This is a genomic window from Streptomyces sp. NPDC059649, assembly GCF_042734445.1.
Taxonomy (GTDB): domain Bacteria; phylum Actinomycetota; class Actinomycetes; order Streptomycetales; family Streptomycetaceae; genus Streptomyces.
On the sequence record NZ_JBHWDV010000008.1, the window covers coordinates 1 to 57,671 of the forward strand.

A 57,671-nucleotide genomic window follows, 5' to 3' on the forward strand; every position below is an offset into this window, starting at 1 on the left:
GCGGGTCCCACAGCGCTGCGCGCTGTGCAAGCGAACCACCTCGCTTCGCTCGGTGGCCCGACCCGCTTCGCGGGTCGGGCTGGGGTGCTGCGCACCCCAGTTGCCCGCGGCTTCGCCGCGGGCCGGCCCTTCGGGCCGTCAGATCCCGCGCTTCGCTTGGGATCTGAGTGCGCTTCGCGCAACGGGTCGCTTCGCTCCCCTTGGCCTTCCGGCTTCGCCTCCAGGTCGGCCCGCTGACGCGGGCGCTAGCTACGGGGGCGTGGGCTGTTGAGGTCGTTGCGCATGGCGGTGCGGAGTTCAGCGAAGTGCCTCTTCCCAACGGTCCCTCAGTTCGGGGTAGCGGGGCTCGGTGTGGAGTGCGCCTTCCTCGATCAGGTGCCGATCACTGCGCCTGCTGCTGTGCTTATCAGTGATCCCTATTGCATCCGGCGGGGCTGGCCCGTGCCGGGGGGGATGCCGTGTTGTCGTGGGGTGTGGCTTTCCTTTGCATCATTTTTCTTAGCGGATAGGCTATGGAATGAGGGTCGGCCACCTCTGCAGCGGTCGGATGCCGTCGAGTGGGCGAGATGGTTTGGGATGAAGGGGGTGTGTATGGCGAAGGTGGTTTTGCGGGCTCATCAGCGGGAGGCCGTGGACGCGGTGCGCCGTGCGCTCGAACCGCCCGTGGGCTCGCGGGTGTCCGTGCGTGGGCTCCGTACGCAGGTGGTCATGGCGACCGGCTCGGGCAAAAGCCTCGTCGCTGTGCGCAGCGCGGAGGAACTCCGGGCGGGGCGTGTGCTGGTGCTGGTGCCCTCGCTGGACCTGCTCGCCCAGACCGAGACCGCGTGGCGCGAGGGCGGCCGTAGAGGCCCCATGATCGGGGTCTCGTCCCTGCGCGGGGAAGAGGTGGCTTTCCCCAACACCACGGACGTGGAAGAGCTGGTCGACTGGGTGCGCCCGTTCGACAGGGTGACCGTGTTCGCCACGTACGCGTCCCTTGGGCTGGGCACGCTGGAGCGGGCCCACACCGCCGGCCTCCCGGGTTGGGACCTGATTGTGGTCGATGAGGCTCATCGGACCTCGGGGCGGATCGGCAAGCCGTGGGCGGTCGTCCACGACAACAGCCGCATCCCGTCGCTTCGGCGGCTGTATATGACGGCCACGCCCCGGCTGTGGCAGTTGGACGAGGATTTTGAGCAGGGCGCGCCGGGTGGGCTGGTGGCGAGCATGGAGGACGATCCGGATGGGCCGTTCGGGGCTCGCTGCTACACCCTCACCCTCTCCGAGGCCATCGACCGGGGGATCTGCGCGCCGTACCAGGTGGTGTGCGTGGACATCACCGATATCCAGCTTCAAGCCGCGCAGCTCCTGGGCGCTGAAGGGCGCTCGGACCAGGTGCGCGGGGCCCGGCTCGCGGCTTTGCAGACGGCTCTGGTGAAGGCGTCGGTCGAGGAGAACTTCCGGCGCACGCTCGTCTTCCATCATGTGGTGAAGGAAGCCGAGGCGTTCGCGGCCGGGTTGCCGGGTGTCGCCGCGCGGCTGCACGCCGCCGACCCCGAGCTGTACCCCAAGACGGTCTGGGCGAGTTGGTTGTGCGGGGATCACATGCCCCTGCACCGTCGCCGCGTGCTGGAAGAGTTCGCCGGCGGTATCGACACCGACGGTACCGTCGTCGAGAAGAGCTACCTGGGGTCGGTGAAGGTACTCGGGGAGGGCGTCGACACCCGGCACTGTGATTCCGTGTACTTCGCGGACGTCCGCGGCTCCATGCCCGACCTCGTCCAGGCCGTGGGCCGGGCACTGCGGATGCAGCCCGGTGAGGGCAAGGTCGCCTCCCTCGTGGTGCCCGTTCTGCTCGGGCCCGGGGAGAGCGCGGACAACATGCTCACCTCCCGGGCGTTCGGCGGGTTGGCGAAGCTGCTGGAAGCCCTCAGGGCGCACGATGCCCGGGTGGTGGAGGCATTGGCCCAGCCGCAGGCGCAAAGCCGCTCCAGGGGCGTCCAGAGCCGCTCGGGAGGCTATGGCGGGGAAGAGGAGGGCAGCGAGCACGGACTGTCGGTGCCGGCCCGGGCACTGCTGAAATTCAGCACCCCCCGCGACCCGGCGCAGCTGGCTGCGTTCATCAGCCTGCGTGTGGTGAACCCCGAACATCAGCACTGGCGCCGCGGGGTGGAGGCCGCCGCCCTCTACGCCCGCGAGCACGGCGATCTGCGGGTGCCGTTCACGTACCGGGTGCCCGTCGGCAACGGCCAGGAGGAGGTGGGGGACGAGGGGTGGCCAGCCTCGCTCGCCGGGTTTCCACTGGGGCAATGGACCGCCGACGCCAGGCGCTTCCACGCCCGCGGCGACATGGACGCCGATCGCATCGCGCAGTTGGAGAGGCTGGGCATGATCTGGTCCCACTACGACGTGGCGTGGGAAGAGGGCCTGGCCGCCGCACGCGGGTGGGCCGCCGAACACGGGCACCTGCTCGCCCCGCTGGACGCCACCTTCCAAGGCTACCGGGTGGGGATCTGGCTGAAAAACGCCCGCGCCGCCGCCCGACGGGCGCAGCACAACGAGCAACGGCGTGCCCAAGGCCTGCCGGTTCAGTCGTCGGCCGGGACGCTGCCGGACGAGCGGCGTGAGCAGCTGGAGGACATCGACGCGTCGTGGTGCCCGGCCTGGCCCGTGGCATGGCAGCGCGCCTTCCACCTCCTCCGGCAGCACCTGGAAACCGGCGGCACGCTGCCCACCTCGCCCGGCAGCGTGGTGCGCCAGAGCGAGGACCTCGGGTGCTGGGTGCGCTCGGTCCGGCTCGGCTGGGACAACCTCACCACCGCACAGCAGTGGATGTGCCGGCACATCCTCGACATCCAACCCGCCACCAAGACCGAAAAACCCACACCACGAACCAGCCAAGCCGACAAATGGGCGATGAACTACCAAGCCGCCAAGCAGTTCTACGAACGTGAAGGGCACCTCCGGGTGCCACGCAAACACATCGAGACTGTCGTCGAAGCCGGCGGCAGCGACGAGCACCGAGAGGAACGGCAGTTGCGCCTCGGGGTATGGATCAACAACCAACGCACCCGAGCCACAACCCTGACACCAAAACGAGCGGCTCAGCTGTCCGCCATCGACATGCAATGGACATAGTGCAGCGCGGTTGGGAGGGGGAGGTGGTGTGCGTGGCTGGTCGGGGGCTGAGCAGGTTTTGTGTCTGGGTCGCTGTGGTTTTGGCATGTGTGGTGCTTCGTTGGGTGTGGGTGCGGGCGTTGGATGTGGGTGCGGTGGTTCTGGAGGCGATGGGCAGCTGTGCTTGCTGGTCCGTGGCGTGACGTGATCGGATGGCGGCAGCATCGCGTGTCGGTGACGGACTGCGTCAGGCATGGAGGCGTGGAATCGAAGGGGCCGCTCTCCGTGGCTTCCCGTGATGGCGATCGTGTGGTCGCCTTGAGCCGGCAGCTCGCGCAAGCGCATCAAGAATTGCGTCGCCAGATCAGTGGGATCAGGGAGTCTCGGTCACCGCCGGTTGAGCGACGAGGGGCTTCTTACTCATTGCCTGGCCTTTTGTGCCGCGGGGACCTCGCACCACCAGGGTGAGGACGGCGGGATGTTTTCCCAACTGCTACGGGAGCGCCCGGACCTTGGTGCGACGGTCGCGAAGCTTGTTGAGGACCATGGTCTGATGGCCTCGATCCTGTCTCGGGTGAGTGAACTCGCTGACAGGGCCGGCGAAACGCGTGGGCCAGCCCTGGAGACGATCGGGCGTGAGCTCGACGGGTTGGCGACGATCATGGAATCGCACTTCAGGTACGAAGAGCGGGCGCTCAGTGAGGCGCTCGACGAGGGAATAGCTGATACGGGCTGGTCTGGGGCGGTGTTCGGGTTCGGGTTCGGGTTCGGCATGGCATGACGTGTCTGGTCATGCGTTGTAGTGGTATCGCTGCTGGTCGGTGGTGGGGTGTAGTGCAGGCGGTTGTGTTCGCGGCGGCTCGATGGATGTTCGCGCGTGGTGTGGGCTTTGGGTGATGTCGTTGCCGTGCGTGCGAGCGTCTCGTTGAGGGTCTGGTCGTCCAGGTCGGGTTTGCGGCGCCGGCTGGTGGGTGTGAGGGCTGTGGGCTGGGGTGGTGGGCGGGCGGTGTGTCTTGGGGGCCGGTGGCAGGCGAGGTGCGTGCCTTGGTGAGGGGTGGTTCGGGCTGTGGGCTGGTTCCCGTATTGCCTGCGGGCACGGCGGTTTGCCTGAGGGCATCTGGGTTCTGGCTGGTCGGGCTCTTGGGGACGGGTCGTTGAGGCGGGGCGTGTGAGGGTGGTGGGTCCGGATCTTCTCGTGGGAGTTCGGGCGCCTTGGGTCTGCGGCCAGCTGGCTCGAAGATCGATTGTCAGTGGTGGGTGGGACGATCGGTGCATCGAGCTGAAAGAGGGGGAGCGGTTATGTCTGGGACCCAGAACTACATCAATCACGTTGCTCTGGTGTTGGATGCCAGTTCGTCCATGTCGCACCTGAGCCGCAAGGTCGTTGAGGTCGCCGACCAGCAGATTGCCTATCTGGCCCGCCGATCGGAGGAGCTGGACCAGGAAACCCGCGTGACGGTGTATGTCTTCGCGGACAAGGTGGAGTGCGTCATCTACGACAAGGACGTGCTGCGGATGCCGTCCCTGAAGCAGCTGTACCGGGTGGGTGGCATGACGGCTCTGCTGGCAGCCACGCTGAAGTCGCAGAGGGAGTTGGCGCAGACAGCTCAACTTTACGGTGACCACAGCTTCCTGACGTTCGTACTGACCGACGGACAGGAGAACGCAAGTCACCGCTGTGTGGATGCTCCTGCCAGGGACCCGCGGGAACTGGTGCAGGCCGTGGCGGAGATGACCCAGACGCAGGAGGACAACTGGACGCTGGCGGTCCTTGTGCCGGACCAGATGGGCAAGCGCGAGGCGATGCAGTGCGGCTTCCCGAAGGACAACATCGCCATCTGGGATGCCACGAGCACACAGGGGCTGGAGGAGGCCGGGCAGGTCATCCAGCAGGCGACCGAGAAGTTCATGGTGGGTCGCACCCAGGGCATCCGGGGGTCGCGGGCGGTGTTCTCCATAGGTGCCGAGGCTGTCAACAAGGACACCATCCAGGCAGCCGGTCTCACCCCGGTGGATCCCTGCGAGTACCAGCTGATTCCGGTGGATCGCGAAGCGACGATCCGCAACTGGGTCATCGAAAGCGGACACACCTTCCGTACCGGTTGTGCGTTCTACCAGCTGAGTAAGTCGGAGAAGATCCAGGCACGGAAGCAGATCGCGGTCCTGGAGAAGAAGACCGACCGGGTGTATACGGGGCCGCAGGCCCGAGCCCTGCTCGGTCTGCCTCAGGTGGAAGTTCGCGTCAAGCCGGACCACAACGACGACTTCACGATCTTTGTGCAGAGCACCAGCGTGAACCGGAAACTCGTACCGCACACGCGGCTCCTGGTCATGACCTGAGGCCTCGAAGGCCCGGCCGGTGAAGAGCCCCGCCGACTGGCGGGGTTTTCACCGCAGGCCGGGGAACGCAGCCAGGCGAAGCGGTCGCTGGGCGACTTGCGGCAGCCTCGCCGAGAGAAGGGCCAAGGGTCTAGGTGGTGGTGTGGGTGGTGTCAGCCCTTGAGCTGGGTGGTCGCTCGGACATCTGCCAACAATCGCTGAAGAATCGCTGAGGACGGAGCGTGCGTGATTCTGGTGCCGCAACTTGTCCACGTACCAGTTGACTGCAAACGTGCAGGTCAGATTCTCGGCAGGCTCGTTTGCACTGATGCTGTGGCCGTTGAAGGTCAGCACTGCCTGACCATGTGCGCCTACCGGTCTGATCGCCGTAGGCCCGGCCACCAGTCGCTGATCAGGGAAGCCCGCCTGGAGGAGGCCGCGCAGCGTCCCGAGTCCGGGCGGGGCGGGCGGAGCGGGGCGGGGACGCGCAAGCGCGCCTGGAGACGGGAGGGAGGACGGCAGCCGGAGACCAAGCGCCCGCAGTGCGCGTGAGGCGGAAACGGAAGCCATAGACGGGCGCCAGGGCGGCTGACAGAGGCCCCGGGGAGGAAGGGGAAAGGGCGCGGGCCGGGGAGGGAAAGCGCGGGTGCCCCAGAGCCCGACGAGGGCCCCATGGGCCCGCAAGCCCCACCCGCGATGCGCAGCCGGGCTGCAGGGCCGGCCCCGGCGCTGACGGCTGACGGCTGACGGCTGACGGCTGACGGCTGACGGCTGACAGGACGATGCCGTAGCCGGACCACCGGACACCCCCACACGCCAGCCCACAGCCACCGCAAGCGCGCCCAGGCAAAGCAGGGCGAAGAAGCCCAGCCGGGCCCACGCACCCAGGCAAAGCGCCCGTTGCGCCTCGCTGACTCCCCAGATGGGCCGGCCATCCCACCGCCTGCCCCAGCTCGGCGCCGCTACCGAACCACGACAAGCCCACCAGCCGAGCCTGATGAACCAGCCCTGCTCCCCAGCCACAAGAGGCCCAGGCCGCCTACGTGAAAAGGCTGTGCGAGCAGCTGCCGGCCGCCTCGGACATGCCGGGAGTCCTGGAGCGATTCGCTGCAGCCCGCCTGCCGCTTCGCTCAGCGCCCCCACCAGCCCCCGCCAGCCCCTCGCAGACCCGGAATCGTGCGGGCGGATACGACCGGGCGGAGGCCCGCGCAAGCGCGTGGGGCCTCCACAGTCGAAACCTTAGGCGCAGGGGTAGTCCACTCCCCACGGCCGGCCAAGAGGTCGACGTCGCCCGCCGTCGAACCGCCGCTGCGACGCCCCTGGTCGCGGCTGGGCCGCGGCTGCGTCCCGGCTGGATCGCGTTGGCTGACGTGGCAAAGATCGCGCATCTGACCGTTGTCGAGCCCGCCACAGGCGTCTGGGAGTTGGTGGCCGCTGGCCGCCCGGGCCGCCACGGTGCAAGAAGGCCGGCGGTGAGCACCCTGCGGACACTGGGCGCCTACCGGCTCCAGGAAGTGGCGGGCCACTGCCATCGGCTGCGGCCGCCCCCGGTACCACGTGGGTGGATACCGCCCCAACCACCTGGGCAGCCGCGCCCAGGATGCTCGCTGCCGTCCTCGCCGACCCTCCTGGACTCCTGGACTCCTGGCATCGACGAGAGTCGGTTTCCCCAGCCTGGCGTAGCCGCAGCGCTGGCCGTTGGTGCCTGACCACCGAGGCCGTAGAGCGCGGGCGCAGCCTCTCGGCCAGGTAGGTGCGCTGGCAGGCAGAGCGCAGCGGGGCCTTTGTGGGCCAGGCTTGTCTTGACGCCGTCTTGGTGATCGTTTCGAAATGCGGTGCGTAGTGGTCTCAGGCAGATGAGGCTGCAGGCGGGTTCGAGGAGTCGTGGGTGGAGGTCGGCGCGTGTCTTGTAGCGGATTCGGAGCTTGCTGGTGAAGTAGGCGGGGTGCGCTCTACGGTCCAACGGTCTGGCCGGGCCGGAGTCGTGCGCAGCGCCGCGGCGGGGGGCTTCGGTGGGAGGCCGGGCACGAGCGCTGCGGCGGGCTGTTCGCTGCCGGGGGCATGGTGGGGGCCTCGGGCGGGCGGCGGGACGGGTGGCCGTTGGTTGGCGTGGCGCTGAGGACGCCCGGAACAGGAGGCGAGTGGGCGGGGGCGGGAGTCGAGCGGGAAGGGCGGGAAGGGCGGGAACTAGGATCGTCTCTCATGCCGATTGCGCGGATCGCGTGGATCGCGCTGGTGGTGGTGGGAGCGATTGTCGCGCCCTTCGTCGGGTTCGTTCTGGGTGCGATGGCCGCCGCTGGTCCTCGCAAGGATGCTGACCGGCGACCCGGCCAGCGTGGACGCGGTGATCCCGCTGGCGGGCGTCGGCGGGGCTGCTGCCGCCGTCATCGGCTGGAGCAGGCTGCTGCGCCTCGTGCACTATCGGCACCTGCGACGGCTGCGCCGCTCCGGCCCGCCCGTACCGGGGAGAGTCGTCGCGGTGCGCACCTCGTTTGCCAAGAACCCACGGGGTCCGGGCCGTTGGACGGTGCGGCTCGAGGTGATCTGGACGGATCCCCGCACCGGGCGCACACACGAGGCGAGCAAGGCTTTTCGCTTCCTTGAGCACAGTGGTGAAGGCGCCCGCGACTTCCAGCGTCGCCACCGCGCCGAGTCGGCGATCGGTGTGCTGCCCGGTCGGCGGCGTGGGTTCTTGCTCGATGTCCCGGAGCTGCCCGCCTGGTGGGATCGTCGGTAACCCCTCCTTCCAGGGGGCGGTAGCCCCTCCTTGCAGGGGAGGTCGCGCCCAGTGCCGTGTGCAGAACGGCAGGCGCCGGGAGACCGGCAGCGGGCCGGCGGTGTGCTTGCCGACACCGGCCCGGGCCTCGGGCCGGTGTCGGCAGGGCCGCGGCGGTCTCGATGCTGAGTTCGGGGAATCCAGCCGCTTCTTCCGCGCTGATGAAGGACCGTGCCAAGGCACGTCCCCGCGACCGGTGCAGTCCTCATGACTGGTCCGGCACCGCCGCTCACCCAGGTCCATGGCGGGGCGCCGGGCGGGCTTGTGCAGCCCCACTCCCCCGACGGCGAAGCCAGGTGCTGCGCGACGGCCCAAGGGTTGTCCCGTAACTGACCTTGGCATGGATCTCGGTATGAGGGTGGCTGGGCGCGAGGGGATCCAGGGTCCAGGGTCCAGGGTCCAGGGTCCAGGGTCCACCGGTGGGCTACGTCGCCGGGATGCGTCGTTCTCCCGTGCCGTCCCGGTTTGATCAGCTGTGTCCGAGGTGGCCAAGGGGCTGGCGGTTGCGCCGCGTGCACGGCTCGGGGGGGTGCGGTGGTTGCGGTCTCACGCGGGAGGCGTCCTCTGTGGAGGTGCGGCCCCGGGTCGGGGTTGGCAGGCTGCCTCGGCACACGCGGCAAGGGCCGTGGCCGGCGGCCTGGTCCACGCCACGGGCAGCCCTTGGAAGGCATCGACGCCGGATCGATCCCTTTCGACGCACGACGCAGCAGCGGCTCCAACGGCCATCCTCGCGTCAACATGCAGGTTGCTAGCGGGAGATGAGCCATACACGGAAGCGGCAGCGCGCGAGGCCCTGAACCTGCGCCGCCGGGTGAGCGCCAGGTTCTTGATGGCTTTCGCGTTCGAAATCCTTTCCTGGGTGAGCGAACGGCAGGCGCGCCATGTCCGAGCAGCGACCCTGAGCGGTGCCGCCGCCGCCATGTGGCGCACGGTCGGCACCTCACCGGACTATTTCCACCCGGTGGGGGTGGTGCACCAGCAGGACATCAGCATGGTTCGCGCGGCCATGGGCGACGACCGCTACAACACCGCGTTCCAACGCGGCCATGACCTGTCCGAAGAGGCAGCGGTCGACTACGTGCTCGAGACGGCGACCTCGACCAGCCAGCAACGGCAAGCCAACGGTGAAGATTCAGACCTGACGCCGAGAGAGCGGCAGATCGCCAAGCTGGTATCTGAAGGCTTGACCAACAAGGAGATCGCCGCGCGCCTGGTCATAGCGCCGCGCACCGCCGAGGACACGTCCAACGCATCCTGGCCAAGCTCGGGTTCAGCTCACGTGCGCAAATTGCCGCCTGGTACGTCAGCGGACAGAACGTTCGGGAATTGCCCATCCCCTCGAACTGACTGCGGCGTCCTTCCTGCGCGGCCACTGCCACAGTGAGGTGGGGCGGGGGACAGCGACCGAGAACCAGGCTCGTATGGAAGCCGGTGAAGAGCTGGCTCCGCTGATTGCCGGTTTCCAGGCGCTCGTGGCCCGCCAGATCGTGCCGGAATGGCGGGCGGCCCTGGACGCTGTCCAGCAACTCGATCACGTCGGTGCCGGTCCGGTGGGTCTCGTTGAAGCGGAAACGCGCCGCGGTCTCCACGATGCGCCTGCACATCATCGACCGCGCAGGCAACCCCGCCCCGATGAGCTCCAACACCGGATACGAGGCCCGCTCCGTCGCGGTCCCGTTCGGCAACTGCATCGAGCCGTCGAACGTCAAGGCCGGCGGAACCGCCTGCCCGATCCGCTTCCAGTGTTCCGGCTGCGGCTTCTCTCGCCCGGGCCCGTCCCACCTCCCCGCGATCGAGGAACACATCAACTCCCTTCGCGCCGACCGCGAGACCGCCCAGGCGATGGATGTCGACGGCTTCGTCATCCGCAACCTCACCGAGCAGATCGCCGCATTCCAGCAGGTCATCGCCACAATGCAGAACGAGCTGGCCAGCTTGCCCGACGACGAACGGTCCGAGATCGAGGAAGCCAGTGCGGTCCTGCGGAAAGCCCGTGCAACCCACGGCCGCACGACGTTGCCGCTGACCGTCGTCAACCGCAGGCCAGCGTAAACCCTCACCCCACGGCTTCGTCCGCCAGCGGTTCGGCCAGCCGAACACCGGCCCGGGTCCTGCGTGAGGCCCGCCGTCGCGACAGCCGCACGAAACGCGCTCGCGTCCTGGAAACCGTCCAAGAGATGACGCGTAACGGTGACCGCATCACCTTCGACGCCGTCGCTCGCGCCGCCAAAGTCTCAACGTGGCTCACCTACGCCGACGGAGTGCGCGAACACATCGAGTCCGCCATCCAACAGCAGCGCTCCACCCGACCGCAGCTGGCCACGACGGCTCAGGCCAGCCCGGCGGGCCTTCGCGCCGACCTTGCACTCGCCCGCGAGGAGATCCGCCGGCTCCGCGGCGAGCGCGACCAGTTGCAGCAAACCGTCCGCCGGCACCTCGGCCAACAACTCGACCAACTCGGGTTCCGGGACCTTGCCGCGCGTCCAGGAGCTCACCGAGGCCAACACCCGCCTCGAAGCGAACCTGCACGAAGCGACTGCCGCGAAGTCCCGCCTTGAGCGCCACGTCACCGATCTGGAAGACCAGCTCGGCGCCATACGGAACAGCCTCCGCCGAATGATCAAGGACCAGAGCAATCGAGAAACGTCACCAAGATGACTCACAAATCCGTGGCCCATGAGCGGCGCTTACGAGCGAGACCTCCAGATGATCCGCTGGCGGTGAAGCTGCCGCGCGTCCCAGCGTGTTGATTCACCGAGCAGCCGACAACGTAATCCCGGTCACTCCGGTTCGAAGGCTCGCAGGGCGTCGTCGCCGTCGGTCCACAAGACCCCGAGCCGCTGCCGGGCCAAGAGCCAGCCGTCCCCGTTCCGGCGGAACTCCCAGTCGTAGCGGCCGCCCATGGAGTAGGGGTCGGAGGTTCTCCCGGGACTGGTGACGGCAACGAACCACATGTATCCGATGCCGGTTGCCCGATCGCCCGCCACGTCTACGTGCATGTTGAGGATGTGGTGCTGGATGCTCGTGTAAGGCGACTCGGCCTCCTCCACCTTCGCGCGGATAGCCTCCCTTCCCTGGATTCGCTGCCAGGGCCCGAACTCCAGCACGGCGTCTTCGGCCCAGCACGCGGACCAGGTCCGCCAGTCCTTGTGGTCCAGTGCCCGCCAGCCGCGGATCATGAGGGCGTGCAGGGCGTCCCGGTCCTCCAGGTCCCGCACTCTGCGCGCCAGGTCGTCGAAGGCAGGGGTGTGCAGCATTCCGGCTCCTTCCGTCACTGGGCGCTCGCTGCAGGTCGTACGACGATCTCGTTGACGTCGACGTGCGGCGGCTGGGAGATCGCGTAGGCGACGGCGTCCGCGATTGCGGAGGCCGGCAGGGCCACGGCGCGGTAGGTCCGCATGGCCGCCCGGGCGGCCGGGTCCGCGATGCTGTCAGCGAGTTCGGACTCCGTGACGCCCGGCGAGACCAGCGTGACCCGGACGTCACCGGCGGACTCCTGACGCAGGCCCTCGGAGATCGCACGGACCGCGAACTTGGTGGCGCAGTAGACGGCGGCGGTGGGAGAGACCTCGTGTGCGCCGACGGAGGCGATGTTCACGATGTGCCCGCCGCCTTGCACGCGCATCACGGGCAAGGCGGCGGAGATGCCGTGCAGGACACCCCGCATGTTCACGTCGATCATGCGGTTCCACTCCTCCGCCCTGAGCGCCTCCAGCGGCGACAGCGGCATCACCCCGGCGTTGTTGACCATCACGTCCACGCGGCCGTAGCGCTCTGTGGCCGCTGCCACGAAGTCCTGGACGTCGGCGGCCTCGGTGACATCCAGGCGCTGGGTCGCCGCCGTGCCGCCCGTAGCGGTGATCTCCGTGACGAGTTGGTCCAGGCGATCGGTGCGCCGTGCTCCCAGGAACAGGCGGTGGCCGTCGGCGGCGAGCCGGCGGGCGGTCGCCTCGCCGATCCCACTGCTGGCACCGGTGATCGCTACGACCTTGACTGTCTGGTCCGGCATGACTGCCCCTTGTCTCTTGGTAGGGCACCGAGTCTGGTCGAGGTGTTCGAGGCGGCCCAGGCCGTATGCTGCCTGGGTGCGGTACACCCAGGCAGCACACCGGGCCCGCGGCCTACCCTGGGCACATGACCGACAACCAGCTGGGTGAGTTCCTGCGGGCGCGCCGTGCGGCCGTGCGGCCAGACGAGGTCGGGATGCCGAGCCATGGCGTGCGGAGGGTGGCCGGGCTGCGCCGCGAAGAGGTCGCCGTACTGGCAGGGGTGAACGCGGACTACTACACCCGGCTGGAACAGGGCCGCGAACGTCACCCGTCCGTGCAGGTGGTGGATGCGCTCAGCCGCGCACTGCTGCTGGATACAGACGCCCAGGCGCACCTGCACCAACTGTCCGGATCCGCACGGTCCCAGCGGCCCGTCGCCGCCACCGACCAGGTCGCCCCCGCTCTGCGCGCCCTCATGGACGGCTACCCCAGCACTCCGGCGTTCGTCATCAACCCGATCCTGGACATCCTGGCCGCCAACACCCTGGCCGAGGCGCTGTACTCCCCCTTTGAACTGACGGACAACCTGGCCCGCATGGTCTTCCTCGACCCGGCAGGTCGGCCGTTCCACCCCCGATGGGACCAGACAGCCGAGACGGTGGTGGGGCACCTGCGCCAGGCGTCCGGCCTCGATCCGGGCAGTCCACGCCTACGAGTTCTCGTAGGCGAACTCAGCACGCGCAGCACAGACTTCGCCCGGCTGTGGAACACCCACACCGTGCGCGGCAAGACCCGGGAAGACAAGCACTTCCACCACCCGGACGTCGGCGGCCTGACCCTCACCCACCACGCATTCGACGTTCGGGACGCCCCCGGCCAGCAGTTGATCATCTACCATGCCGATCACGGCAGCCCCAGCGCCGAGGCACTCAGCCTGCTCGGGTCCGTGCACGCCACAGCGAACCGCGCCCATCGGTCCGCCGGGTGACAGCCTGTGCGTGGCACGGTGACGCCGACGTACACTCCCGAGCCGCCGCCTGATCAGGGCTGGACGTGCCTTACGTGCCTAACTGGCTTGCGTGCCTTTCACCTGCAAGTTTGCGCGATAGCCCTAGATAAGCAGGGATAGTCGGCAGGAAAGGACTGCAAACGCCCCGCTTCCTGCGCCGTGATATGGACCGACTCCCGCACTGGCGCCGGGCCGCCTACCTCCTCAAGCACGACGCTGCCCCCTGGACCGCCCGCTACCGCGCGCTGCCCTCTCCTGAGCAGTGGCACGAGAGCGTCCTGGAACTCTGCAACCTCGGCCGCGCCCCCAAGGCCGAGCCGTATCGCACCGCACCCGTCGCCCGCTTCAACGGAGTCCTGCAGACCCTCGCCCCCGATCTGATCGCACGAGGCCGCCCCCGCGACCCGCACCAGCTGGCCGAGGACTTCTGGCTCTACGCCCCGTACGACGTCCCCCACCCACTTCCTGGTGACACCCTTGACCGGCTCAATGGCGCCTGGCTCCAGGACCTCCGCCCCGAACCCGACCACCACCGCGCAGTCCTGGACACGTACACGGAGCTCCGCGCCTGCCCGCCGCAGTGGCAGGACGTCACCATTGACCTCCTCGGCTGCCCCACCACCGACGGCGGAACCGCTTCCGGGTCGAACCGGGCGAGATCGAGAGCGCGTTGACCGACGAGCCCGGGGACGACCTTCCGATTCCGGCCGGCGTGACCGCGTTCTGGCGCGTGCCACCGACTACGTCCTCGCGGAGGGGCTGCCCGGATTGAGTCTTCGTCCGCTGGCCGTGGCACTGGATACCAGTCCGCGGATGCTGCTTTACGACTTCGGCAGCAAGCAGGAGTTGGTGGCTGCAGTTCTCGCCGAGGCGCGCCGGCGCGGCGCTGAGCGCCTGATGCACGGCCTGCCGCCGAGCGGCGCCACCGTCCAGGAGCGGCTGCGCGGGATCTGGACGTGGCTGAGTGCGCTCGAACGCGCCCCGTTCGTTCGACTGTTCTTCGAAGTCCACGCCGACCTGCTGGCCCACCCCGAGCGCTACCCGGACCAGGCAGGGGCCGTCACTGACTGGTTCAGCCCACTGCGCACCGTCTTCGCCGACATCGCCACCGGCCACGGCGACACCGCCACCCCCACCCTCGTCATGGCCGTCATGCGAGGCCTGCTGTTCGACCTCACCACCAGCGGCGAACGCGAGCGCACCGATCTGCCCCGGAGCAGTTCGCCGCCCTCCTGCAGGCGCCCACACCCTGACGTCTCGGCCCGCCCCTCCGAAGGGCCGCTGCCGCGCTGAACTTTCCGCGGGTCTCCGGTAGTTCACGGATGGCAGGCAGATCACCGCAGTACCCCTCGCCACCACTCGAAAAACGTCAACGCGCGTCACGCCCGGGCGCACCCGCCCCTTGGTTGAGCCGACAATCAACTGGAGGGGGCTTCGACAGCGACCCTTGTTCTTCACCGAGGAGATGGGCCGCATTCCGCAGTGATCAGCCACTTCCGATAGCTCGGTGCAGTAAATACTCTCGTGCTACCCCGGTGGAGCTGTCTCGACGGATCGGCCGGACACGGGGGTGAGGCGCTGGTGCTCGCGAAGGGGTGTCGGCTGATGGTGGAGAGATTCGGACGCCGAGGAAGCCCTCGTGTGTGGTGGTGGCGCTTCAGGCGTAGTCCTCTGCGGCGCACGAGCGATCTCGTCGAAGCGTGGCTCCTGCTCGTCGCGTGGGTCCTGGGAGTGGTGGGCGGCGCGGCCGGGGGCCTGGTGACCGCGGTCATGGCGGAGCGGAGCTTCGAGGAGGAGCGGTCCGGGCGCCGTCAGGTGGTGGCGGTGCTGATGGGGAACGCCATGGACACAGTGACCACACGGACCGGGGACGGTAACCGAGCCAAGGCCGAGGTCCGCTGGAAGGCGCCCGACGGTCGGACACGCACCGGCTGGACCAGCGTGATCCCTCATGCTTCGGCAGGTACGCGGATGCCGCTCTGGACGAATCACCAGGGTGATCTGGTCTCCCAGCCTCCGGATGGATCGGATGCGATGCTGTGGGCCGGTGTGGCGGGCGCGGGAGCAACGGCGGCGGCCGGTGGTGTGGTGTGGGCCGGTACCCGGGCTCTGCGGGCCCTGCTGCAGCGACACCGTCTGAAGCAATGGGCCGTGGAGTGGGCGCGTGCCGACACACGATGGGGTGGAAGGACCGGCTGACTCCGCCTTCGTAGCGCCTCCTGGCCGTGGGCTCGACGACCCCACGGCCAGGAGATCATTCTTCGCCGGCGGTCAGGCCGCCTCTGCCTGGGCCTCGACATCCTCGATGCCGGTGGGTCGTCCGGCGCGGTGCCAGCGGAGGTACAACCCGGCGGCGATGAGAAGGGACGCCACCATGGACAGCACGGGCCAGCCGCGCAGCAGGTTGACCACGAGGGTGAAGGCCACGGCGCCCGCGGCGGTCCCGTTGATCCAGGCCAGTGCGGGCTTGCCTTCGCGGCGGGCGAAGCTGGTCATCGCGAGCAGGCCGACCAGGAAGCTGACGAATACGGCGACTGCGTAGAAGAGGACCAGCTCCTGTTCCTGGCCGGCCGCCGCGACGATGATGAGCGCGGCCGCGGCCAGGTACACGACGACCGACCAGTACGGGGTGTGGTGACGGTTGGTACGGCCGAGCACCGGCGGCAGTACGCCCGGCTTCTCTGCGGTGCCGGCCAGGGCCTTCAGCAGGCCGGGGCCGGCCTGGAAGGAGGAACTGGCGGCAGCAAGCAGCAACAGCGAGCTGGCGAGCTGGAAGGCGCCGTACAGCCAACCCGGCCCGGCCGCAGCGTGCGCGATGTCCGCGACCTGGGTGGAGTCGGCGCCGGGGACGCCTATGTGCAGTCGGACCGCGAGCGCGGTGAGCGCCAGGGTGAGACCGCCGACGATCACCACCAGCAAGGCGAGGGTGCCGCGGCCGAAGCGGCGGCGGTGGGTGTCGTCGAGCTGGCCGAGCTGGGCGATCGCGGTCGACGGCGCCTCGACACCGGTGGCCAGGGCCATCGCCACGGGGAAGGCCAGGACCACCGCGAGCATGGCAGAGTGCCCCGGGTTGGCCGTCGACACCGCGTGCCCCGAGGCGTGAGGCGCGGCGAACCCCAGCACCAGGACCGCTACGGAGATCACCACGAACGCCACGGTCATGACGGCGAACAGCAGCCTGCCGCCGTGCCCGAACCAGGTCAGCCCGGCCACCACGAGCAGCAGGACCAGTGCCAGCGGGATGCGCAGGGGGGCCAACCCCGGGAAGAGGGCGATCACCGCGCTGGCTGCGGCGGCGATGGAGATGCCGATGGTCAGCACGAAGTCGACCACCAGCGCGCCGATGGGAAGGAACGTCCACCGTGACCCGAAGGCCCGGGCCGCGGCCGCGGCCGCGCCCCCGCCCTTGGGGAAACGGCGCACCAGCTGCCAGTAGTTCGCGGTGACCACGACGACGAGCCCGGTCACCAGACTCATGGTGGGCAGCAGCAGCGCCAGGTCCCCGTGCAGAGCCCGCAGCGCCGCCTCGATCGCATAGGCGACGGAGGACACCGGATCGGCGATCACCGCGAAGGCAAACGCGAAGAAGAGGACGGAACGACGCGGTGTGCGTCCGTTCAGGGCGATGGGGGCCGCTGATGTGACGGCGGCCTGGTTGGTGGTCGGCACGCGAAGACCTCTCGGACCTCTCGGAGGAAAACGATGAAGGAATTCGCCGACCAGACTTCCCGGCACACCGATGACAACGCTACGTCAGGATTTCGCCAGCAGACCATCAGAATCCCGTCAAGGACGCGTCAAATTTGTCGTACGTGCTTGTCCTGGGGGGCGGCGTTACGGGGCTGTTCCTTGACGACGTGGCATGCGGGGGCGCACTCGTGGCGGAAGGATCCGGCGGGCCGCTTCGAGCAGTGCGGTGGCTGCAGAGGGAACCGTGGTGGCGAGAAGCGGACCGGCGGCATGCTGTCGACTTCTGTTGCTGCGAGGTGGAGTGCGGCCTGGTAGGCGATGGCGAGTTTGTCGCATCGTGTGGCCAGGCCGCGCCACTGCTTGAGGCGGTTGATGCAGCGTTCGACGGTGTTCCGCTGCTTGTAGATCTCAGCGTCGAAGCCAGGTGGGCGGCCGCCGCGAGGGCCTCGCCGCAGGCGATCGCCGACCCGGTCGGCTGGTTGCGGAATGACGGCGCGGATCCCGCGTCGCCGCATGTGGGAACGGATGGCACGAGAAGAGTAGGCCCGGTCCGCGAGCACGGCCAACGGTCGTGTCCTCGGTCTGCCGGGGCCGCCTCGCGGCACGCGGATACGGTCCATGATCGCTTCGAAGGCCGGTGCGTCGCCGGCCTGTCCTGCGGTATCGGTCAGAGCCAGAGGTCGTGCACGGCCGTCGGCGGCAAAGTGGACCTTGGTGCTTAGCCCTCCGCGTGAGCGTCCGAGAACATGATCGGCGGGCTCGTCGCGGCCTTCGGCCCCTTTTTGCGTGCTCCGGCGGAATGCAGATGGGCACGGACGACGGTGGAGTCGACCGAGACGGTCCAGCCGATGTCGTCATCGGCGTCCGCAGCCGCCAGGACCGCGGTCAGGATCTTCTGCCAGGTCCCATCGACGGCCCATTTGATCAGCCGTTTGTGGGCGGTCTGGAACGGGCCGAGCTCATCGGGCAGATCCCGCCAAGGCGAGTTGGTGCGGTACATCCACGCGATGGCCTCGAGGGTACGGCGGTGATCGGCCCACCGCCTGCCGCGGACCGGATCGGCCGGCGTCAGCGGCTCGATCCGGTCCCACATCGCATCAGTGATCACTAATCGGACGGACACATCCAATCAACTGACCAACCCATCAAAGAGACATGCGCTAGTTGTGCTGTCCGGACGGGTTGGTGACGCGGCTGGCTGGGGTGTGGCCGCTGATTCCGGTGTGGGGTCGGTGGTAGTTGTACCAGTCCAGCCAGTCGGGGAACGCTTCTTGTCGTTCGGCCTTTGAGGTGTAGGGCTGGTGGTAGGCCCATTCGTCGAGCAGGGTGCGGTGGGAGCGTTCGACCTCGCCGTTGGCCTGGGGGCGCCAGGGTCGTGTCCAGCGCGGTTGTACGCCCAGGTCTCGGCAGGTCTGGCGCCAGGTGTTCTTGCTGTAGGCCCAGGCATTGTTGGTCAGAACACGTTCGACGGTGACCCCGCATTGCGCGAACCAGGCGGTGGCGCGGGTGAGGAAGTCCGCGCAGGTGGCGGCCTTCTCGTCGGGGAGGTTTTCGGTGTAGGCGAGTCGGGTGTGGTCGTCCAGAGCGGTGTGCAGGTAGGCATATCCGGTGCTGTTGCGGTTCTTGCGGCCGGCTGCCCGGCCGAGGGCATTGTGGCCTCTGCCGTCGGGGATGCGGCCGAGTTTCTTGACGTCGATGTGGACCAGTTCGCCGGGCCGGGCGCGTTCGTAGCGGCGGACGGGCTCGCCGGTGGCCCGGTCGGTGGCGGCCAGCGGCGGCAGGCCGTGGCGCTGGAGGATCCGGTGGGCGGTGGAAGCTGCGACACCGGCACGGGCGGCCAGCCGCAGCGGGCCGATCCGGTGCTCGTGTCGCAGGCGTACGACCTCGTCCTCCACCGCTGCGGACGTGCGGCGAGGCTGGTGGTGAGGCCTGCTGGAGCGGTCTTCCATCCCCGCATGACCGTGGCGTCGGTAGCGGCTGGGTCCCGGGACAACACACCTAGAGCCGGCGAGAACGGAACGTGCGAGGCGAACTCGCTGCCGAGAACAGGCTTGCACGTCCGCCTCACCACATAGGACACGGTCTCAGCCGGCCCGCATGACCTCTGTGTGCGCCGTTCATGTGTATGTGCCGGCGTCGGGGACAGTGAGCCGGAAGCCGATGCCGTGAACGGTGGCGATCCACGCCGGGTCACCGAGCTTGCGGCGCAGCGCCGATACATGAACGTCGAGTGTGCGGGTGGGGCCGAAGTGGTTCGGGTCCCACACCGCGTCGAGGATCTGCTGGCGGGAGTGCACAGCGCCGGGATCGCTGGCCAGTTGAACCAGGAGATCGAACTCCTTCGGAGTGAGGGTGAGCGGACGGCTGTCGGTGGTGACGCCCCTGGTGCGCCGGTTGATGGTCAGCGGGCCGATGCGCTGGATGCCACGTTCCTCAGGGAGTTGCGCATGTGGGGAGCCTTGGACGGGCATTCCGGTCGTCGTGCTCTTGTGGGCGCGCCTCTCGGGATGAGTGCGGCGGGTGACAGCTCGGATCCGGGCCACCAACTCGCTTAAGCCGAAAGGCTTGAGAGATAGTCGTCGGCTCCGACTTCCAGGCCGACAACGCGGTCTGTCTCCTCGCCTCGTGCGGTGATCATGATGATGGGGACGGCAGAGCGGGTGCGTAGCGCCGGCAGACGTCGATGCCGTCCATGTCGGGCAGTCCGAGGTTCGGAAGCACGAGGCCGGCGGCAGAGGCCGACAAAGCCGAAGCCCCGGATCGCACGTGGTCAACGGCGAAGCCGTAGCGGTCCAGCCCTTCCATGAGGGGGCCGGCGATCCGGTCGTCGTCCTCGACAAGGAGGAGTCGCATGGTCCCCGGTGTGGTTTCGGCCGGGACGACCGGCTCACCCGCTGCGGTACACGAGGGCTCGGTGTTCGTCGTCATGGGTGTGTCCGTGATCGTTCGTGGTGTGTGGGGGAAGGTGGCACCCCGTCCTGTCGTCCCGCATCACCGACCGCGGGCGTCGCGGATGGACGGTGCGGTGTGCGCCGGCGGTCCTTAGGCGGACCACGGCATCGAGCCCACCGCCGGAGGCGGCCTGCAGGGCCACCTCGCCGTCCGAGGCACGGGCGAGCTGCTGCACGATGGGCAGGCCGAGCCCGGTGCCTTCGTGGTCGGCGTCGTGTGCCCGCCAGAAGCGGTCGAAGGCGCGTCGCCGTTGTTCCTCGGTCATGCCCGGGCCCTGGTCGATCACGTGCAGTTCGACGGTTGCGGGCGCACCGTCCGCCCAGGCGCTGGCCAAGGTGATCGTGGTGTCGGGCGACGAGACCCGCAGCGCGTTGGAGAGCAGGTTGTCGATGATCTGCTCCAGTGCGTCGGGGATGGCCCACACCCGGCCGATCCTCGGCCCGGTCACGACGATGTCCACGTAGCGCTCGCCGGCGAAGGCGGCCCAGACGGCCGCGCGGTCGGCGATGACGGAGTCCAGGTCGGTGGCCTCTTGTGTGGTGGCCGCGTTCTCCAGCCGGGCCAGGGCGAGCAGACCGTGCACCATGCGACTGAGGCGCTCCACCTCGCCCACCGCCTCGTCGAGGCTGGGTTGTGCCCGTGGGTCGAGATAGGGCTCGAAGTTCTCCAGTCGCAGCCGCAGTGCGGTCAGCGGGGTCTTCAGCTGGTGGGACGCCTCCGAGGCGAAGGCGTGCTGGGCCTTGAGCAGATGTTGCAGCCGGGTCGCGGTGCGGACGAAGATGGCGGCCAGGCGCCGCAGTTCGGGCGGTCCGAGATCGGTGGCAGGCAGGTCCTTCAGGGTGCCGTCGGCGAGCTGTGTCGTGGCGTGCTCCACCGCGACGAGCTCACCTCCCGGCGCTCTCGGCGAGCAGGCCGCCGAAGCCGGCCTTGCCCTGCGAACCCTCGTGCACGATCACCTTGCGGCCACCCGCGCCGCTTGGCCACCCTCCCCCTCCGCAACGGACAGCGTGCTCGCCGCCGTGCAGCAGGCCATCGACGCCTTCGCTGAGGGCTACGAGCGGGCCCAACAGCTGGCGGTGCGCCAAGAGGAAGCCGCCCGGCGGGAGTTCATCGACGACCTCCTCTACGGCCGGAGCGATCTGGGCCGCCTCGCCGGGCGCGCCGAACGCTTCGGACTACGTCTCTCATACGCCCATGCCGTCGCCGTCGCACAAGGACCGGCCACCTACGAAGAAGGCGACGCCGTGGCACGCCGGGTCGAGCAGTCCCTCATCGCCCGCTTCGGCGACCACAGCCCCCTGCTCACCACCAAGGACGGCCGCATGCTGTGCATCACGCCGGGTGATAAGACGAGATCCTCCTGCACTTCGCCAAGCAGGCGTACGCCGCCACGGACGGAGGCCGGGTCGCCATCGGCCGCCCCCAACCGGGCCCTGGAGGCGTGGTGCAGTCATACGAGGAAGCACTCAACAATGCTCGACTGGCCGGCCAAGGCACTGTGAAGCCGGGCCGGAGGGGATGGGCCGGACCGGTGCCAGCCGGCACTGCCCGACCGCTGGCGATGCTCCGGGTTTTCGTAGTCCCAGCGGCATCCGGCGTCCCAGGCGGTGCGCTGGTTGCCGTATGCGGGAACGCCACCGAGATTCGTACGGGTTGACCCGCGATTGATTTTTGCACGCAGGTCGCGACAGCAGTTGACATCTCGTCGAGCAGCACTCTGGTCGGCGCAGGGTCGATGTACACGAGCACGGACAGTACCCAAGTCAGGGCGGAGGATGCGATGGTGTGATGATGTCGGTCATGGCTATCGAATCAGTGGTCGTGCGGCAGCGCGTCGAGAACCTGGACGCGGCTGTGCCTTTCTACGAGAAACTGACCGGAAGCACCGCATCCCGTTTCGCCTTCGCCGGGGTCACTCTGGCAAGCGTCGGCCCCTTCCTGCTGTTCAGCGGTCCGGACGAGGCCGCGCAGCGAGTTGCCGGCGTGGCGGCCACCCTGGCGGTCGCAGACCTGGATGCAGCGGTGAAGGAAGCGGTGGCGGCAGGCGCCGAGGTGATGGCTGCTACGTCCCCGACACCGAATGGCCACCGCGCCGTGCTGCGGCACCCCTACGGCGGGGTCTTCGAGTACGTCGGTCCCTAAGGATGCGACATGGCCGTGCCGCGGGCCCCGGCCCCGACCTTCTTGGCCGCCTAGTCGGGGTCGCGTGAGCTCTTCCAGGTCTTCACACGTTGAAATGAGACGCCTTCCTCGCGGAGCAGTGCCCGCAGGCCCTCGTGGCTGAGGTCGTCGACCACCCCCTCGGCGACCAGGAAGTCAGCCAGCTTGGCCAGGCTCCAGGTCAAGAACGGCAGGCCATGCTCGGCCGGCTTGAACTTGGCGATCTTCTTGATCTCGCAGCGTTCGGGGAGGCTGAAGGTCTTGGGCCGGCCGCCCTTGTACTTCGGATAGAGCGAGTCGAACCCGTCCGCGCTGAAGTTGGGTGCCGGCCAGGCGCGATCGCGAAGTCGTCAGGCTGAAGGGGGGCGACCAAGGAGGTGCTGGCGAGGTTTGCTCACGCCGGGGCCGCGCCGCGGCCGCCCCGGCAGGACGTAACCCACACCGCTAACAACGGCTAATACTCCAGCAGCGGTTCGTCCCTTGAGCTGGGTTGTGTCGTTGTGCTGGTTGTGGTGGGGAGTGTTGACGCCCAGGGCTGGGCTGTGGAGTTGGAATCGGGTTTCGCGCGGGTTGCGGGCCGGTTCCGGGGGGGGCGGATCTGCGGTGGAGGATGCGGGACTACCTGCGAGGACTGTTGGCGCCGGTGGCCCGCAAGAACGGCTGGCAGTTGGCCGAGTATGCCGGTCACCGGACCCCGGACGGATTCCAACGGTTGTTGAACTCCAGTGTCTAGGACGATGCGACCCGCGACGATGTACGGGACTACGTCGCGGACAAGCTTGGTCCGGACGGTGTACTGATCATCGATGACACGGGGTTCATCAAGAAAGGCACCACCTCGGCCGGGGTGGGCCGGCAGTACACCGGCACCTCCGTTGGCGTGTGTCTGAATAACTGTCAGAGTTGATCTGTGCAGGTGTCGTCGCGTGGCGGTAGGCGGGCTTGTAGTTGGGCGAAGGTGCGGGCTGGGGTTCCGGGTAGCGGGGTGACCGCGATGCGGTGCAGGTCCAGGAGGCGGTGGCCGTCTTGGAACTGGTTGGACAGGTTGGTGCGGCCGACATTCTGGAGCTGGGCCAGAAGTGTGCTGGTGACGGCTCTGCGGCGGCGTAACAGGGCGGTCAGTAGGCGGTGGTAGTGGTCGAGGCTGCTGGTCCGCGGGTGGAGGTAGCTGCGCGGGCGGTGGAAGCGTCGTTGGAATGCCGCCTCGGCCAAGGCGTCCCAGTACGGTTCCGAGATGGCGACCAGGTGGTCGAAGGCGGAGCGTGACATGCCGGTCAGGGCCGGGTCGGTGAGCATCGCGGTCAGGGCGGGATCGATCCGTGGTCGGCTCGGTGCCGGCTCGGGGAGCCGGGGGCGAGCGGTGCCAGGGTGTAGTTCCAGTCGCCGTGGAAGGCGTGGGGTGTGATTGGAAGGGCATGGAACTCGGCGGGTGGGACTGTGGTGCCCAGGGCATATCGGCCGGTGTCGAGTTCGGCTCCGACTCTGAGGCCGGTGCGAGTGGTCGTGGCGGCGATGGTCTCGATGACGACCTGGTAGCTGGTCAGGGGCCTGCCGCGCCAGTTCGCGGTGATGTGGCAGAACATCCGGTGTTCGATCTTGTTCCACTTCGACGTTCCAGGTGGGAAGTGGCAGACCGTGATCTCGAGTCCGCTTTCCAGGGCGAAGGCGGCGAGGTGCTTCTTCCATGTCCAGCGGCGGGGGTCGTTGGAACCACCGCAGTCGGCGGTGATCAGCAGCCGGCCGGCATCCGGGTGGTCGTCCCCGCGCTGCTGCCACCAGCGGCGGATGGATTCCACCGCGAACTGGCCCGTGTCGTGGTCGGTCCCGACGTTGACCCAGCCGGTGTTGCGAGCGATGTCGTAGATCCCGTAGGGGATGACCACAGGCTGGTCACTGGTGATGAACGTGTGGCAGTCCACACGGATGGGGTTCTTGCCCGGCCGCCAGACGAGTCCGGGTCGGTCGCGGTTGCCAAGCCACTCCTTGGCCTTGGTATCCACGCTGATCACCGGCTGGTTGCCTTCGAGAAAGGCCTCGGCGGTGGCATTGATGTGGGTGAACTGAGCATCCCGGTCCGGATGACTGGCGCCTTCCGTGGTCTTCGCGGTGCCCTGCAGGCTGTATCCCAGGGCATGCAGCAGGCGCCCAAAGGCCTCGCTGGCCAGGTAGATCCGACGGCGCCGCTCGTCGAGATGGGGAAGAAACTGATCGAACTTCGTCCTCGAAGCCACAACTGAAGCCTGAGCGGCCGTACGCGCAGTCACACCTCATTGTCCCGCCAACACCCGTGCACCGAGCAGTAATTGAAATACAAGCCCCGGCGGTGCCGGTGTACTGCCGGCCGACCCCGGCCGAGGTGGTGCCCTTCTTGATGAACCCGGTGTCATCGATGATCAGCACCCCGTCGGGCCCCAGCCGCTCCGCCACGTAATCACGGACCTCGTCACGCACGGCGTCCGCGTCCCAGACGCTGCTGTTCAGCAGCCGCTGGAAGCCATCCGGAGTTCGGTGACCCGCCCATTTCCGCGAGCTGCCAGCCGTTTTTCCTCTACATCCGGTGGGTCCGCGCCGGACGCCCCAGCGGCATCGAGGATGTCGAGGCCCAAGCCGAGGCTCAGCCCGCGGCAACCGGCTGAATCGACGCGACCAGTCCGGCGCCCGCCTGAACTCTGCAACGGCCGTCGACTGGACGAAGCGTCGACTTACGTAGACCGTGGCGGCGCCTGGCGGGGGTGGAGGCGGTTTCGGCGCAGCCGACTTCACCCCGCGGGCCTATTCCTTTGCGCAGCAATCCTCGTACCGTTGGCGGACGCGCCCGAAGCACGCAGCAGCCGATTGCTGCGGGAAGACTCCCGTTCCGGGACTAAAAGCCCGCTACAAGCATCAGCTCATCAGGGCAAGAGCGGAGTGGAAGGTACAGCTGTCCTGGTGGTGGGCCGCCGGCCCCGTCGCGACGGCGACGGGGCCGGGTAACAGCCGCCTTGAGGCGTCAGTCCTGGGACAGCTGCACGACCGACTTCAGGCTTTCCGGTGTCTCCCCCGAGCGCAGGGCGTCCTCGGCGGCCTGGAGGGGGAAGCGTCCGGTGACCAGGGAGTCCAGGTCGACCTTGCCGGAGGCGACGAGGTGGACGGCAGTGGGCCAGGTGTCGCGGTAGCGGTACACGCCGGTGACGTTGAGTTCGCGGTTCTGGAGGACGGGCAGCGGCAGGGTGATCTCGTCGACGCCGGTGCCGACGAGGACGAGGGTGCCTCCGGGGCGTATTGCCTCGATGCCACTGCGGATGGCGGGGGCTGCGCCCGAGGCGTCGATGCATGCGTCCACGTCGAGTCCGGCCAGGCTCTCCCGGGCCGGGTCCACCGTCGTGGCACCGAAGCGCCGGGCCCATTCCCGGCGTTCCGGCGCCGGGTCCGACACGATGACCTCGGCGGCGCCGAAGGCGAGTGCGGTCTGAACGGTGACGACACCGATGGGGCCGGAGCCGGTGATCAGAACCCGGGAGCCCGGTTCGATGCCCGCCTTGCGCGCGGCCCAGATCGCCACGGACAGCGGCTCCATCAGAGCGGCGGCCTCGTCGGAGACCGAGTCGGGGACCGGGTGGGCGAAGTCCGCCGGGATGGTGACGTAGTCGCAGAACGCGCCGTCGACGGGCGGGGTACCGTAGAACTCCATGTGCGGGCAGAGGTTGTAGCTGCCCGATTTGCACTGCGGGCAGACGCGGCAGGGCCGCTGGGGTTCGACGGCCACCCGCTCACCGACGCGGGCGTCCGGGACCTCCTCACCGACCGCGACGATCCGGCCGGAGAGTTCGTGGCCCAGGACGAGGGGCTGGTCGACGATGTGCAGGCCGATCCGGCCTTCCTGGTAGTAGTGGACATCGGATCCGCAGACGCCGACGGCGGCGACGCGTACGAGCACCTCGTCCGGCCGGACCGTCGGCACGGGGCGCTCCTTCAGCTCGATCGTCCGCACTGCGGTGAGCACACCGGCGCGCATGGTGTCAGGGATTGCCGTCATGGTGGTCCGTCTCCTGCGTGACTGGGGAGGGGGTGGTGTTCGTGGTGGTCTTCATGGCGGTGCGGATGCGGTCGAGCAGCCCGAGCCAGGCGGTCCGGAACTTCTCCACGGCCTGTTCTTCAAGGACTTGGGCGACATCACCGAGGTCCACGCCGGCGCGGGTGAGTTCCTCAAGGACGTGGCGTGCCGCCGCGTAGCTGCCGGTCACCGTGTCGCCGCGGATGACGCCGTGGTCGGCGACTGCCCGCAGAGTGGCCCCGGGCATGGTGTTGACCGTGCCGGGCGTGACGAGTTCGGTCACGTAGCGGGTGTCGTCGTAGGCGGGGTCCTTCACTCCGGTTGAGGCCCACAGCAGGCGCTGCGGCCGGGCGCCGCTCGCGGCGAGCGCTGCCCAGCGCGGACTGTCGGTGACCTCCCGGAATGCCTCGTGGGCGAGCCTGGCGTTGGCGATGCCCGCGCCCCCGCGCGGTGCCTCGGCGGCGGCCTGGCCGAGCCGTGCCAGCCGGGCGTCGACCTCGGTGTCGACCCGGCTGATGAAGAAGGAGGCGACGGAGTGGATGCCGGAGAGGTCGCGCCCGATCGCACGGGCGCGTTCCAGACCGCTCAGGTGGGCGTCCAGCACCTGGCGGTAACGCTGTACGGAGAAGAGGAGGGTGACGTTGACGCTGATGCCCTCGGCCAGGCACTGCACGACGGCGGGCAGCGCGGCCTCGGTCGCCGGGATCTTGATGAGGAGGTTGGGCCGGTTGATGCCTCGCCACAAGGCGCGGGCCGCCGCGACGGTCTGGTCCGCTTGATGGGCGAGGTGCGGGTCGACCTCGATCGACACGCGCCCGTCGACGCCACCGGTCGCGTCGTGGACGGGCCGCAGGACATCGCAGGCCCACCGCACGTCGTACGCCGTCAGCGCGCGCACCGCATCCTCGGCATCGGCGCCGCGCCGGGCGAGTTCGGCGAGTTGGTCGGCGTAGGCGGCGCTCTGGGCCAGAGCCTGGGCGAAGATCGCCGGATTGGTGGTGACCCCCGAGACGCCGTGGTCGCGGACGAGGGCCCCGAGGGCGCCGGTGGTCAGGAGCGGGCGGCTGAGGTCGTCCAGCCATACAGACACCCCTTGCGCCGTGAGGGCGGCGAGCGGGGCGGGAGGTGCGGTCACGGCGAATCTCCTCGGTCGGGGGTGGTCACAAGGGGAAGCTGCGGGACGGGCTCCAGCGGAGGCGGGGGTATGACCAGGTCGGCCCGGCTCCGGGTGGCGGCGATGAGGTCGGCGTTGCGCTGGTCGCTGCCCAGGGACCAGGAGCGGGCCGCCTCGGGTGCCTTGCCGTAGGTGATGTGGCGCTCGACCAGCCAGTCGAGCCGGGTTTCCTCGTCGGGCGCGAGGTACCACGCCTCGTCGAGCAGGCCGCGGACCTGGGCCCAGTCACCGTCCTCCAGCAGCAGGTAGTTGCCTTCGGTGATCACCAGCGGTACCTCGGCGGGGACCGGGATGGCACCGGCGACCGGCTCCTCGATCTCGCGGCTGAACTCCGGGGCGTACACCCGACCTCCGGAGGGCTCGCGCAGCCGCCGTAGCAGTGCCACATAGCCCGCCGCGTCGAAGGTGTCCGGCGCGCCCTTGCGGTCACGCCGGCCGAGCCGCCTCAGCTCGGCGTCGGCCAGGTGGAATCCGTCCATCGGCACGGCGACGGCCGCGCCGGGTCCCAGTGCGGCGGCGAGGCGGGGCGCGAGGGTGGATTTCCCCGAGCCCGGCGGCCCCGCGATCCCCAGGATCCTGCGCTGCCCCGGGGCCGCGAGCCGGCGGGCCCGCGCCAGCAGGGCGGAGAAGGTCCAAGGGCCCTGGACTCCGGAGGCTGCGGTCACTTGACGGCTCCCAGGGACATGCCGCGCACCAGCTTGTCCTGTGCGGCGAACCCGGCGATGAGTACGGGCAGGGAGACGAGGATCGCGGCGGCGCACAGCCGGGCCAGGAAGAGCCCTTCGTTGGTGATGAAGCCCACCAGGAAGACGGGGGCGGTCGTGGCGCGCACCGCCGTGAGGTTCACGGCGAACATGAACTCGTTCCAGCTGAAGATGAAGCAGATGAGGGAGGTCGCAGCGATCCCCGGTATGGCCACCGGGCCAATGACGCGGAAGAGGATGGTGGGCAGGCCAGCCCCGTCCATCTGCGCCGCCTCGACGATCTCGTGGGGGATCTCGGCGAGGAAGGACCGCATCATCCAGATGGCGATCGGCAGGTTCATCGACGTGTACAGGACGGCGAGCGTCCAGACGTTGTCGAGCATGCCGATGTCCTTGATGATCAGGTAGAGCGGCAGCAGGGCGGCGACGGGCGGCAGCATCTTCGTCGACAGGAAGAAGAACAGTGCGTCCGTCCACTTCTCCACCGGGCGGATGGACAGCGCGTAGGCAGCGGGCAGTGCGAGCAGCAGGACAAGCAGCGTCGACAGAAGGGATGCGGTCGCCGAGTTGAGCAGCGGGGCAGCCAGGCCGCGGGCGAACAGCAGCCGGTACTGGTCGAGGGTGAGCGGGGCGAGCAGGCTCGGCGGGTTGGTCGCCGCGTCGGCCTCGCTGTGCAGTGACGTCAGCAGCATCCAGCCGATCGGCGCGACGAACAGCAGCGCAAACGCCCAGGCGAGCAGGCCGAGCCAGGTACTGCGGCCCGGACGTCTCGGGAAGCGCGGTCGCCGCAGGGAAGTTGCCGTCACTTCGACGTCTCCTCTCGGAACAGCGAGGAGATCACCCGCAGCGCGAAGGTCGCCACGATGATCGATGCGATCACCACGACGACGCCCGCCGCGGACGCCTCGCCGTATTCGAACTTGCGGAACGTGGTCAGGTAGATCTCGTACGGCAGATTCGTGGTGGCCGTGCCCGGTCCGCCCTGGGTGATGGTGAACACCGCGTCGAAGGTCTGCACGACGTAGATGGAGCCGAGCAGGATCCCCAACTCCAGGTACTGACGCAGATGCGGCAGCGTGATGTAGCGGAAGGTCTGCCAGGACGAGGCACCGTCGACGCGCGCGGCCTCCAGCGCCTCTGCGGGCTGGCTCTGCAGTCCCGCCAGCAGGATCAGCATCATGAACGGCGTCCACTGCCACACCAGAGAGGCCACCACCGCCGGCATCGGCAGGTCCGACACCCAGTCCACGGTGGGCGGGGAGTCCATGCCGAACAGTCGGCCAACTGCCCCCAGAACGCCGTTGATCAGGCCGTAGGTCGGGTTGTAGAGCGCGTGCTTCCACAGCAGCGCGCCGGCCACCGGCATGATCAGGAACGGGGCGATCAGCAGCGTACGGACGAGCCCGCGGCCGCGGAACCTACGGTCGAGCAGCAGTGCCAGGACGAGCCCCAGCAACAGCGAGACGAGCACGACCGAGGCGGTGAGCAGCACCGTGTTGAACACGGCGTTGCGCAGCCTGCTGTCGGTGAAGACCGTCACGTAGTTCCGTACACCGACGAAGGAGTGCTCACCGGGGTGCAGCACGTTCCAGCCGAAGGTGGAGGTGACCAGGGTGACGACGAAGGGCAGTTGCGTGACGACGATGGTGAAGACCAGGGCCGGAAGCAGGGGGATGCGCCTGAATCGGCGTTCCCGCCGCTGTCTGCTGCGGGCGTCGCGCCCGGCGGAGGTCAGTGCGGCCGAGGGCCGCTCGGCGAGGGTGGTCATATCGGCTCCGGGAGGGGAGAGGATCGGTGTGTTGAGTGGGGAGGTGCGGGCCGCTCCGGTCGCGGCCATGGGCCGCTCAGTTGCGGTTCTCGGCCGCGGTCTTCTCGGCCAGCCGCTGGCCGTCCCTGAGCGCCTGCTCGACCGTGCCGCGGCCGGCGATCGCCGCGCCGACCTCCTGCGAGACCTTGGTGCCCAGATCGGCGAACTCGGGGATCGGTACGTACTGGATGCCGACCGTGGGCCGTGGCTGCACCCCCGGGTTCTTGGGGTCGGCTTCCTCGATCGCCTGCTGGGTGCGCGTCCCGAACGCCTTCGACGCCGCGACGTACTGCGGGATCCGATAGGTCGAAGCGCGCTTGCCGGACGGCACCCGGGGCCACCCCAGCTCCCTGCCGACGAGCCGTTCGTACTTCTTGCTCGAAGCCCAGGACATGAACTTCCAGGCGGCGTCGGCCTTGTCCGTCGTCCTGGGCATCGCCCACGCCCATGACCACAGCCAGCCGGAGCTGTGGGTCTTCTCCACCGGTGCGAAGGCGTAGCCGACCTTGCCCGCCACCTTCGAGGTCCTCGGGTCCTCCAGCGACCCGGCGGCCGAGGTCGCGTCGTACCACATCGCGGCCTTGCCCTGTCCGAACGTGTTCAGGCATTCGGTGAACCCGGACTGGGCCGCTCCCGGCTCACCGTGCTGCCGGAGCAGATTCACATAGAACTTCGTGGCCCTGGTGAACTCGGGTGAGTCGACCCGGGCCTGCCAGTCCTTGGTGAACCAGGTGCCGCCGAAGGTGTTGACCACCGTGGTCAGAGGGGCGAAGACCTCGCCCCAGCCGGGCAGGCCGCGCAGACAGATCCCGGCCGTGCCCGGCTCCGCGCCGTCGAGCTTCGCGGCGAAGCGGGCGACCTGGGACCAGGTCGGGCGTTCGGGCATGGTCAGCCCGGCCTTCTTGAACAGGTCCTTGCGGTACATGAGGAACGAGGACTCGCCGTAGAAGGGCAGCGCATACAGCTTGCCGTGCGACTGCAGCGAGGTCTTCATGGGCGTCAGCAGGTCAGCGGCGTCGAAGCCGCGGTCCTTGGCGGTGTAGCCGTCCAGTTCCTTCAGCCAGCCGTTCTTCGCCCAGATCTGCGCATCCGCCGAGCCCGCGCTGACCAGGTCGTACTGTCCCGCCTGGGTCGCCACCTCCTGGGTCGCCTTGTCCCGGAACTCGTTCTCGGGCAGCACCGTGAAGTTGACCTTGATACCGGTGTCGGATGTGAAGTGCTCGCGGGTCAGCTTCGCAAGGTCCTCCATCTGGGGGTTGCCCACCATGAGCACATTGATGGCTTCGGAGTCCCGTGCGCCGCCCCAGCCGGCGCAACCGCTCGTCAGCAGGGCGATGGCCGCCCCCACAGCGGTCCACAGGCGATAGGGATGTCGTCTCGACCGCATGGGTCCTCCTCGATAGCGGCAGGTGGATCAAGGTGCCGGCTCCGTCGGCGTACGCGTCGCCGGTGCCGGGTCAGGGGTTGGTTCAGCGGTGTCGGGGCCCGGGGCAGGGCCGTGGCGCAGGCCGTTTTCCCTGAAGTTGCGGTGACGTTAACCGTGCGCAATCGGTTGCGCAACCGGTTGCGCACGCTGAATTTCAGCAGCCTTCACGGTGATAGCCTTCAGTGCGCAACCGGTTTCGCCGCATGTCGAGGGGGTGGCAGTGGCTTCGGCACCGCAACGGCGCTCCAACAGCGTGCGAACCACCAACATGTCCGAGGTCGCGCGACGGGCCGGCGTGTCCGTCACCACGGTCTCCCACGTGATCAACGAGACCCGCTTCGTCAGCCCGGAAAAGCGTGAAGCGGTGCTCACCGCGATCAAGGAGACCGGCTACGTCCCCAGCACGGTCGCCCGCTCCCTGAGCACCTCGCGCACCCTGACCCTCGGGCTGGCCATGTCCGCGATCTCCAATCCCTACTTCGGGGAGGTCGCCCAGGGCATCCGGGAGGAGGCAGAGCGCCACGGTTACACGCTGCTGTTGGCCGACACCCACGACGACCCCGAACGGGAACTGCGGATCGCCGCGGACCTGTACCAGCGGCGCGTCGACGGAATCCTGCTGGCCCCCGCCGCCCACGGGGAGCGGACCCTGGCCTACCTCGAGGAGCGCGGTGTTCCCGTCGCACTCGTCGACAGACTGATCAGCCCCGCACACGACCAGGTGGGCTGCGAGAACGCCGAGGCCACCGCCGGCCTCGTCCAGCACCTCGCGGACCTGGGCCACTCCCGCATCGGCCTGGTCTCCGGCCTGGCCGGCCTCTCCACCACCGACGAACGCGTCGCGGGCTATCGAAGCGCCTTGGCCGGAAACGGCCTCCCAGTCGACGAACGGCTCATCATCAGTGGAGGGTCCGACGCCGAGCCGGCCCGCCGAGCCGTCCACGCACTGCTGGACCTGGACGACCCGCCGACCGCCCTCATCATCGGCAATAACCACATGACCATCGGCGCCATGCGGGCCCTGCGCGAACGAGGCAAAACCGTACCCACCGACATCGCCTTGATCGCCTTCGACGACTTCGAATGGGCGGACCTCTTCACCCCCCGCCTGACCACCGTCGCCCAGCCCTGCCACGACATGGGAACCGAGGCCGTCCGGCTCCTGCTGTCCCGCCTCAAGGACCCCGACCTGCCCCCGCGTACCGTCCGCATGCCGCCCGAGCTGATGCACCGGGACTCCTGCGGATGTCCCGCACCCTCCTCAGCGGAAGACTGAGGTCCGACGGGCAGACAGGGTTGCCCGCTCAGGGCCGCGCACCGTGCCAGGAGAAGGCCGGCGTCGCCGGCCTTCTATGCCGTCTTCGCCATCACTCACGCCCGGCTTCGCAGCAGCGGGTCCAATACGGCGACCGGTGACCGCGGACGCATGCGCCCCCGGCGCGCCGCGCGAAGGTTCCCGCTCCCCGGTCAGGCCGACCTTGGGGTGTCACAAACTCCTGCCCACGACGATCCTCTTCAGCTGAGCACCCTGGCCGGCCTGTTCCTGAGGGGTCGTTGGGGAACCAACCCGCTTCCCAAGCACCTGCGACACCCCGCAAGACAGGCGCTCGGGGACTTGTTCGGCAGCCAGGGCGACGGCGCTCACGGCTCACTCCTTGGCCACCGGCCGATCCGCCTGCGGCACCCACGGGCGCGGAGGCCCCGCAATTCGGCTGCTGGCTGCCGCCAGGCCCCGGCCACGCCCCCGCCTCGGTCACCAGCCCGCATCGTCGACGCGGCATCGTGCAGGTCCACCGGCGGGTGCTCGGAGGGGCTCCTCCTGCGACCCCGTGCGATCACTCGTCCTGGTCACAGACCGCCCCACGTGCCGAGGAGCCCCAGCCCCAGGGGCGTGCAGGAGTGCCAGACCGTCCTGCCGTCGCGCCGGGCGGTGACCAGGCGGGCGGCGCGGAGGGCCTTCGTGTGCTCGGAGACCGAGGACTTCGCCAGGCCCAGCTCACGGCCGAGGTCGGTGCCGGTACGGGGCGGACGAGCTGTTCCAGCATGGCCGCGCGGGAGCGGCCCAGCAGTACGGCCAGGGAGTGGCCGGTCTCGGGCTCGTCGAGCAGAGGCAGCGGGATAAGGGCGGGGTAGACCATGAACGTCCCGTGGACGTATGCGAGACAGCCAATTACGGCTGACGGTCCTGGGGGCCGAGGCGCTCACACCGTGGCGGCCAGCTGCCCAGGCACCATCGTTGAGATCATCTCGTACGTGGACGCGGGCGTTGAACCAGCGTGAGCGACCAGGCGCCCCGCAGCAGCCCCGGTCCCCTGATCAGCCGCTTCGACGACCCGCAGACCGGTGTCGTACGCCATCCTCAAGAACGCTCCGGTAGTCCTGCTCGACGAGCCGGCCGCGGGACTGGGCACCGAGTCACCGGTGGCGGTACAGCGAGCCATCGACAACCTGGTGGCCGACAGGACCGTCATCGTCATCGCGCATCGGCTCCCAACGGTCGTCGGTGCGGACCAGATCCTGGTGGTCGACGGCGGCCGCACCGCCCGGTGCGGCTCCCACACGGAGCTCCTCACGGACGCCGACGGACACTATGTGCGCATGTGGACGGCGCAGTTGTCCGCCCCGACGCGGCAGGTGCCCGCCCGGACGTGGCAGGTGCCCGCCGCGGGCCGATGAGGGTTCGGCTCGGCGGTGCGGGCATCGCCGAGCAGCGGATCAGGGAGGTTTCCCGCTCCAACCTTCGCTTCCAGGACCGGCGCGTTGCCGACCTCGAAGCCCGCATCACCGAGCCGGGATCAGCGACCTGAGTCCGTACCGCCGACCGCTTCACGGCCCGTCCGCCGTCCCGGTGGCCGGACCGCCCAGAAACGCGTCGGTTACGTCGACCCTGCTGGAGCAGGGGTCATCGCGGCTTCCAATGGGAGAACGCCTTCTGTACGTCGTGAGGTGAGTTGGCGAGGGCAGTGTCGTCGGGTTCAGCTGCGGTGACATGGGGGAGGTGGACGATGACGTCATAGGCGTCCAGGGGGCTCACATCGCAGTAGAGAGCGCCGAGACGCTGCTGGGAGACAGCCTGAACGGCCTTGGTGTCGGCCGGTGGCAGCCGCCGCAGGTCGGTGGCGAAGGGTCCGTCACCGCTGGCGGCCATGAGTGCGTCGAGGCTGCCGGGTCGGGGTGGCTCCAGGTCGGTGAAAAGCTTGCCGGCGTAGAAGTCGGCTCCGGTGTTGAGGGTTTGGCCCGTGCCGTTGGTGGTGCCGATGACCAGGTAGTCCTCGCCGAGCCGGTCAGCAAGGTGCATGCCCATCGTCGCCGCAGGAGGCATGCCCGGCAAGCCGGCGGGCCAGCGCTGGATGTGGCCGTTGTGGGCGGCCAGAACGATCCGGTCCTCCCGGTGCAGGACCCATTCGACGGTGTCCGCGATCGCGGCGTCGCGTTGGAAGAGCACGCTGTCGTGATCGCCACGGGCCATCGCGCGGGCATTCGCGTCGATGGCGACGGTCAGGTGCAGCGAGCGCAGCGCGCGCTCGTAGGTGGCGGCAGTCGTACGCTGCCGGTAGTCCAGGCGTCGCCCCTCCATCCGCGCGGTGAGGTCGGCCAGTCCTGCTGTCAACGCATCCCGTTGCTCAGGCGCGAGCTCTGCGTAGGCGGCGACGGCCTGGGAAAGGGAGAATGCGGACGGCGCCGCGAAGGCCGAGGCCGTCTCCCGGATCCTCGGATCCATCTCGAACGCAGGATCCGCGTGTGCGAGGTAGGCGATGACGGCGTCCAAGCCGGGTAGCAGGGAGACGTTCGAGCCGGACAGGTCGATACCGTAGAAGCCAACCGGCTCGGCGGATTCGAGATTGTGCTGCCGCATCCACTCCAGATGGGCCCGCATCTCGGTCCATAGTCCCATCAGCGAGGTCATGCCGTTCGCCATGACGTTGCCGGGCCGGCCCTGTCCGCCGCGGATCCATTCGTCGGTCAGTCTTCCCTCGACGAATCCGGACTCCATCGCGTAGGCGCCGAACCCGTGCCGCTCGACCAGGTACCGCATCAGGCGGTGGCGCAGCTGGTAGGACTCGCGGTTGTAGTGCGCGCTCTCGCCGATCGCCACCACCCTCGCGTCGCCGATCGCCTCATCCAGCCATGCCAGGTCCTCCTGCGGCCCGTCCGGGTCCAGCGTGCGCAGCGGCCGTATCGCCTCGGTGGTCAGCCGAGCCGGAGCCGGCGCGTTATTCGTGGTCACTCCCCTACCCCCTTCATTGTTCCCAACTTTGGGAACGTTACCAGATATGGGATCATTGCAAGGTGGACATTCTCGACTTGCTGCTGCACCCGGTGCGGCTACGCATCACCTACGCCATGACCGGCGAACGGACGTGCACCACCACCGAGTTGTGTGCGGCGTTGCCGGATGTCCCCAAGACCACCGTGTATCGGCATGTCGGCCTGCTGGCTGAGGGAGGAGTGCTGGAGGCGGTGGACGAGCGACGGGTGCGCGGTGCGGTGGAGCGGCGTTACCGACTGCGCCGAGACCGGATGGCGATCGCCCCCGAGGCGGGCGCGTCGATGTCCCTGGCCGACCACCGCCGCGGTTTCGCCGCCGCCATGGCCGCCCTGCTCGCCGAGTTCAACGCCTACCTCGACCGGCCAGGAGCCGACCCGTTCGCCGACTCTGTGGGCTACCGGCAGGGCACCCTCTGGCTCAACCCCGACGAACTCGCCGATCTGATCAGCGAGTTGCGCCAATCCTTCGCGTCACGGGCAGGCAACGGACCCGCGCCGGGCCGCAAGCCCCACCTGTTGAGTTCCATCTTCTTCCCGACCGAGGAACCACCGCGCCACGAAGACCCCCCGACGGCCACCAGCAGCGAAGCCGACAGGCAGTGACGCCGCAAGAGTCCTGCCTGCCCCTGCGGCGTCAGCTGTACGAGGTGGTGCGCCGCGCCGATCAGATCGAGCTGGTCGACATGTCCCCGCACGCGCTGCGCCGTCGCATGGCGCATGGCAACATCTACAAGCCGAACAAGGTCGACGCGGCGCTGTCGAACTACTTCCGGCCCGGGAACCTCACCGCACTGCGCGAGCTGGCGCTGCTGTGGGTGGCCGACCGGGTCGACGAATACCTCCAGGAGTACCGGAGCGAACACCAGGTTTCGAAGATCTGGGGATCGCGCGAGCGGATCGTCGTCGGCCTGACCGGCGGCAGCGAGGGCCGTACGCTCATCCGCCACGCCGCCCGCCTCGCCGAGAAGGGCGCGGGCGGCGAAGTGCTCGCCGTCTACATCGCCCGCAGCGACGGCCTGGCCGCCGGCTCGCCCAAGGAGCTCGCCGTCCAGCGCACGCTCGTCGAGGACCTGGGCGGCACCTTCCACCACGTCCTGGGCGAGAACGTCTCCTCCGCCCTCCTGGAGTTCGCCCGGGGCGTGAACGCCACCCAGATCGTGCTGGGAACCTCCCGCCGCAAGGCGTGGCAGTACATCTTCGGTCCCGGCGTCGGCGCGACCGTCGCCCGCGATTCCGGCCCCGACCTCGACGTCCACATCGTCACGCATGAGGAGGCCGCCAAGGGCCGCGCACTCCCCGTACGCCGCGGCGCGCGGCTCGGCCGGTCCCGGCTCATCTGGGGCTGGCTGACCGGGCTGGCGGGGCCGGCGCTGCTGACGCTGCTTTTGATGCAGGTCGGGGCGGGCCTTGGCCTCGCCAACGACATGCTGCTGTTCTTGACGCTGACCGTGGCGGCGGCGCTGCTCGGCGGTCTGCGTCCGGCGCTCGCGTCGGCCGTGGTGGGTTCACTCCTCCTGAACTGGTTCTTCACGCCGCCCGTGGGCCACCTCACCATCGCTGACCCGCAGAACATCCTGGCGCTGGTCATCTTCGTACTGGTGGCGATCTCGGTGGCGTCCGTCGTCGACCTCGCCGCCCGGCGCACCCACCAAGCCGCGCGCCTGCGCGCCGAGTCGGAGATCCTCTCCTTCCTGGCAGGCAGCGTGCTCCGGGGCGAAACCACCCTCGATGCCCTCCTGGAGCGGTGCGCGAGACCTTCGCGATGGACGCCGTGGCGCTGCTGGAGCGGGACTCCGAGACGGCGCCCTGGACCTGTTCGGGCAGCGTGGGCGACACCAGCCCGCTCGCCCGCCCCGAGGACGCGGATGTCGACATGCCCGTCGGCGACCACATGGCGCCCGCCCTGTCGGGCCGCGTTCTGCCCGCCGAGGACCGCCGCGTCCTGTCGGCCTTCGCCGCACAGGCCGCCGTCGTCCTCGACCGACAACGACTCCAGACCCAGGCCGACCACGCCAACAAGCTCGCCGAGGGCAACCGCATCCGCACCGCCCTGCTCGCGGCCGTCAGCCACGACCTGCGCACCCCACTGGCCGGTATCAAAGCCTCGGTCAGCTCCCTGCGCTCCGACGACATCGAGTGGTCCGACGAGGACCAGGCCGAGCTCCTAGCCGGGATCGAGGAGGGCGCCGACCGCCTCGATCACCTCGTCGGCAACCTCCTCGACATGTCCCGGGTCCAGACCGGCACCGTCACGCCGCTGATCCGCGAGGTCGACCTCGGCGAGGTCGTGCCGATGGCCCTCGGCGGCGTGCCGGAGGACAGCGTCGTCCTCGACATCCCCGAGGACCTGCCGATGGTCGCCGTCGATCCGGGCCTGCTGGAGCGCTCGGTCGCCAACATCGTCGAGAACGCGGTGAAGTACAGCCCGGAGGGCGAGCCCGTGCGCGTCTCCGCCAGCGCGCTGGGCGGCCGCGTCGAGGTACGCGTCGCCGACCGCGGCCCCGGTGTCCCCGACGACGCCAAGGACCGTATCTTCGAACCCTTCCAGCGCTACGGCGACGCCCCGCGCGGCGCGGGCGTCGGCCTCGGCCTGGCCGTCGCCCGGGGCTTCGCCGAGGCCATCGGCGCCACCCTGACCGCCGAGGACACCCCCGGCGGCGGCATGACCATGGTCCTCACCGTTCCCGCCGCCACGGACCGCTCGTCCGCCGGTCCCGAACTCCCGGCCGCGGTCACCTCGTAAGCGGGCCACAGGGATCGTGCGCGGGCCGGCCCGTCCTCCAGTGGACGGGCCGGCCCCGCTTCATGCCCGCGGGTCCACCGGATGCGGCTGCACGCCCGTCATGAGGAAGTCCAGACCGCGGCGGGTGCAAGCCACCACGACCCGGTCCCCCGCCCGCAGGATCCGCCCGTGCGACGGGCGCCAGTCGAAGCCCGGCCGGTCGAGGCGGAGCCCGCCGCCGAGCGTGTCCGACGAGGACGAGGAGGAGGGCGGCGTCGCGGGGCCGACGGCCAGGACGCGCCACTCGTTCTCGCGGAAGGCGTGGTGGACGGACCGGCCCTCCAACTCGGGGTGGCCGGCGACATCCACGACGGTGAACAGCAGCGATCCGCGTTCGACCGGCATGACGCCCAGGACGTGCCGCCCCATCATGGCGGCCGCGAAGGAGGGCGCGGCGAGCGCGGAGACGGAGCGGCTGCGGGTGGTGGCGTCGGGGTAGGAGGCGCGCATCGTGCGGGAGACGGTGGCGGCGAAGTCGTCGTCGTACAGCCGCATCACCACCCGTACCTGTGGGTTGGCCTCGCGCGCGGCCATCACGATGTCGAGGTTCTCGCCGTCGTCCCGGGTGAGGACGAGCAGGGACTTGCTCTGACAGATGCGCGCTCTGTCCAGGACGCCGGGGGCACCGCCGTCCTCCAGCAGCAGGGGTACGCCGAGCTCGCGGGCGAGGGCGACGCCGCGAGCGTGCGGATCGCGTTCCACGACCACCACCTGGTGCTCGGTGGTGCGCAGTTGGGCCAGCACCCGCGTACCGATCTTGCCGAGCCCGACCAGCACGATGTGATCGCTCATGTCCTCGGCCGGCGGGTGCCCGACGGACGCCTTCCGGAACGCGTCGGTGGCGTTCATGGTGGCGGCGACCACGAGTGGCAGCACGGCAAGACCGACGAAACCGGCGATCAGTTGGAGCACGCGGCGGGCCGGGGACTCGTCGGTCGCCGGATCGCCCATGGTGAAGATGTCCAGCAACGGCAGGTACACCGACTTCCACAGCGGTCCCGGCTCGGCCAGCGCCGTGGCACCGGCCAGCACCAGCACGATCGCGGCGAGCGCGCCGAAGACGGCGATGACCTCGCGGGACAGGAACACCTTCCACGGCAGGTGCGCCAGCCGGTCGCGCAGCCAGGCGCCGTAGTTGCGCCGGTCGCGCGGCGGCGCCTCGGGCGGGTGGTGGTGGGTGACCTCCTCCAGCATCAGCCGGCCGTGGGTGAACTGCCGGTGGTAGGACGTGACGGTGTCGGGCAGCAGCTGCGTGCCCTCCTCCCCCGGCGTCTCGGGGCTGTCCTCACTGGCCGGGTCGTCCTGATGGGCGCCGGACAGCACGGCGAGCGTGGCCAGGTCGGCGGAGCGGGGCGGAGTACGCGCAGGCCGGACCACCCCGCGGAACACCTGGCCCTCCACCTGAAGCGTGTGCCCCTGCCCGACCGCGGCGGCAGCCACCAGCTCGGGCACCGCGGTGTCGGTATCGGACAGCACGGTGGTCGACGTGTCCAGCGCCGTCGTGACGTCGGTCCGTTCAAGGCCCAACACGGCACGGTCCAGCAGGCGTTCGAGGTGCTCGCCACGCTCCCGGTTGTACATCCGGATGACCAGGCGGACCGTCGGGTTGAGGGTGCGGGCCAGCAGCGCCGCCGTGACGTTGACCTGGTCCTCGCGGTAGGTGAGGGCGAGCGCCGCGGCCCGCTCCGCACCCGCGGCGCGCAGCGTCTGCTCGTCCGGACGGGCGGCCACCAACAGCTCGACGGGAGACCTCGGATCGCGGTCCAGCGCGGCGATCTCCGGCGCGTGCCCCTCGCGCCGGGAAGGCAGCACGACGGTGACCGCCTCACCGCACACGGCGTCCAGCGTCACCGCCAGCCGGTGGGCGAGGCCGTCGTCGCCGCAGATCACCATGTGCTGGGAGCGTTGCCCAAAAGGCATCCGGAGATGAAAAGTTGACGTCACGTCACCAAGATTGCCGGGACATGACAGGCGGTTCCGGGGCGCACATCAGTTCGGCATCAAAGTTGCGTAAGGACACCGAAGGGGTGGAGCAGCCCCCCGGCATCACACCTCACGAAGCCACCTGCGCCGTCTCGCCTCGGCGGGCGGGCCGCAGACACCTTCGCCCACCCGATGGCCTGATCGAGACCGCCCGGGTGAGTCGGCCCGCCAGGAGTCCTCCGGCGGACCGAGTCCACCCGTTCACCGTCCACGGCCCACTTGGCTGTTGGGATCCCGGACAGGTACCTGGTGCTGTGACCGGGAAGGTTCGCCGGGTTGGCGATTGGAGCGGTGGGATGGGCGGTGACGTCCGTTCCGACCGCTGGAGGTGTGGTGGCTGAGCCTGCGCGGGTGCGCAGACTGACCGACCAGGAGGGGCAGAAGCTGCAGCAGATCGTGCGCCGCGGCAGCACCAACTCGGCTACCGGCGGGCCATGATGCTGCTCGCGTCCGCCGGCGGGAACGGTGTCCCGGTGATCGCCCAGTTGGTCCAGGCCGACGAGGACACGGTGCGGGACGTGATCCACCGGTTCAACGAGATCGGCCTGGCCTGTCTGGACCCTCGATGGGACGGGAGGCCGTTCCCGCGTGCTCAGTCGTGACGACGAGGACTTCGTCGTCCAGACGGCCACCACCCGCCCCACCAAGCTCGGCCAGCCCTTCACCTGCTGGTCGATCCGTAAACTCGGCGCCTACCTGCGCCGCGTGCACGGATGCGTCATCCGTGTCGGTCGTGAAGCGTTACGGTGCCTGCTGTTGCGCCACGGCATCACCTTCCAGCGCACCAAGACCTGGAAGGAGTCGCCCGACCCCGAACGCGACGCCAAGCTCGATCGCATCGAGCACGTGCTGGACCGCTTCCCCGACCGGGTGTTCGCCTTCGACGAGTTCGGGCCCCTGGGGATCAGGCCCACCGCAGGCTCCTGCTGGGCGAAGCAGGGCAAGCCCGACCGCCTGCCGGCGACCTACCGCCGCACCCACGGCGTCACCTACTTCCACAGCTGCTACTCCGTGGGCGACGACCGACTGTGGGGCGTCAACCGCCGCCGCAAGGGCACCGCCAGCACCCTGGCCACGCTGAAATCGATCCGCGCCACCCGGCCAGACGGCGCCCCCATCTACATCATCTTGGACAACCTGTCCGCCCACACCGGAGTGGACATCCGCCGCTGGGCGAAGAAGAACAAGGTCGAGCTGTGCTTCGCCCCGACCTATGCCTCCTGGGCCAACCCGATCAAGGCCCATTTCGGCCCGCTGCGGCAGTTCACCCTGGCGAATTCGAACCACCGCAGCCATCCCGCGCAGCCCCGGGTCCTGCACCGCTATCTGCGCTGGCGCAACGCCAATGCCGGACACCCCGATGTCCTCGCCGCACAGCGCAAGGAACGCGCCCGCATCCGCAGCGAGAAGGACATCCGCTGGGACGGACGCCCCCTCGCTGCTGCGGCGTGAGCCTTCGGCTCGTCTGGCTAGTACGGATACTGAACGCTGCTCGGCGTCCAGCGAAGCGTCATGTCGGGCAGGTTCTCCATGTTGCGCTCACCATCGTTGGTGTCGAGGACGGTGAAACCGTGGCTCTCGTAGAACGCGCGGGCATCGGTGTTCTGCTGAAAGACGTGCAGGGACACCCCGTCAGGGGTGTGCCGCCTGACCTCATCGAGCAGTAGCGTGCCGACGCCCTGCCGGCGGACGTCCGGGCGCAGATAGAGGTGTTCGAGCATGTCGCCGTCGAGGGCCGCATAGCCGATGATCTCCGTATCACGCACTGCGACCCAAGTGCGACATAGCTTGAGCAGGACGTCCTGGACCCATCTGGTCACCTGCTCGTGACTGCGCTTCTGCGGGGGCAGATAGGGCATGGTCGCCGACCGAGAGGTCAGGTGGATGCGCGCGATCACGGCCGCATCTGCTTCCTCCGCGAATCGGATCCGAGTCTTGCCGTCATCACTCACGTCGGGAACCTACAAGCCCAGCAAAGACTCGGTCCAGCGGGTAACCCGGTGAACGTTGCCGGTCACAGCACTAGGGGATGCCCATACACCCCGGCATGGTCGAACCCCTCGTCGAGCGCACCCGCGACCTGTACGCCGCGGCCGAGGAACGCCTACTGGGCATCATCGCCCGCCGGCTCGCCGACGGCCTTGACGCCCCAGGGTGGGCCGAGCTCAAGCTCGCCGCCATCCAACAGCTACGCAGGGCGTCACAGGGGGTCGTCGACGAGTTGGGCAAGGCCGTGTCCCTCAACGTGTTCGACGTGGTCGCCGAGGCGTACAACGAAGGGCACCGGGCCGCGGTCGCCGAGATTGGCGCCCTTTCCGGTCAGGCGCGCGCCCTGGTCGACGACGTGACGCCGAACGCGCAGGCTGTCGACCGCCTCGTACAGGAGACCGTCGACCAGGTCACCTCGACGCACCGCTCGATTCTGCGGGCCGTCCTCGACGCTTTCCGCGCCATCGTCGCCGAGGTCACCGCCACGCCCCTACTCGGCATCGGCACCCGCAGTCAGGCCACACAGGACGCCATGAGGCGTTTCGCCGACGCCGGCATACGCGCGTTCGTCGACAAGGCCGACCGACGTTGGCAACTCACGTCGCACGCCGAGATGGCCGTACGGACATCCGTCGCGCGCGCCGCTACCGAAGCGCACATGCGCACGCTGTCCGGGCGCCGGTATCGAGCTGGTTGTCGTGTCGGACTCCGCGCGTTGACGCCTCGGCGGGCGAGGGCGAGGAGAGCCTGCGGGGTTAGCCGCGCAAGTGGGATGGATGCCGAGAGATTCGCCGATCCCACCTCTCCATTCAAATGGCTGCAGCTCTTGGATGACGGCTTCCCTTCGGAGGCTGCGTCTGTTTCTACGGGGCGATACGCCTGCTCACCGAGGCGACGCCGACCGAGTGTGTGCCGTGTCGATTCGTATCGGATGGTGTGGAGGTGGCCGTCAACGTGAGTACTTCTACCCATGGCCGGCCACCACCGCGACCAGCAGGATGACGCCGTGATGGAACACGAAGACGGTCCCCCAGTTGCTGTGCGGCCCGCCCCCGACCACCGAGCTGCGGAGACGGTGATAAAGACCGTCCCGGCAGCCAAGCCCGCAACCAACTGGTCGACGGAGGCGCAGCAGGCGTTCCAGCGCGGCCTCGCGGCCCTCACGCGGTGGATGGAGCGGGAAGGCGCCCACCGGCCGGTCCCGCGCGGCCGTGCCGAGGAGAACACGGTCGACGGCGAGACGGACCCGGTGGCAGTGAAGCTCGGCGTATGGGTATCGAACACCAAATCGCGGCGCGACAAGCTCGCCCGGGAGCAGCTGGGCGCGCTCCGCGAGTTGGGCATGGAGTGGGTGTAGCGCTTGTTGGCGTGTGGTCGTCCGCCGCAGCAGGCAGTGGTCGGCCACACGCCACATCTGGTGCTCAGTGCGTAGGTGTCTGATGTGGTTTCAGCTGGCGAACGGTACCTGCGCCGCCTGCTCCGGCCGGGGGTCGTGCGGGTGGTGCCACAGGCCCTGTGCGGCCAGCCGTGGCAGCACTCCCTCACCGAACCAGTACGCCTCCTCCAGGTGCGGATAGCCCGACAGCACGAACTCGTCGATGCCAAGGGCGTGGTACTCGCGGATTCGTTCGACGATCTCGTCGTGGCTGCCGACCAGCGCGGTGCCCGCGCCACCGCGCACGAGGCCGATGCCGGCCCAGAGGTTCGGGTGGATCTCCAGGCTCTCCCGGCTCCCTCCGTGCAAGGCGAGCATGCGCCGCTGTCCCTCCGACTCGCTACGGGCCAGTCCGGCCTGTACAGATCGCACCGTCTGCGGGTCGAAACCCGCCAGCAGACGGTCCGCTTCGGCCCACGCCTGTGGGGAGGTGTCGCGGGTGATGACGTGCAGGCGGATACCGAAGCGGACGGTGCGGCCCTCCTGCGCGGCCAGCGTCCGGATCCAGGCGATCTTCTCTGCGACCTGGGCGGGCGGCTCACCCCAGGTGAGGTACACGTCGGCGTGCCGTGCGGCGACCTCCCCGGCCAGGGGGGAGGAGCCGCCGAAGTACACCTCGGGCACCGGGACGGGTACCCGGGCGAGCTTCGCCTCCTCGAGTTGGAGGTGCTCCCCCGCCAGGTCGACGGTCTTTCCGTCCCACAACTCGCGTACGACGTGGAGGAATTCGCCGGTACGGCGGTAGCGGGCGTCCTTGTCGAGGAAGTCGCCGTAGGCGCGCTGCTCGTGGCTCTCGCCGCCCGTGACGACGTTGAGCAGGAGCCGACCTCCGGTCTGCCGCTGGAAGGTGGAGGCCATCTGTGCGGCCAGCGTGGGCGAGACGAAGCCGGGGCGGAAGGCGACCAGGAACTTCAGGCGCTCGCTGTGCTGGGAGACCATGGCCGTGGTCAGCCACGCGTCCTCGCACCAGGCGCCGGTGGGGGTGAGCGCACCAACGAACCCCAGGTCCTCGGCGGCGCGGGCGATCTGGCTCAGGTAGGCCACGGTCGGCGGCCGGTCCCGTCCCAACGCGGTGGCCGGGGTGCCGTGGCCGCCGCCGACGACATGGCGGCTGTCGCCGTTGGTCGGAAGGAACCAGTGGAAGGTGAGGGACACGTGAGGTCTCCGATCTGAAGGTCCGCTGCCCACTGCCCGTCACAGCAGTCCGTGGCGCGGTGGCCGTGTGCCGCTGAGCACGTATCTGCCGATGTGCTGGATCTTCCAGCGGGCCGGGTCGTGCAGGGTGTGGGTGCGGGCGTCACGCCAGTGGCGGTGCAGGTTGAGGGAGTTGAGCGCGGAACGGGTGCCGGCCACCTCGAACAGGGAGCCGGTCACCTCGACCGCGACGTGTGCCGCGTGTGCCTTGGCGGCGGCCACGGCGATCGACGCCTCGGCCGCCGAGTCGTCGGTCAGGTCGGCGCGCGCCGCGTCCACCCTGCGGGCCGCCTCACGCAGCAGCGCCTCGGATGCCCGCAGCTTGACGGCGAGTTCCCCGAACCGCTGGATCAGCAGCGGGTCCTCGGCAGCCGTCTCGGCCCCGCTTTCGAACCAGGGACGGCTCTTGGTGCGGACGAACTCGGCGGCTTCGGCCAGGGCACCCCCGGCGATTCCCACGTCGATGGCCGCGTGCAGCAACTGTGCGAGCGCACCGTGGAGTTGGGGTTGCTGGAAGGTGAGGTGATGGGGCAGGACGCGGTCGGCCGGAACGGGCACGGCGTCCAGCCGCACGGTGCCGCTGGCCGTGGTGCGCTGACCCATTCCGTCCCAGTCGTCGATCACGCTGAGGCCGGGGGCGTTTCGAGGGACGTAGGCCACGTGCAGGTTCTCGTCCTCGGCGCGGGCGAGGACCGGGATCCAGTCGGCGAACAGCGCACCGGTGGCGTAGTGCTTGACGCCGGTCAGGACGTAGGAGTGGTCGGAGCGTGGTTCGAGGCGGGTACGGATGTCCTGGACGTGTGTGGTGCCCGCCTCGGACTGGGCGTTGCCGAAGCGGCGTCCGGCGAGCACCTCGGCGAAGAAGAACCTCTGCTGCTTCTGGCGGCCCTGACGGCGTACCACGTTGACGTAGACGAAATGGCTCTGCGGGATCTGGGCGAGGCTTGCGTCGGCTGAGGCCAGCAGCCGGAAGATCTCGGCGAGGGTGAGCATGCTGACGTCTGCACCGCCGTGCTCGGCGGGGACGGTGACGGCGAGGAGCCCCGAGGCGGACAGCTTCTCCACCTCGGCCCGTGGGAGGTTGCGTTCGGCGTCGCGTGCGCAGGCTCCAGCACGGAATTCCTCGGCCAGGGCGGCGGTGACGGCGAGGGCCTCGGCGTCGTCGGCGATCACGTGCGCGGACATGGTGCTCAGCCGGCCGCGGCCAGGACTGGGCTGTGACCCAGCGCCGTCGAAAACTGGTCGATCACCTGGGTGAGTGCCTGGGCAGCACTCGCCACGACGGCCACAGAGCCGTCGTCGCGCACGGTGATGTCCTTGTCGAGGGTGAACCAGCCCTGCACGATGTGAGCCGCGCCCATGGAGCTGAGGACCGGGCGGAGCGCGTAGTCGATGGCCAGGACATGGGCCGTCGACCCGCCGGTGGCCAGCGGCAGCACGGTTTTGTCTGTGAGGGCGTACTGCGGGAGCAGGTCGAGGAGTGCCTTGAGGACGCCGGAGTACGAGGCCTTGTAGACGGGGGTGGCGATGACGACGCCGTCCGCGCGGGCGAACAGTTCGGTGACCTCCACGATGGCGGGGTGCCGGAAGTCGGCGCCGAGCAGGGCCTGGGCCGGGATGGTGCGGACGTCCAGCGGGATCACCTCGTGGCCCTGTGCGACGAGCCGGTCGTCGAGGTGGCGCAGCAGACGGTTGGTGCGGGAGGAGGCGGAAGGGCTGCCGGAGACGGACAGGACGGTGGTCATGGGTCCTCTTTCGGGGAGCGGGGGCGCCCGCGCATGGCGGGCGCCCCCGGGAAGGGTCAGGAGTACCAGGTGGGTTCGGGCAGTGTGCCTTCGAGGACCCAGCGGCCGACCTCACGGCGCTTGTAGGCGACGGGGTCGTGCAGGGTGTGGGTGCGGACGTTGCGCCAGAAGCGGTCCAGGCCCTCGGCGGTGGTGGTGGATCGTGCGCCGGTCACCTCGAAGATGCGGCTGGTGATCTCCAGGGCGACCTCGGTGGCGCGGGCTTTGACGGCCGCCACGCGCACCTCGAACTCGCCGCGGATCTGGTCGGTGACCGCGCCGGGGTCGTCGTGCAGCTTCTGTCCCTCGGCGGCGACGGCGTCGGCGAGCGCCTCGGCTGCCCAGAGCTTCGCGGTGAGGTCACCGTAGGTGTCGATGACGTGGGGCTCGTCGACCGCGCGCTCGTGGCCGCCGTGCAGCCAAGGCCTGGTCTTGCTGCGGGTGTAGGTGGCCGCCGTCTCCAGCGCGCCGCCGGCGATGCCGAGGTAGAAGCTGACGAAGACGAGCTGGATGGTGGGCACGTTGAGGGTGTTGTAGGTGCGCGGCTGGAACTCCTTGTCGACATAGCCGGCCGCCGAGGACCACGGTGTGCGGACGCCGTCGAGGGTGACGCTTCCGCTCTCGGTGAGCCGCTGGCCGATGTTGTCCCAGTCGTCGTGGAAGGTCAGGCCCTCGCTGTCGGAGGGCACGATCGCGAAGACATGCTGGTCGGTGCCGTGCAGGACGCCTTCGAGGACGGTGACGTCGGAGACCTTGCTGCCGGTGGAGAAGGTCTTGTGGCCGGTGAAGACCAGGTCGTCGCCTTCCTCGGTGACGACGACGTCCTTGTCGCGCGGGTTGACGGCCCCGCCGAAGAACCAGCGGTTGCGCGCGGCCTCGGCCTCGATGTGCTCCCACTGTTCGCGGGTGCCGACCAGGCGGGCGGCCCAGTTCCACAGGTAGTGGTAGCCGAGCAGCTGGCCGATGGAGCCATCGGCCTTGGCGACCTCGCGTACGACGCGGTAGGCGGTGGTCCAGTCCTGGCCGGCGCCGCCGTGCTCGACGGGGCCGAGCAGGGTGACCAGGCCGGAGTCCTTCAGGAGCTGGACCTCGGCGTACGGGGTGGTGCCGGCGCGGTCGCGTGCGGCGGCGTCGGTGGCCAGGACCGCCGCGACCTCGGCGGCGCGTGCGATCCAGTCCTGAGCGGTCGCCGGGGCGGGGCGGGTCTGCCATTCGGTGGCCGTGGTGGTGCTCATACGGGTGACCTCTTTCGCGGGGCGGAGCAGTGTGGGAGAGGCAGGTGCGGGTCAGACAGGCGCGGGGGCGGAGTGGGGCTCGTCGTCGGAAAGCTGCGCTTCCAGTTCCCGTACAAGAGGCAGCACGCGCTTGCCGAAGTACGCGACCTCCTCGTGGTAGTGCAGAAAGCCGAGGAGAAGGAGGTCGACGCCGAGCCTGCGGTAGGCGACGATGCGCTCAGCGATCTGCTCGGGAGTGCCGATCAGTTGCGTGCGGAAGCCGTCGTTGTACTGGACCAGGTCCTCGAAGTTCGAGTCCTGCCACATGCCCTTGCCGTCTGCGGTGGACCGGCCCGCCTGCTTCACGGCCGCACCGAAGCCCTCGACGGCGTCGGAGTCGGCCTTGGCGACGATCTCCCGGAGGGTGTCGCGGGCCTCGGCCTCGGTGTCGCGGGCGATGAGGAAGCCGTTGAGGCCGAACCTGGGTGCCGTGCGGCCTGCTCGGCCCGCCGCGGCGCGTACGTCGTTGATCTGCTCGACGACTCCGTCGAAGTCCTTGCCGTTGGAGAAGTACCAGTCGGAGACCCGGCCGGCCATCTGCCGGGCGGCGGTGGAGTTGCCGCCCTGGAAGATCTCCGGGTGGGGGCGCTCAGGGGCGCTGAGCGGCTTGGGTTTGAGGGAGAAGTCACGCAGCCGGTAGAAGTCACCGGCGAGTTCGGTGTGGTCCTCGGTCCAGAGCTGGCGCAGGGCGCGGATGAACTCCTCCGAGCGGCGGTAGCGCTCGTCGTGCTCCAGCCAGGGCTCGCCGAGGGCGGTGAACTCGTCCTTGAACCAGCCGCTGACGACGTTGACGGCGAAACGGCCGCCGGACAGGTGATCTGCGGTGGCGCCGAGTTTGGCCAGGACCCCCGGGTGCCACAGTCCGGGGTGGACGGCGGCGATGACCTTCAGGCGCTCGGTGGCCAGCAGCAGGGCAAGGCTGAAGCTGGTCGACTCGTGCTGGAACTCGGCGCCGTAGCTGGCCATGTAACGGACCTGGCTGAGCGCGTACTCGAAGCCGTTGTTCTCAGCGAGGACGGCGAGTTCGCGGTTGTAGTCGTACCCCCAGTCGGTGCGCTGCTCGATCGTGCTGGTGACCAGTCCCCCGCTGACATTGGGGACCCAATAGGCGAATTTGATGGGCGCGGGCATGCGGAACTCCTGTTGCGGAATGCATGATTGTTCAGGGACGCCAAATCCCGGAAAGGGGCGGGCGCGCGGCAGCGCACAGTTCAGATGGCGCGGTGAAAACGTGGCAGCGGCATGTGCGGCGACAGCCGTGGCGTGACCAAGGGGCGGCAGATCGCGAGGATCAGGCCGCTGAGCAACAGGAGGCGCTGGAGACGCGCGCGAGGTCGACATGGCGTCGCCGCGTGAGGTCCAGTCGCATCTTCATGCCGTCGATCGTGGCAGTGGCCGCTCGGGACAGTCAAGGGAAATCCGACCGGTTCCATATCGCGGACCACCGGATTTCACGAGGCTGTGACAGGGAAACCCTTGAACCGGTCCCGGGACGTAGGAATTCTGCTGCCGTGCGGACAGAACAACTGGAATACATCGCCGCAGTGACGCGTCTCGGCTCGCTGCGCCGGGCCGCGGAGGAACTCCGCCTTTCCCAGCCGGCATTGAGCGAAACCGTCAGAAACCTGGAACGCGAACTGGGAGTCGATCTGCTGGAACGCAAACGCACCGGGGCGACGATGAGCGCGGAGGGCCGGGAGCTGCTGCCGCACATCACCGGCGTACTGGAGGCGGTGGACCGGCTGCGGGCCGCGGCGGGCGAGCAGCACCGCATCAGCCGCATGGTGCGGGTGGGTACGGTCAACGCGGCTACCGTGCCGCTGCTCATCCCGGTGGTGCGCGCCTTCCGTGCCGCGCACCCCCTCACCCAGGTGGAGGTGGTCGCCGCGCAGCAGACGGACATACACCGGGCCCTGACCGAGGGCGGTTTCGACCTCGGCCTGGTGAACCACCTGGAGGGCGACGACGTGCCGCCCGCCCTGGAGTCGACACAACTGCTGCACGGGCAGCCGGTGGTGTGCCTGCGGCCCGACAGCCCGCTCGCATCCCGTGCCGCGGTGAGCGTGGACGACCTGCTGACCCAGCCCCTGATCGCCATGCGCTCCGGTTACGTCATGAACCGCTATGTGCACCGGCTCCTGAACGGCTGCGCTCCGTCCCTGGCGTACTCCACCGACGGAGCGGAAATGGGCAAGCTGATGGTCGCGCAGGGACTCGGGGCCACTGTACTGCCGGACTTCAGCATCATCGGGGATCCGCTGGAACGACTCGGCGCCATCACCTACCGGCCACTGGCAGGCGCCCCGCCCCGGGTGCTGCTGATGCTGCAAGGACGCAGAGCCCAGTCCGTGCCGCGGGCGGCGCGTGACCTGCGGGAGACATTCGTGCGCCGGGCTGGGGAACTGGGCGGGACGCTGAGCTCGTCGCCGAACCAGGAGGCTGATTCGGCGACCGGCTGAGTGGCGGTGCCGTGGTGGTGCCGCAGGGCGACGTCTGCGGCGGCCGGCCAGGCGCTCAGGGCGTTCTCTCGACGGGGCCCCGCCGTGACGCCTCGGTCCAAGAGACGTCGTCGAAAGCAGCCGCAACGGGGATGCGACTCCTTTGTTCTGGGTCTTGATCATTCGGCGGAGACTCCGTGCCGCGCCCAGCACGCCCCCGCGAGTCCAGCATCGGCAGCCCCGATCAGCGTGCGAGGACCAGTGCGCGCCGGTGAAGTGCCGCGCGTGCGGGGTGTACGACACCACCGACGTCCGCAGATACTGCTGACCAGCTGGTTCCCAACCGACTCGACCCGAGGATGTCCCCATGCGTCGTGCTCTTACAGCGGTCGCCTTATGCGCCGCGACCGTTGCTCTCACGCTCGGAAGCGCGGGATTCGCCAACGCTGATACTTGGATCTCCCCGCAACAGTGCCTGGACGGGGGCGGGCAGGTATTCCAGATCGAGCCCGGGCTGGGCAACTGCGTCGGCGGGACATACGACGGCATCGAGGTGCGAGAGCGAGCCTGAGCCCATTCGATTCCCGCCACCCGCGCATAGGGAGTCCCAAAGCCAGACCGTGACCTACCAGGTGGCCGCTGACTCCAGGCGGTGCTCAAGATTTGAATGATCAAGTGGGGAAATGGCGGGGACAATCCTGGTCCAGTGCGTGAGCGGTCGGCCGCTCCAAGGTGGACCATGGAAGCCAAAGCACTCCATAGGTACGGATCAGGGTCGCGGGGTTGCGCGAGCAGAGGCCCTTGTGGTCCGGCGTATGGAAGGAGTGCCCGTGTGAGCACAGCCGATGGGCGTCCGGCTGGCGCCGGCCAGCCGGAGGGGCGATCGTCGCAGCCGAGTGGGCTGATGGACCTGCTCGGTGTTGCCGCGGTGCTGCTGGATGCCGAAGGGCGGATCGTGTTGTGGAGCCCGGAGGCCGAGGAACTGTTCGGCTATCCCGCTGAGGAGGCGCTCGGGCAGTACGCTGCGCCGCTGCTCGTTCACGAACAGCACTGGGATCTGCTGATCAAGGTGTTCGACGAGGTCATGGGTACCGGGGAGCGGTGGGCGGGGGCGTTCCCCGTCCGGCACAAGGACGGCAGCACTCGCTTGGTGGAGTTCCGCAACATGCGGCTGCTGGACGACCTCGGCGACTTCTACGCCCTTGGCCTGGCCACCGACAGGTCAAGGCTTCGGGAGGTCGAACGGGATCTCGCCCTGTCCACCCGGCTGATCTCCCAGTCCCCCATCGGGCTGGCGATCCTCGACGCCGATCTGCGGTACGTGGCCGTCAACCCCGCTCTGGAGCGGATGCACGGCATTCCCGCGGAAGATCATCTGGGCCGGCACTACCGCGAGATCATGGCCTCGGCGAAGTTCGAGGGGCCGGAGGCCGGGATGCGGCAGGTCCTTGAGACCGGGGCTCCCCTGGTCGACGAGTACACCATCGTCGGCCACACTCCCGCCGACCCACACGTGCACGCCTGGTCGATCTCGCTGTACCGGCTGGACGATCCCCAGGGACGGGTTCTCGGCGTGGCTGACCTGGTGGTGGATGTCACCGACCGTTATCAGGCGGCCACGGAGGCCGCCGAGGCCCGCCGGCGTCTGGCGCTGATCGCCGACGGCTCCGCGCGCATCGGCACCACCCTGGAGGTGGAACAGACCGCCCGCGAGCTGGCCGGTGTCACCGTTCCCGAGCTCGCCGACATGGCCACGGTCGACGTCCTCGACTCCGTCCTCGATGAGCATCGCCCGCCCCTGGGTGAGGGCCCCGCGGTCTTCCGCGCCCTCGCGGTGCACGCCGCCTACGACACCGAAGCCGTCCAGGCCACCGACCCGCCTGGCCAGATCGCTTCCTACGACGCCGACCGGCTCCCCACCGAATGCGTACGCACCGGCCGACCGATCCTGATCTCCCACATCGATGACGCCGCCCTGGCCCGCATCGCCCGCGACGACCGCGCCGCCACGCTGCTGGCCCGCGCGGGCGTGCACTCCTACATGCTGCTCCCGCTCACCGCCCGCGGCCAGATCCTCGGCTTCCTGGGGCTGAGCCGCGCCCGCAACCCGCAGCCGTTCAGCGAGGACGACCTCGCCCTCGCCGGTGAGCTGGCCTCCCGCGCCGCCGTGTGCATCGACAACGCCCGCTCGCACCAGACGGTGCGCAACGCCTCCGAGACCCTTCAGCGCAGCCTGCTCCCGGACCACCCGTCCCATCTCCCCGGCTTGGACGTCGCCTCCCGCTACCGGCCCGCACAGGCCGCCTACGAGGTCGGCGGCGACTGGTACGACGTCCTCCCGCTCGACGGCGACAAGACCGCACTGGTCGTGGGCGACGTCATGGGCAGCGGCATCGACGCCGCCGTCACCATGGGCCGCCTGCGCACCGGCACCAGCGACTTCGCCGACCTCGATCTCGACCCGGCCAAGGTCCTCCGACACCTCGACAAGATCACCTCAGGACTCGAGCAGTACATAGCCACCTGCGTCTATGCCGTCTACGATCCCCACCGCGCGGAGTGCCACCTCGCCACCGCCGGCCATCTGCCCCCCGTCCTGGTCCGCAACGGCCGGCACCCGGAACTGCTCGACCTGCCGACCGGCACTCCACTCGGAGTCGGCGGCGTCCCCTTCGTGACCACAACCTTCCCCGTCGGCCCTGGTGATCGGCTGGTCCTGTACACCGACGGCCTCGTCGAAGTCCGTCATCACCCCATCGACGAACGCCTCAACACCCTCCTGCGCCTGCTTGACACACCCGACCCCACCCTGGAAGAGACCTGCGACCGGCTCCTTCACGAACTCCGGCTGCCCGCCGACCCGGACGATGTCGCCGTGCTCATCGCACGCATGCAGCCCTTCGCGACCGACTCTTGAAATACGGCCCGGTCCGGCCGGTCGCGACACGGATCATCCGTCAGCGGACCGCATACCCGATCCACGCTGCGTGACGAGCCAACAAGCAGCCGATCGCTCACCGTTGTCGCAGCGAACAAGATCAAGTAGAGTCCCCGACGTGAACACCGGACCGGCGCTACGCCACACACGGATTGGCCACCCGGTGGGGGGCTGATCGCACAGCGGGTGCGCAGATGGCACCCCATCAGTTCGGCACGCGGACCTCCCAGTGCTCGTGCACTACGAGTCCGTTATTCGTGTCGAACAACAGCGAGGTCAACCGAATGCCAGCCACCTTCAATCACACCATCATCGCCGCCAAGGACCGCAGCGAGTCGGCTCGATTCTTCCGCGAGCTGTTGGAACTTTCGGAAGCACCGTCCTGGGGCCCGTTCACCAACGTCCAGCTCCACGACGGCGTGCTACTGCAGTTCGCCGAGCCGCCGGTGGAAATCCAGATGCAGCACTACGCGTTCCTGCTCGACGACGAGCTCTTCGATCGGGCATACCAGCGACTGTGCGATCGCGGCATCGAGCACTGGGCCGATCCCCAGATGCAGCGCTCAGGCGAGATCAACAACGAGCACGGCGGTCGCGGGGTGTACTTCAAGGATCCCGCGGGTCACGCGATTGAGCTGATCACCCGCGCGTACCTGTAACCGAGGCAGTGCCTGGTCGGGCACCCAAAACGCGGCGCCCGACCAGGCAACCGATCGGTGACATTTCCTGCTGCCCCGGGGCACTGCGGCGGTCGTGCAAGCCGTTCTCGCCTGCCGGTGCGATGGGCCTGCGGCGGCCGGCGTACCGGCCCGTTACCCGGAGGTTCCCCACGTCCGCCGCGGTGACCATCACCGCGAGCAGCAGGCCGAGCGTGTCGACCACGACGTGCCGCTAGCGACCGTTGATCAGCTTGCCGCCGTCGAAGCCCCGGCTGTCGGATCCGACCACCGTGTCCGCCTTGACCGACTGGGAGTCGATGACGCCCGCACGCGGCTCCGGATCCCGCCCCGCCTGCTCGCGCACTGGGCGGCGGAGCCGGTCGTGGAACTCCCGGACCGGACCGTGATCGCGCCGGCGTCGGAAGAACGCATGGAACCGGTCCCACGGCGGGAAGTCGATCGGGATCGCCCGCCCCTGATTTTCGATGCGCGTGACCTCCGCGGTGGGCTTCACCAGGCTCCCGGCGGGGCAGTCCCCGCCGCCAGGCACGCCTTCGTCTCCATGAGTGAGACGGTGAACGGGTGTCGCGGCTCGGTCAGTATCCGGTGGGCCAGGCCCTGTTCGACCAGCTCGCCCGCGTCCAGTACGGCGATGCGGTGGGCCAGACGTGCGGTCTCCAGGTCGTGGGTGATCAGCATGAAGGACATGTCCGGACGGTCGCGGAGCAGATCCGCGAGGGCGTCGAGGATGCCGCGGCGCGTGACCGAGTCGAGACCGGAGGTGATCTCGTCGCAGATCAGCGCCCGGGGCCGGGCCAACAGGGCGCGTGCCAGGGCCGCCCGCTGGAGTTCGCCGCCGGAGAGCTCCGCGGGGAGGCGGTGGGTCGTTCCGGACCGGAGGCCGAGGCGGGTCAGTGTCGTCAGGGCCTCCTCAGCGGCTGACCGACGGTCGGTGCCGCGCAGACGTACCGCGGTGCGGGCGACCTGGTCAAGGACGGGGCGGTGCTCGTCGAAGGCGGCCCGCGCGTCCTGGAAGACGTACTGCACAGCCGCCAACTGGGCGCGGTTGCGCTGCCGTACGCTGCGCGGCAGTGGGGTGCCGTCGAGATGGACCTGACCGTCGTGGTCGCGGTGGAGGCCGGCCAGACAGCGGGCGAGGGTGGTCTTACCGCTGCCTGAACGGCCGACGACGGCCAGCAACTCACCACGATGCAGGGCGAGTTCCGGGGTTCGCAGCACCAAAGTGGCACCGAGGGTGCCGCCGCGGTGGCGAGCGGTGAGATGGCGTACGTGCAGGACAGCCTGTCCGGTGTCCGGCGGAGGTTTGTGCCCGGTCGGCAACGGCCGGACACCGAGCAGTTGTCGGGTCCACTCATGACGCGGTGCGAGCCACAGCCGCTGGACCGGGCCCGATTCCACGACCCGGCCCGCCCGCATGACGAGGACCTCGTCGGCGAGTGCGCGCACCACATCGAGGTCGTGGCTGAGCAGCACGACCGCGATGCCGCGGGCCGCCAGCGCTGCCAGCTGGTCGACGATGCGGCTCTTGGTCAGCGCGTCCTGGCCGGTGGTGGGTTCGTCGGCGACGATGACGCGGGCACCGAGCAGCAGCGCCTGCGCGAGGACGACGCGCTGCTGCTGGCCGCCGGACAGCTGGTGCGGATAGCGCGACAACAGCGCCTCGCCGTCCGCGAGCTGGGCGTCCGACAGAGCCCGCAGGGTGCGTTCACGGACGGCCGCCCGGCGCTGGCTGCGGGGCAGCTCGCGCACCTGGGTGCGGGCGATGTCGTTCAGCAGCGCCGAGACCCGGCGGGCGGGGTTGAGCACGGACGCCGGATGCTGGGGCACGTAGCCGACCGGGCCGTCCGCCACCACGCGGACGTCGCCGGTGACCCGGGCACCCGATGGGTACGCGCCGAGCAGGGCGAGGCCCGTGGTGGTCTTTCCGCTGCCGGAGGCTCCGACCAGCGCCGTCACCTTGCCCGGCAGAGCCCGCAACTGCACGCCGTCCACGATCACCCGCCCGTCGATCTCCACACGCAGGTCACGGATCTCCGCGAAGGGGGCCGGCCCGGCACCGGTGCCTGCGCCCGTCGGTGCAGTCGTATCGTTCCGTTCGGTCACGGCCGTGGTCCCCTCTCTCCCCGGCGCCGGCCGGGCTTGTGGAGTGCCGCGTCGCAGAGCAGGTTGCTGCCCGTGGTCAGCGCGACGATCAGCAGCGCGGGCACCACCACGGCCCAGGGCTGCACGAACAGTCCGGTGCGGTTGCGGTCCACCATCACCGCCCAGTCGGCGGCATCCGGCGCGACGCCGACGCCCAGGAACGCAGCAGTGGCCACGAGGTACAGCACACCGGTGAGCCGGGTGCCGGCGTCGGCGGCCAGCGTGCGCAGTATCGAGCGGCCGACATAACCAACGGCCGTGCGCCACCACGTCTCGCCCTGCATGCGCAGCGCCTCGACCGCGGGGCGCGCCGCGGCCTCGGCGGCGGCCGCGCGCACGATCCGCGCCGCGTCCGGGACGTTGACCAACGCGACGAGCAGGGCGAGCCCGACGGCACCCGGTGTGAGCACGGATGCCACCAGAAGGATCAGCAGCAGGGACGGCACCGCCAGCACCACGTCCAGCGGCCGCATCAGTGTCTCCTCCAGCCAGCGGCGGTGGGTGAGCGCGGCGATGAGGCCCAGGGGCAGCGCCACGAGGTAGGCCAGGGCCGTCGCGGCGAGCGCTGTCAGCACCACCGGCCGGCCGCCGAGCAGGACCTGACGCCACACGTCACGGCCCACGAAGTCGGTGCCGAACCAGTGTCCGTCGCCGAGGGTGAAGGACGCGGCCCGCGTGCCCGGATCACCCGCAAACACCGGTCCCAGGACGGCGAGGACGAGGGGTACGGAGATGACGGCGAGCCCGAGGGCGTAGCGGCCCGCGCGGCGCGGCCGTACGACGGCGCAGGAACCGGATACTCGCGTGGACGGCGCGGGGGTCACGCGGCCACCCCCGCCCGGGGCGCGAGTCGGTGGGCGATCAGGTCGGCGCAGAGGTTGAGCACGACGGTCAGGACGCCGAACACCACGGCGAGGCCCTGCACCACCGGTACGTCGCGTTCGGCGACGGCATTGAGCAGGACGGTGCCGAGTCCGGGGATCACGAAGAGGGCCTCCACGACGATGACGCCACACAGCAGCCAGTCGAGGGTGCGGGCGAGTTGCTGGACGGCCGGGGCGAGGGCGTTGGGCAGGGCGTGGGCGTAGCGGACGCGGGCGCCGCCTACGCCGTAGCGGCGGGCATGCACCGCGTACGGCGCGGCCAGGGCGTCGACCATGCCGGCGCGGACCAGGCGGGCCAGCGAGCACACGGGGCGGGAGAGCAGTACGAGGAGGGGCAGGAGCAGCGCTGCGGGGTGCGCGAGCAGGTCGGTGCCGTAGCCGACCGCGGTGGGTGGGAGCCAGCCCAGGCGGAGGGCGAAGACGGTCACCAGCAGCACACCGAGGGCGAATTCGGGCACCGCGTAGACCGCGAGCGTCAGCGAACTGATCAGCCGGTCGACGAGTCGCCCTTCGTGGCGGGCGGCCAGTACGCCCAGGCCGAAGCCGGCCGGGACGAGCAGTGCCACGGTGAGGGCGGCCATCACCAGTGTGGGCCCGAAGCCGTCGGCCAGGAACTGGCTGACGGGCCGTCCGGAGGTCACGGAGGTGCCGAAGTCGCCGTGCAGCAGGCCCGCAGCCCACTCGGCCAGCCGCTCGTACGCCGGCCGGTCGAGGTGCATGGCCTCGCGGAGGGCCGCGATACGG

At 69.3% G+C, this 57,671-nt stretch carries 45 protein-coding genes and 11 pseudogenes (1 of these 56 running past the window's edge); 25 read left to right on the forward strand and 31 right to left on the reverse strand.

Annotated elements, in window-relative coordinates; translation table 11 throughout:
• Window positions 1–591 precede the first annotated feature (591 nt).
• From ACFV1J_RS12375 to ACFV1J_RS12410, 8 genes and pseudogenes are all read left to right on the forward strand, one after another.
• Complete coding sequence (locus ACFV1J_RS12375; RefSeq protein WP_385857441.1) at window positions 592–3,117, forward strand: Helicase associated domain protein; 2,526 nt, start codon at window positions 592–594, stop codon at window positions 3,115–3,117.
• Window positions 3,118–3,463: 346 nt separating this feature from the next.
• Window positions 3,464–3,877 (forward strand): hemerythrin domain-containing protein, encoded by a 414-nt coding sequence (locus ACFV1J_RS12380; protein WP_385857281.1) that lies wholly within the window; start codon window positions 3,464–3,466, stop codon window positions 3,875–3,877.
• 518 nt (window positions 3,878–4,395) lie between these two features.
• Entirely contained in the window at window positions 4,396–5,436 is a 1,041-nt protein-coding gene (locus ACFV1J_RS12385) for a vWA domain-containing protein (protein ID WP_385857282.1), read from the forward strand.
• 2,290 nt (window positions 5,437–7,726) lie between these two features.
• Window positions 7,727–8,152 carry a hypothetical protein gene (locus tag ACFV1J_RS12390; protein WP_385857283.1) on the forward strand — a complete coding sequence of 142 codons (426 nt, stop codon included), beginning with the start codon at window positions 7,727–7,729 and terminating at the stop codon, window positions 8,150–8,152.
• Between the two features lie 868 nt (window positions 8,153–9,020).
• A complete protein-coding gene (locus ACFV1J_RS12395; protein ID WP_385857284.1) occupies window positions 9,021–9,575 on the forward strand; it encodes a LuxR C-terminal-related transcriptional regulator in 555 nt (184 codons plus the stop codon).
• A gap of 16 nt (window positions 9,576–9,591) precedes the next feature.
• Window positions 9,592–9,747, forward strand: a pseudogene (locus tag ACFV1J_RS12400) (alpha/beta hydrolase); the annotation flags it as partial.
• A pseudogene (locus ACFV1J_RS12405) lies at window positions 9,746–10,243 on the forward strand (site-specific integrase); the annotation flags it as partial. The pseudogenes ACFV1J_RS12400 and ACFV1J_RS12405, both read left to right, overlap by 2 nt.
• Before the next feature lie 125 nt (window positions 10,244–10,368).
• Window positions 10,369–10,749: a hypothetical protein gene (locus tag ACFV1J_RS12410; RefSeq protein ID WP_385857442.1), complete on the forward strand. Its 381-nt coding sequence runs from the start codon at window positions 10,369–10,371 to the stop codon at window positions 10,747–10,749.
• Window positions 10,750–10,971: 222 nt separating this feature from the next.
• Here ACFV1J_RS12410 and ACFV1J_RS12415 read toward each other — a convergent pair whose 3' ends face one another.
• Both ACFV1J_RS12415 and ACFV1J_RS12420 read right to left on the reverse strand, forming a co-directional pair.
• Window positions 10,972–11,448 (reverse strand): nuclear transport factor 2 family protein, encoded by a 477-nt coding sequence (locus ACFV1J_RS12415; RefSeq protein ID WP_385857285.1) that lies wholly within the window; start codon window positions 11,446–11,448, stop codon window positions 10,972–10,974.
• A gap of 14 nt (window positions 11,449–11,462) precedes the next feature.
• Window positions 11,463–12,200, reverse strand: coding sequence for an SDR family oxidoreductase (locus ACFV1J_RS12420; RefSeq protein ID WP_385857286.1), 738 nt, complete (start codon window positions 12,198–12,200; stop codon window positions 11,463–11,465).
• A 125-nt stretch (window positions 12,201–12,325) separates the two neighbouring features.
• Here ACFV1J_RS12420 and ACFV1J_RS12425 point away from each other — a divergent pair, with 125 nt between their 5' ends.
• The 3 genes from ACFV1J_RS12425 (at window position 12,326) to ACFV1J_RS12435 (ending at window position 14,482) form a co-directional block, all read left to right on the forward strand.
• Window positions 12,326–13,168, forward strand: a complete 843-nt coding sequence (locus ACFV1J_RS12425) for a helix-turn-helix transcriptional regulator (RefSeq protein ID WP_385857287.1) — start codon at window positions 12,326–12,328, stop codon at window positions 13,166–13,168.
• Between the two features lie 185 nt (window positions 13,169–13,353).
• Window positions 13,354–13,863 (forward strand): pPIWI_RE module domain-containing protein, encoded by a 510-nt coding sequence (locus ACFV1J_RS12430; protein WP_385857288.1) that lies wholly within the window; start codon window positions 13,354–13,356, stop codon window positions 13,861–13,863.
• Between the two features lie 139 nt (window positions 13,864–14,002).
• Entirely contained in the window at window positions 14,003–14,482 is a 480-nt protein-coding gene (locus ACFV1J_RS12435; protein WP_385857289.1) for a hypothetical protein, read from the forward strand.
• A gap of 978 nt (window positions 14,483–15,460) precedes the next feature.
• On the opposite strand, the gene ACFV1J_RS12440 is transcribed toward ACFV1J_RS12435, so the two are convergent.
• From ACFV1J_RS12440 to ACFV1J_RS12460, 5 genes and pseudogenes are all read right to left on the reverse strand, one after another.
• A complete protein-coding gene (locus tag ACFV1J_RS12440) occupies window positions 15,461–16,858 on the reverse strand; it encodes an amino acid permease (RefSeq protein WP_385857290.1) in 1,398 nt (465 codons plus the stop codon).
• 299 nt (window positions 16,859–17,157) lie between these two features.
• A pseudogene (locus ACFV1J_RS12445) lies at window positions 17,158–18,002 on the reverse strand (IS5 family transposase); the annotation flags it as partial.
• 37 nt (window positions 18,003–18,039) lie between these two features.
• Window positions 18,040–18,936 (reverse strand): IS481 family transposase, encoded by an 897-nt coding sequence (locus ACFV1J_RS12450; protein WP_385857291.1) that lies wholly within the window; start codon window positions 18,934–18,936, stop codon window positions 18,040–18,042.
• 60 nt (window positions 18,937–18,996) lie between these two features.
• Window positions 18,997–19,732: pseudogene (locus ACFV1J_RS12455) on the reverse strand (response regulator transcription factor).
• Window positions 19,733–19,766: 34 nt separating this feature from the next.
• Entirely contained in the window at window positions 19,767–20,705 is a 939-nt protein-coding gene (locus tag ACFV1J_RS12460) for a sensor histidine kinase (protein WP_385857292.1), read from the reverse strand.
• Between ACFV1J_RS12460 and ACFV1J_RS12465 the strand changes: the two are divergent.
• Window positions 20,646–21,317: pseudogene (locus ACFV1J_RS12465) on the forward strand (PucR family transcriptional regulator); the annotation flags it as partial. The gene ACFV1J_RS12460 and the pseudogene ACFV1J_RS12465 sit on opposite strands and share 60 nt — an antisense overlap.
• A gap of 72 nt (window positions 21,318–21,389) precedes the next feature.
• On the opposite strand, the pseudogene ACFV1J_RS12470 reads toward ACFV1J_RS12465, so the two are convergent.
• A pseudogene (locus tag ACFV1J_RS12470) lies at window positions 21,390–21,470 on the reverse strand (flavodoxin family protein); the annotation flags it as partial.
• Between the two features lie 149 nt (window positions 21,471–21,619).
• On the opposite strand from ACFV1J_RS12470, the gene ACFV1J_RS12475 reads away from it, so the two are divergent.
• Window positions 21,620–21,973, forward strand: a complete 354-nt coding sequence (locus tag ACFV1J_RS12475) for a VOC family protein (RefSeq protein ID WP_385857443.1) — start codon at window positions 21,620–21,622, stop codon at window positions 21,971–21,973.
• A 53-nt stretch (window positions 21,974–22,026) separates the two neighbouring features.
• Here ACFV1J_RS12475 and ACFV1J_RS12480 read toward each other — a convergent pair.
• Window positions 22,027–22,311: pseudogene (locus tag ACFV1J_RS12480) on the reverse strand (transposase); the annotation flags it as partial.
• Between the two features lie 482 nt (window positions 22,312–22,793).
• On the opposite strand from ACFV1J_RS12480, the gene ACFV1J_RS12485 reads away from it, so the two are divergent.
• The gene (locus ACFV1J_RS12485; RefSeq protein ID WP_385857444.1) at window positions 22,794–22,898 is read left to right on the forward strand and encodes a hypothetical protein; all 105 of its coding nucleotides are present in this window, start codon (window positions 22,794–22,796) and stop codon (window positions 22,896–22,898) included.
• On the opposite strand, the pseudogene ACFV1J_RS12490 reads toward ACFV1J_RS12485, so the two are convergent.
• The 8 genes and pseudogenes from ACFV1J_RS12490 to ACFV1J_RS12525 all read right to left on the reverse strand — a co-directional run.
• A pseudogene (locus ACFV1J_RS12490) lies at window positions 22,869–24,255 on the reverse strand (ISAzo13 family transposase); the annotation flags it as partial. The gene ACFV1J_RS12485 and the pseudogene ACFV1J_RS12490 sit on opposite strands and share 30 nt — an antisense overlap.
• Before the next feature lie 52 nt (window positions 24,256–24,307).
• Window positions 24,308–24,539, reverse strand: a pseudogene (locus ACFV1J_RS12495) (transposase); the annotation flags it as partial.
• A gap of 441 nt (window positions 24,540–24,980) precedes the next feature.
• Entirely contained in the window at window positions 24,981–26,006 is a 1,026-nt protein-coding gene (locus ACFV1J_RS12500; protein WP_385857293.1) for an NAD(P)-dependent alcohol dehydrogenase, read from the reverse strand.
• Window positions 25,990–27,159 (reverse strand): transaldolase, encoded by a 1,170-nt coding sequence (gene tal, locus ACFV1J_RS12505; RefSeq protein WP_385857295.1) that lies wholly within the window; start codon window positions 27,157–27,159, stop codon window positions 25,990–25,992. Before tal ends, ACFV1J_RS12500 begins: the two co-directional genes overlap by 17 nt.
• Window positions 27,156–27,863, reverse strand: coding sequence for a nucleoside/nucleotide kinase family protein (locus tag ACFV1J_RS12510; RefSeq protein ID WP_385857296.1), 708 nt, complete (start codon window positions 27,861–27,863; stop codon window positions 27,156–27,158). The genes tal and ACFV1J_RS12510 overlap by 4 nt, the downstream gene beginning before the upstream one ends.
• Window positions 27,860–28,708, reverse strand: a complete 849-nt coding sequence (locus tag ACFV1J_RS12515; protein WP_385857298.1) for a carbohydrate ABC transporter permease — start codon at window positions 28,706–28,708, stop codon at window positions 27,860–27,862. The genes ACFV1J_RS12510 and ACFV1J_RS12515 overlap by 4 nt, the downstream gene beginning before the upstream one ends.
• On the reverse strand, window positions 28,705–29,670 hold the full coding sequence (locus ACFV1J_RS12520; protein ID WP_385857445.1) for a carbohydrate ABC transporter permease: 966 nt from the start codon (window positions 29,668–29,670) through the stop codon (window positions 28,705–28,707). The genes ACFV1J_RS12515 and ACFV1J_RS12520 overlap by 4 nt, the downstream gene beginning before the upstream one ends.
• 76 nt (window positions 29,671–29,746) lie before the next feature.
• A complete protein-coding gene (locus ACFV1J_RS12525) occupies window positions 29,747–31,096 on the reverse strand; it encodes an ABC transporter substrate-binding protein (RefSeq protein ID WP_385857299.1) in 1,350 nt (449 codons plus the stop codon).
• A gap of 259 nt (window positions 31,097–31,355) precedes the next feature.
• Between ACFV1J_RS12525 and ACFV1J_RS12530 the strand changes: the two genes are divergently transcribed.
• Complete coding sequence (locus ACFV1J_RS12530; protein ID WP_385857300.1) at window positions 31,356–32,411, forward strand: LacI family DNA-binding transcriptional regulator; 1,056 nt, start codon at window positions 31,356–31,358, stop codon at window positions 32,409–32,411.
• A 572-nt stretch (window positions 32,412–32,983) separates the two neighbouring features.
• Here ACFV1J_RS12530 and ACFV1J_RS12535 read toward each other — a convergent pair.
• Window positions 32,984–33,340: a winged helix-turn-helix domain-containing protein gene (locus ACFV1J_RS12535; RefSeq protein ID WP_385857301.1), complete on the reverse strand. Its 357-nt coding sequence runs from the start codon at window positions 33,338–33,340 to the stop codon at window positions 32,984–32,986.
• A gap of 138 nt (window positions 33,341–33,478) precedes the next feature.
• Between ACFV1J_RS12535 and ACFV1J_RS12540 the strand changes: the two genes are divergently transcribed.
• Window positions 33,479–33,811, forward strand: coding sequence for a hypothetical protein (locus ACFV1J_RS12540; RefSeq protein WP_385857302.1), 333 nt, complete (start codon window positions 33,479–33,481; stop codon window positions 33,809–33,811).
• Entirely contained in the window at window positions 33,808–33,942 is a 135-nt protein-coding gene (locus ACFV1J_RS12545) for a hypothetical protein (protein WP_385857303.1), read from the forward strand. The genes ACFV1J_RS12540 and ACFV1J_RS12545 overlap by 4 nt, the downstream gene beginning before the upstream one ends.
• Before the next feature lie 95 nt (window positions 33,943–34,037).
• Here ACFV1J_RS12545 and ACFV1J_RS12550 read toward each other — a convergent pair whose 3' ends face one another.
• Window positions 34,038–35,363, reverse strand: a complete 1,326-nt coding sequence (locus ACFV1J_RS12550; protein WP_385857304.1) for an erythromycin esterase family protein — start codon at window positions 35,361–35,363, stop codon at window positions 34,038–34,040.
• Between the two features lie 62 nt (window positions 35,364–35,425).
• Here ACFV1J_RS12550 and ACFV1J_RS12555 point away from each other — a divergent pair, with 62 nt between their 5' ends.
• Both ACFV1J_RS12555 and ACFV1J_RS12560 read left to right on the forward strand, forming a co-directional pair.
• Window positions 35,426–36,007, forward strand: coding sequence for a helix-turn-helix domain-containing protein (locus tag ACFV1J_RS12555; RefSeq protein ID WP_385857305.1), 582 nt, complete (start codon window positions 35,426–35,428; stop codon window positions 36,005–36,007).
• Window positions 36,008–36,048: 41 nt separating this feature from the next.
• A pseudogene (locus tag ACFV1J_RS12560) lies at window positions 36,049–38,147 on the forward strand (DUF4118 domain-containing protein); the annotation flags it as partial.
• Window positions 38,148–38,207: 60 nt separating this feature from the next.
• Here the strand turns inward: ACFV1J_RS12560 and ACFV1J_RS12565 are convergent.
• On the reverse strand, window positions 38,208–40,106 hold the full coding sequence (locus ACFV1J_RS12565; protein ID WP_385857306.1) for a potassium channel family protein: 1,899 nt from the start codon (window positions 40,104–40,106) through the stop codon (window positions 38,208–38,210).
• Between the two features lie 396 nt (window positions 40,107–40,502).
• Between ACFV1J_RS12565 and ACFV1J_RS12570 the strand changes: the two are divergent.
• Window positions 40,503–41,621: pseudogene (locus tag ACFV1J_RS12570) on the forward strand (IS630 family transposase).
• A gap of 17 nt (window positions 41,622–41,638) precedes the next feature.
• Here ACFV1J_RS12570 and ACFV1J_RS12575 read toward each other — a convergent pair.
• Complete coding sequence (locus tag ACFV1J_RS12575; RefSeq protein WP_385857307.1) at window positions 41,639–42,121, reverse strand: GNAT family N-acetyltransferase; 483 nt, start codon at window positions 42,119–42,121, stop codon at window positions 41,639–41,641.
• A 95-nt stretch (window positions 42,122–42,216) separates the two neighbouring features.
• Here ACFV1J_RS12575 and ACFV1J_RS12580 point away from each other — a divergent pair, with 95 nt between their 5' ends.
• On the forward strand, window positions 42,217–43,116 hold the full coding sequence (locus ACFV1J_RS12580; RefSeq protein WP_385857308.1) for a phage minor capsid protein: 900 nt from the start codon (window positions 42,217–42,219) through the stop codon (window positions 43,114–43,116).
• A 51-nt stretch (window positions 43,117–43,167) separates the two neighbouring features.
• Window positions 43,168–43,515: a helicase associated domain-containing protein gene (locus tag ACFV1J_RS12585; RefSeq protein WP_385857446.1), complete on the forward strand. Its 348-nt coding sequence runs from the start codon at window positions 43,168–43,170 to the stop codon at window positions 43,513–43,515.
• A 90-nt stretch (window positions 43,516–43,605) separates the two neighbouring features.
• Here ACFV1J_RS12585 and ACFV1J_RS12590 read toward each other — a convergent pair whose 3' ends face one another.
• From ACFV1J_RS12590 to ACFV1J_RS12615, 6 genes are all read right to left on the reverse strand, one after another.
• Window positions 43,606–44,748, reverse strand: a complete 1,143-nt coding sequence (locus ACFV1J_RS12590; protein ID WP_385857309.1) for an LLM class flavin-dependent oxidoreductase — start codon at window positions 44,746–44,748, stop codon at window positions 43,606–43,608.
• 39 nt (window positions 44,749–44,787) lie between these two features.
• Window positions 44,788–45,972, reverse strand: a complete 1,185-nt coding sequence (locus tag ACFV1J_RS12595) for an SfnB family sulfur acquisition oxidoreductase (protein ID WP_385857310.1) — start codon at window positions 45,970–45,972, stop codon at window positions 44,788–44,790.
• A 5-nt stretch (window positions 45,973–45,977) separates the two neighbouring features.
• On the reverse strand, window positions 45,978–46,532 hold the full coding sequence (gene ssuE, locus ACFV1J_RS12600; RefSeq protein ID WP_310727977.1) for an NADPH-dependent FMN reductase: 555 nt from the start codon (window positions 46,530–46,532) through the stop codon (window positions 45,978–45,980).
• Between the two features lie 56 nt (window positions 46,533–46,588).
• On the reverse strand, window positions 46,589–47,806 hold the full coding sequence (locus ACFV1J_RS12605) for an acyl-CoA dehydrogenase family protein (RefSeq protein WP_385857311.1): 1,218 nt from the start codon (window positions 47,804–47,806) through the stop codon (window positions 46,589–46,591).
• 51 nt (window positions 47,807–47,857) lie between these two features.
• Window positions 47,858–48,976: a dimethylsulfone monooxygenase SfnG gene (sfnG, locus tag ACFV1J_RS12610; RefSeq protein WP_385857312.1), complete on the reverse strand. Its 1,119-nt coding sequence runs from the start codon at window positions 48,974–48,976 to the stop codon at window positions 47,858–47,860.
• 160 nt (window positions 48,977–49,136) lie between these two features.
• Entirely contained in the window at window positions 49,137–49,220 is an 84-nt protein-coding gene (locus tag ACFV1J_RS12615; protein ID WP_351532065.1) for a putative leader peptide, read from the reverse strand.
• Window positions 49,221–49,356: 136 nt separating this feature from the next.
• On the opposite strand from ACFV1J_RS12615, the gene ACFV1J_RS12620 reads away from it, so the two are divergent.
• From ACFV1J_RS12620 to ACFV1J_RS12630, 3 genes are all read left to right on the forward strand, one after another.
• Window positions 49,357–50,304 (forward strand): LysR family transcriptional regulator, encoded by a 948-nt coding sequence (locus tag ACFV1J_RS12620; protein ID WP_385857313.1) that lies wholly within the window; start codon window positions 49,357–49,359, stop codon window positions 50,302–50,304.
• Between the two features lie 811 nt (window positions 50,305–51,115).
• A complete protein-coding gene (locus tag ACFV1J_RS12625; protein ID WP_385857314.1) occupies window positions 51,116–53,200 on the forward strand; it encodes a SpoIIE family protein phosphatase in 2,085 nt (694 codons plus the stop codon).
• A 305-nt stretch (window positions 53,201–53,505) separates the two neighbouring features.
• Window positions 53,506–53,880 carry a VOC family protein gene (locus tag ACFV1J_RS12630; protein WP_385857448.1) on the forward strand — a complete coding sequence of 125 codons (375 nt, stop codon included), beginning with the start codon at window positions 53,506–53,508 and terminating at the stop codon, window positions 53,878–53,880.
• A 232-nt stretch (window positions 53,881–54,112) separates the two neighbouring features.
• Here ACFV1J_RS12630 and ACFV1J_RS12635 read toward each other — a convergent pair whose 3' ends face one another.
• The 4 genes in view from ACFV1J_RS12635 to ACFV1J_RS12650 are tightly spaced (each overlapping or abutting the next) and all read right to left on the reverse strand, a layout consistent with a single transcriptional unit that may run on beyond the window.
• On the reverse strand, window positions 54,113–54,394 hold the full coding sequence (locus ACFV1J_RS12635) for a hypothetical protein (RefSeq protein ID WP_385857315.1): 282 nt from the start codon (window positions 54,392–54,394) through the stop codon (window positions 54,113–54,115).
• On the reverse strand, window positions 54,391–56,004 hold the full coding sequence (locus ACFV1J_RS12640; protein WP_385857317.1) for an ABC transporter ATP-binding protein: 1,614 nt from the start codon (window positions 56,002–56,004) through the stop codon (window positions 54,391–54,393). The genes ACFV1J_RS12635 and ACFV1J_RS12640 overlap by 4 nt, the downstream gene beginning before the upstream one ends.
• A complete protein-coding gene (locus ACFV1J_RS12645) occupies window positions 56,001–56,867 on the reverse strand; it encodes an ABC transporter permease (protein ID WP_385857318.1) in 867 nt (288 codons plus the stop codon). The genes ACFV1J_RS12640 and ACFV1J_RS12645 overlap by 4 nt, the downstream gene beginning before the upstream one ends.
• Window positions 56,864–57,671, reverse strand: partial view of an ABC transporter permease gene (locus ACFV1J_RS12650; protein WP_385857319.1) — the 3' portion only. Its footprint extends 146 nt past the window's final position; the window shows 808 of its 954 coding nt (coding positions 147–954); its start codon lies off the right edge, out of view; it ends in the stop codon at window positions 56,864–56,866. Before ACFV1J_RS12650 ends, ACFV1J_RS12645 begins: the two co-directional genes overlap by 4 nt.

Coding starts and splice junctions, on each gene's coding strand:
- ACFV1J_RS12605 (WP_385857311.1), bottom strand. CDS start 47,806: ATGAGCACCACCACGGCCACCGAATGGCAGACCCGCCCCGCCCCGGCG.
- ACFV1J_RS12425 (WP_385857287.1), top strand. CDS start 12,326: ATGACCGACAACCAGCTGGGTGAGTTCCTGCGGGCGCGCCGTGCGGCC.
- ACFV1J_RS12410 (WP_385857442.1), top strand. CDS start 10,369: ATGACGCGTAACGGTGACCGCATCACCTTCGACGCCGTCGCTCGCGCC.
- ACFV1J_RS12385 (WP_385857282.1), top strand. CDS start 4,396: ATGTCTGGGACCCAGAACTACATCAATCACGTTGCTCTGGTGTTGGAT.
- ACFV1J_RS12525 (WP_385857299.1), bottom strand. CDS start 31,096: ATGCGGTCGAGACGACATCCCTATCGCCTGTGGACCGCTGTGGGGGCG.
- ACFV1J_RS12520 (WP_385857445.1), bottom strand. CDS start 29,670: ATGACCACCCTCGCCGAGCGGCCCTCGGCCGCACTGACCTCCGCCGGG.
- ACFV1J_RS12545 (WP_385857303.1), top strand. CDS start 33,808: ATGAGGGTTCGGCTCGGCGGTGCGGGCATCGCCGAGCAGCGGATCAGG.
- ACFV1J_RS12585 (WP_385857446.1), top strand. CDS start 43,168: ATGGAACACGAAGACGGTCCCCCAGTTGCTGTGCGGCCCGCCCCCGAC.
- ACFV1J_RS12390 (WP_385857283.1), top strand. CDS start 7,727: ATGCTGACCGGCGACCCGGCCAGCGTGGACGCGGTGATCCCGCTGGCG.
- ACFV1J_RS12475 (WP_385857443.1), top strand. CDS start 21,620: ATGATGTCGGTCATGGCTATCGAATCAGTGGTCGTGCGGCAGCGCGTC.
- ACFV1J_RS12595 (WP_385857310.1), bottom strand. CDS start 45,972: ATGTCCGCGCACGTGATCGCCGACGACGCCGAGGCCCTCGCCGTCACC.
- sfnG (WP_385857312.1), bottom strand. CDS start 48,976: ATGCCCGCGCCCATCAAATTCGCCTATTGGGTCCCCAATGTCAGCGGG.
- ACFV1J_RS12500 (WP_385857293.1), bottom strand. CDS start 26,006: ATGACGGCAATCCCTGACACCATGCGCGCCGGTGTGCTCACCGCAGTG.
- ACFV1J_RS12430 (WP_385857288.1), top strand. CDS start 13,354: ATGGACCGACTCCCGCACTGGCGCCGGGCCGCCTACCTCCTCAAGCAC.
- ACFV1J_RS12420 (WP_385857286.1), bottom strand. CDS start 12,200: ATGCCGGACCAGACAGTCAAGGTCGTAGCGATCACCGGTGCCAGCAGT.
- ACFV1J_RS12375 (WP_385857441.1), top strand. CDS start 592: ATGGCGAAGGTGGTTTTGCGGGCTCATCAGCGGGAGGCCGTGGACGCG.
- ACFV1J_RS12580 (WP_385857308.1), top strand. CDS start 42,217: ATGGTCGAACCCCTCGTCGAGCGCACCCGCGACCTGTACGCCGCGGCC.
- ssuE (WP_310727977.1), bottom strand. CDS start 46,532: ATGACCACCGTCCTGTCCGTCTCCGGCAGCCCTTCCGCCTCCTCCCGC.
- ACFV1J_RS12565 (WP_385857306.1), bottom strand. CDS start 40,106: ATGCCTTTTGGGCAACGCTCCCAGCACATGGTGATCTGCGGCGACGAC.
- ACFV1J_RS12415 (WP_385857285.1), bottom strand. CDS start 11,448: ATGCTGCACACCCCTGCCTTCGACGACCTGGCGCGCAGAGTGCGGGAC.
- ACFV1J_RS12435 (WP_385857289.1), top strand. CDS start 14,003: ATGCTGCTTTACGACTTCGGCAGCAAGCAGGAGTTGGTGGCTGCAGTT.
- ACFV1J_RS12615 (WP_351532065.1), bottom strand. CDS start 49,220: ATGAAGATGCGACTGGACCTCACGCGGCGACGCCATGTCGACCTCGCG.
- ACFV1J_RS12395 (WP_385857284.1), top strand. CDS start 9,021: ATGGCTTTCGCGTTCGAAATCCTTTCCTGGGTGAGCGAACGGCAGGCG.
- ACFV1J_RS12630 (WP_385857448.1), top strand. CDS start 53,506: ATGCCAGCCACCTTCAATCACACCATCATCGCCGCCAAGGACCGCAGC.